Origin of the sequence: Actibacterium sp. MT2.3-13A (genome assembly GCF_018139985.1) — a bacterium.
Classification (GTDB): Bacteria; Pseudomonadota; Alphaproteobacteria; order Rhodobacterales; family Rhodobacteraceae; genus JAGSOU01.
In genome coordinates, this window is record NZ_JAGSOU010000003.1 from 1 (window position 1) to 55143 (window position 55143).

At 67.6% G+C, this 55143-nt stretch carries 59 protein-coding genes (1 of these 59 only partly in view); 36 read left to right on the forward strand and 23 right to left on the reverse strand.

Annotated elements, in window-relative coordinates; all coding sequences use genetic code 11:
• Positions 1–481: 481 nt before the first annotated feature.
• The 11 genes from KCI33_RS03545 to KCI33_RS03595 all read left to right on the forward strand — a co-directional run bounded on the left by KCI33_RS03545 (position 482) and on the right by KCI33_RS03595 (position 10474).
• A complete protein-coding gene (locus KCI33_RS03545; RefSeq protein WP_212523383.1) occupies positions 482–664 on the forward strand; it encodes a hypothetical protein in 183 nt (60 codons plus the stop codon).
• 62 nt (positions 665–726) lie between these two features.
• Entirely contained in the window at positions 727–1215 is a 489-nt protein-coding gene (locus KCI33_RS03550; protein ID WP_212523384.1) for a hypothetical protein, read from the forward strand.
• A gap of 457 nt (positions 1216–1672) precedes the next feature.
• A complete protein-coding gene (locus tag KCI33_RS03555) occupies positions 1673–2359 on the forward strand; it encodes an isoprenylcysteine carboxylmethyltransferase family protein (RefSeq protein WP_212523385.1) in 687 nt (228 codons plus the stop codon).
• 345 nt (positions 2360–2704) lie between these two features.
• Positions 2705–3910 (forward strand): DEAD/DEAH box helicase, encoded by a 1206-nt coding sequence (locus tag KCI33_RS03560; RefSeq protein ID WP_349252174.1) that lies wholly within the window; start codon positions 2705–2707, stop codon positions 3908–3910.
• Between the two features lie 180 nt (positions 3911–4090).
• The gene (locus KCI33_RS03565; RefSeq protein ID WP_212523386.1) at positions 4091–4705 is read left to right on the forward strand and encodes a SagB/ThcOx family dehydrogenase; all 615 of its coding nucleotides are present in this window, start codon (positions 4091–4093) and stop codon (positions 4703–4705) included.
• A 59-nt stretch (positions 4706–4764) separates the two neighbouring features.
• Positions 4765–5850: an RNA 3'-terminal phosphate cyclase gene (gene rtcA, locus KCI33_RS03570; protein ID WP_212523387.1), complete on the forward strand. Its 1086-nt coding sequence runs from the start codon at positions 4765–4767 to the stop codon at positions 5848–5850.
• A 69-nt stretch (positions 5851–5919) separates the two neighbouring features.
• Positions 5920–6459, forward strand: coding sequence for a THUMP domain-containing protein (locus KCI33_RS03575; protein ID WP_212523388.1), 540 nt, complete (start codon positions 5920–5922; stop codon positions 6457–6459).
• Positions 6460–6530: 71 nt separating this feature from the next.
• Entirely contained in the window at positions 6531–7637 is a 1107-nt protein-coding gene (gene amrS / locus KCI33_RS03580; RefSeq protein ID WP_212523389.1) for an AmmeMemoRadiSam system radical SAM enzyme, read from the forward strand.
• Between the two features lie 207 nt (positions 7638–7844).
• The gene (locus KCI33_RS03585; RefSeq protein ID WP_249138901.1) at positions 7845–8057 is read left to right on the forward strand and encodes an SHOCT domain-containing protein; all 213 of its coding nucleotides are present in this window, start codon (positions 7845–7847) and stop codon (positions 8055–8057) included.
• Positions 8058–8457: 400 nt separating this feature from the next.
• The gene (locus tag KCI33_RS03590; RefSeq protein ID WP_212523390.1) at positions 8458–9300 is read left to right on the forward strand and encodes a glycosyl hydrolase; all 843 of its coding nucleotides are present in this window, start codon (positions 8458–8460) and stop codon (positions 9298–9300) included.
• Between the two features lie 118 nt (positions 9301–9418).
• A complete protein-coding gene (locus KCI33_RS03595; protein ID WP_212523391.1) occupies positions 9419–10474 on the forward strand; it encodes a hypothetical protein in 1056 nt (351 codons plus the stop codon).
• On the opposite strand, the gene KCI33_RS03600 is transcribed toward KCI33_RS03595, so the two are convergent.
• From KCI33_RS03600 to KCI33_RS03610, 3 genes are read right to left on the reverse strand one after another with little or no spacing between them, the layout of a single operon-like run.
• Positions 10446–11426, reverse strand: a complete 981-nt coding sequence (locus KCI33_RS03600) for a ribose-phosphate pyrophosphokinase (RefSeq protein WP_212523392.1) — start codon at positions 11424–11426, stop codon at positions 10446–10448. The genes KCI33_RS03595 and KCI33_RS03600 overlap by 29 nt on opposite strands.
• Positions 11427–11450: 24 nt before the next feature.
• The gene (locus KCI33_RS03605) at positions 11451–12881 is read right to left on the reverse strand and encodes an RtcB family protein (protein ID WP_212523393.1); all 1431 of its coding nucleotides are present in this window, start codon (positions 12879–12881) and stop codon (positions 11451–11453) included.
• 13 nt (positions 12882–12894) lie between these two features.
• Complete coding sequence (locus KCI33_RS03610; protein WP_212523394.1) at positions 12895–13329, reverse strand: archease; 435 nt, start codon at positions 13327–13329, stop codon at positions 12895–12897.
• A gap of 124 nt (positions 13330–13453) precedes the next feature.
• Between KCI33_RS03610 and KCI33_RS03615 the strand changes: the two genes are divergently transcribed.
• The 8 genes from KCI33_RS03615 (at position 13454) to KCI33_RS03650 (ending at position 22851) form a co-directional block, all read left to right on the forward strand.
• Positions 13454–14197, forward strand: coding sequence for a BON domain-containing protein (locus tag KCI33_RS03615; RefSeq protein ID WP_212523395.1), 744 nt, complete (start codon positions 13454–13456; stop codon positions 14195–14197).
• A gap of 24 nt (positions 14198–14221) precedes the next feature.
• Positions 14222–14452 (forward strand): hypothetical protein, encoded by a 231-nt coding sequence (locus tag KCI33_RS03620; RefSeq protein WP_212523396.1) that lies wholly within the window; start codon positions 14222–14224, stop codon positions 14450–14452.
• A gap of 36 nt (positions 14453–14488) precedes the next feature.
• Complete coding sequence (locus KCI33_RS03625) at positions 14489–16063, forward strand: bifunctional aminoglycoside phosphotransferase/ATP-binding protein (RefSeq protein WP_212523397.1); 1575 nt, start codon at positions 14489–14491, stop codon at positions 16061–16063.
• A complete protein-coding gene (locus KCI33_RS03630) occupies positions 16060–17400 on the forward strand; it encodes a nicotinate phosphoribosyltransferase (RefSeq protein WP_212523398.1) in 1341 nt (446 codons plus the stop codon). The genes KCI33_RS03625 and KCI33_RS03630 overlap by 4 nt, the downstream gene beginning before the upstream one ends.
• Positions 17401–17453: 53 nt before the next feature.
• Complete coding sequence (locus KCI33_RS03635; protein ID WP_212523399.1) at positions 17454–17921, forward strand: GtrA family protein; 468 nt, start codon at positions 17454–17456, stop codon at positions 17919–17921.
• Entirely contained in the window at positions 17921–19516 is a 1596-nt protein-coding gene (locus tag KCI33_RS03640) for an NAD(P)/FAD-dependent oxidoreductase (protein ID WP_212523400.1), read from the forward strand. Before KCI33_RS03635 ends, KCI33_RS03640 begins: the two co-directional genes overlap by 1 nt.
• Before the next feature lie 5 nt (positions 19517–19521).
• On the forward strand, positions 19522–21447 hold the full coding sequence (locus tag KCI33_RS03645) for a hypothetical protein (RefSeq protein WP_212523401.1): 1926 nt from the start codon (positions 19522–19524) through the stop codon (positions 21445–21447).
• A gap of 171 nt (positions 21448–21618) precedes the next feature.
• Entirely contained in the window at positions 21619–22851 is a 1233-nt protein-coding gene (locus tag KCI33_RS03650; RefSeq protein WP_212523402.1) for an ATPase, read from the forward strand.
• Positions 22852–22861: 10 nt separating this feature from the next.
• Here the strand turns inward: KCI33_RS03650 and KCI33_RS03655 are convergent, their stop codons facing one another.
• The 17 genes from KCI33_RS03655 to KCI33_RS03735 form a co-directional block, all read right to left on the reverse strand.
• Positions 22862–23797: a type II secretion system F family protein gene (locus tag KCI33_RS03655; protein WP_212523403.1), complete on the reverse strand. Its 936-nt coding sequence runs from the start codon at positions 23795–23797 to the stop codon at positions 22862–22864.
• Between the two features lie 21 nt (positions 23798–23818).
• Positions 23819–24775, reverse strand: coding sequence for a type II secretion system F family protein (locus KCI33_RS03660; RefSeq protein WP_212523404.1), 957 nt, complete (start codon positions 24773–24775; stop codon positions 23819–23821).
• Between the two features lie 8 nt (positions 24776–24783).
• Complete coding sequence (locus tag KCI33_RS03665) at positions 24784–26196, reverse strand: CpaF family protein (RefSeq protein ID WP_212523405.1); 1413 nt, start codon at positions 26194–26196, stop codon at positions 24784–24786.
• 24 nt (positions 26197–26220) lie between these two features.
• Positions 26221–26859, reverse strand: a complete 639-nt coding sequence (locus KCI33_RS03670; protein WP_212523406.1) for a L,D-transpeptidase — start codon at positions 26857–26859, stop codon at positions 26221–26223.
• The gene (locus tag KCI33_RS03675; protein ID WP_212523407.1) at positions 26856–27995 is read right to left on the reverse strand and encodes a hypothetical protein; all 1140 of its coding nucleotides are present in this window, start codon (positions 27993–27995) and stop codon (positions 26856–26858) included. The genes KCI33_RS03670 and KCI33_RS03675 overlap by 4 nt, the downstream gene beginning before the upstream one ends.
• Before the next feature lie 21 nt (positions 27996–28016).
• On the reverse strand, positions 28017–28634 hold the full coding sequence (locus KCI33_RS03680; RefSeq protein ID WP_212523408.1) for a TadE/TadG family type IV pilus assembly protein: 618 nt from the start codon (positions 28632–28634) through the stop codon (positions 28017–28019).
• On the reverse strand, positions 28628–29122 hold the full coding sequence (locus tag KCI33_RS03685; RefSeq protein ID WP_212523409.1) for a TadE/TadG family type IV pilus assembly protein: 495 nt from the start codon (positions 29120–29122) through the stop codon (positions 28628–28630). The genes KCI33_RS03680 and KCI33_RS03685 overlap by 7 nt, the downstream gene beginning before the upstream one ends.
• 119 nt (positions 29123–29241) lie before the next feature.
• Positions 29242–29439, reverse strand: coding sequence for a hypothetical protein (locus tag KCI33_RS03690; RefSeq protein ID WP_212523410.1), 198 nt, complete (start codon positions 29437–29439; stop codon positions 29242–29244).
• Positions 29417–30844 (reverse strand): type II and III secretion system protein family protein, encoded by a 1428-nt coding sequence (locus KCI33_RS03695; protein WP_212523411.1) that lies wholly within the window; start codon positions 30842–30844, stop codon positions 29417–29419. Before KCI33_RS03695 ends, KCI33_RS03690 begins: the two co-directional genes overlap by 23 nt.
• Positions 30845–30929: 85 nt before the next feature.
• Positions 30930–32009 (reverse strand): Flp pilus assembly protein CpaB, encoded by a 1080-nt coding sequence (gene cpaB / locus KCI33_RS03700; protein ID WP_212523412.1) that lies wholly within the window; start codon positions 32007–32009, stop codon positions 30930–30932.
• Positions 32010–32247: 238 nt separating this feature from the next.
• Positions 32248–32454 carry a hypothetical protein gene (locus tag KCI33_RS03705; protein WP_212523413.1) on the reverse strand — a complete coding sequence of 69 codons (207 nt, stop codon included), beginning with the start codon at positions 32452–32454 and terminating at the stop codon, positions 32248–32250.
• A 274-nt stretch (positions 32455–32728) separates the two neighbouring features.
• Positions 32729–34282, reverse strand: a complete 1554-nt coding sequence (locus KCI33_RS03710; RefSeq protein ID WP_212523414.1) for a TadE/TadG family type IV pilus assembly protein — start codon at positions 34280–34282, stop codon at positions 32729–32731.
• 166 nt (positions 34283–34448) lie between these two features.
• Complete coding sequence (locus KCI33_RS03715) at positions 34449–34934, reverse strand: prepilin peptidase (RefSeq protein ID WP_212523415.1); 486 nt, start codon at positions 34932–34934, stop codon at positions 34449–34451.
• A gap of 36 nt (positions 34935–34970) precedes the next feature.
• Complete coding sequence (locus KCI33_RS03720) at positions 34971–35480, reverse strand: hypothetical protein (protein ID WP_212523416.1); 510 nt, start codon at positions 35478–35480, stop codon at positions 34971–34973.
• A gap of 136 nt (positions 35481–35616) precedes the next feature.
• Complete coding sequence (locus tag KCI33_RS03725) at positions 35617–36663, reverse strand: YeeE/YedE family protein (protein ID WP_212523417.1); 1047 nt, start codon at positions 36661–36663, stop codon at positions 35617–35619.
• Between the two features lie 31 nt (positions 36664–36694).
• On the reverse strand, positions 36695–36979 hold the full coding sequence (locus KCI33_RS03730) for a metalloregulator ArsR/SmtB family transcription factor (RefSeq protein ID WP_212523634.1): 285 nt from the start codon (positions 36977–36979) through the stop codon (positions 36695–36697).
• Between the two features lie 274 nt (positions 36980–37253).
• Positions 37254–37661, reverse strand: coding sequence for a thioredoxin family protein (locus tag KCI33_RS03735; RefSeq protein WP_212523418.1), 408 nt, complete (start codon positions 37659–37661; stop codon positions 37254–37256).
• A gap of 46 nt (positions 37662–37707) precedes the next feature.
• Here KCI33_RS03735 and KCI33_RS03740 point away from each other — a divergent pair, with 46 nt between their 5' ends.
• The 9 genes from KCI33_RS03740 to KCI33_RS03780 all read left to right on the forward strand — a co-directional run bounded on the left by KCI33_RS03740 (position 37708) and on the right by KCI33_RS03780 (position 45613).
• Positions 37708–38445, forward strand: coding sequence for a cytochrome c biogenesis protein CcdA (locus tag KCI33_RS03740; RefSeq protein WP_212523419.1), 738 nt, complete (start codon positions 37708–37710; stop codon positions 38443–38445).
• A 72-nt stretch (positions 38446–38517) separates the two neighbouring features.
• Complete coding sequence (locus tag KCI33_RS03745) at positions 38518–39081, forward strand: thioredoxin family protein (RefSeq protein ID WP_212523420.1); 564 nt, start codon at positions 38518–38520, stop codon at positions 39079–39081.
• Positions 39082–39231: 150 nt separating this feature from the next.
• Positions 39232–39717: a sulfur oxidation c-type cytochrome SoxX gene (gene soxX, locus KCI33_RS03750; RefSeq protein WP_212523421.1), complete on the forward strand. Its 486-nt coding sequence runs from the start codon at positions 39232–39234 to the stop codon at positions 39715–39717.
• Between the two features lie 35 nt (positions 39718–39752).
• Entirely contained in the window at positions 39753–40169 is a 417-nt protein-coding gene (gene soxY, locus KCI33_RS03755) for a thiosulfate oxidation carrier protein SoxY (protein WP_212523422.1), read from the forward strand.
• A 19-nt stretch (positions 40170–40188) separates the two neighbouring features.
• Positions 40189–40518, forward strand: a complete 330-nt coding sequence (gene soxZ / locus KCI33_RS03760) for a thiosulfate oxidation carrier complex protein SoxZ (protein ID WP_212523423.1) — start codon at positions 40189–40191, stop codon at positions 40516–40518.
• Between the two features lie 28 nt (positions 40519–40546).
• Positions 40547–41395: a sulfur oxidation c-type cytochrome SoxA gene (soxA, locus tag KCI33_RS03765; protein ID WP_212523424.1), complete on the forward strand. Its 849-nt coding sequence runs from the start codon at positions 40547–40549 to the stop codon at positions 41393–41395.
• Positions 41396–41522: 127 nt separating this feature from the next.
• Positions 41523–43214 (forward strand): thiosulfohydrolase SoxB, encoded by a 1692-nt coding sequence (gene soxB, locus KCI33_RS03770; protein ID WP_212523425.1) that lies wholly within the window; start codon positions 41523–41525, stop codon positions 43212–43214.
• Between the two features lie 91 nt (positions 43215–43305).
• Positions 43306–44571 carry a sulfite dehydrogenase gene (gene soxC / locus KCI33_RS03775; RefSeq protein WP_212523426.1) on the forward strand — a complete coding sequence of 422 codons (1266 nt, stop codon included), beginning with the start codon at positions 43306–43308 and terminating at the stop codon, positions 44569–44571.
• Positions 44555–45613, forward strand: a complete 1059-nt coding sequence (locus tag KCI33_RS03780; RefSeq protein WP_212523427.1) for a c-type cytochrome — start codon at positions 44555–44557, stop codon at positions 45611–45613. The genes soxC and KCI33_RS03780 overlap by 17 nt, the downstream gene beginning before the upstream one ends.
• 280 nt (positions 45614–45893) lie before the next feature.
• On the opposite strand, the gene KCI33_RS03785 is transcribed toward KCI33_RS03780, so the two are convergent.
• Positions 45894–46388 (reverse strand): flavin reductase family protein, encoded by a 495-nt coding sequence (locus tag KCI33_RS03785; protein WP_212523428.1) that lies wholly within the window; start codon positions 46386–46388, stop codon positions 45894–45896.
• 187 nt (positions 46389–46575) lie between these two features.
• On the opposite strand from KCI33_RS03785, the gene phnC reads away from it, so the two are divergent.
• The 5 genes from phnC (at position 46576) to KCI33_RS03810 (ending at position 51322) form a co-directional block, all read left to right on the forward strand.
• Entirely contained in the window at positions 46576–47397 is an 822-nt protein-coding gene (gene phnC, locus KCI33_RS03790; RefSeq protein ID WP_212523635.1) for a phosphonate ABC transporter ATP-binding protein, read from the forward strand.
• Between the two features lie 53 nt (positions 47398–47450).
• On the forward strand, positions 47451–48365 hold the full coding sequence (phnD, locus tag KCI33_RS03795) for a phosphonate ABC transporter substrate-binding protein (RefSeq protein WP_212523429.1): 915 nt from the start codon (positions 47451–47453) through the stop codon (positions 48363–48365).
• Between the two features lie 64 nt (positions 48366–48429).
• Positions 48430–49302 carry a phosphonate ABC transporter, permease protein PhnE gene (phnE, locus tag KCI33_RS03800; RefSeq protein ID WP_212523430.1) on the forward strand — a complete coding sequence of 291 codons (873 nt, stop codon included), beginning with the start codon at positions 48430–48432 and terminating at the stop codon, positions 49300–49302.
• Positions 49299–50615, forward strand: a complete 1317-nt coding sequence (gene phnE, locus KCI33_RS03805) for a phosphonate ABC transporter, permease protein PhnE (RefSeq protein WP_212523431.1) — start codon at positions 49299–49301, stop codon at positions 50613–50615. The genes phnE (KCI33_RS03800) and phnE (KCI33_RS03805) overlap by 4 nt, the downstream gene beginning before the upstream one ends.
• 74 nt (positions 50616–50689) lie before the next feature.
• Complete coding sequence (locus KCI33_RS03810) at positions 50690–51322, forward strand: chloramphenicol acetyltransferase (protein WP_212523432.1); 633 nt, start codon at positions 50690–50692, stop codon at positions 51320–51322.
• A gap of 142 nt (positions 51323–51464) precedes the next feature.
• On the opposite strand, the gene KCI33_RS03815 is transcribed toward KCI33_RS03810, so the two are convergent.
• Together KCI33_RS03815 and phnF are read right to left on the reverse strand one after the other, a co-directional pair.
• Positions 51465–52646, reverse strand: coding sequence for an alpha-D-ribose 1-methylphosphonate 5-triphosphate diphosphatase (locus KCI33_RS03815; RefSeq protein WP_212523433.1), 1182 nt, complete (start codon positions 52644–52646; stop codon positions 51465–51467).
• Positions 52647–52726: 80 nt separating this feature from the next.
• Entirely contained in the window at positions 52727–53437 is a 711-nt protein-coding gene (gene phnF / locus KCI33_RS03820; protein WP_212523434.1) for a phosphonate metabolism transcriptional regulator PhnF, read from the reverse strand.
• A 104-nt stretch (positions 53438–53541) separates the two neighbouring features.
• On the opposite strand from phnF, the gene phnG reads away from it, so the two are divergent.
• The 3 genes in view from phnG to KCI33_RS03835 are tightly spaced (each overlapping or abutting the next) and all read left to right on the forward strand, a layout consistent with a single transcriptional unit that may run on beyond the window.
• Positions 53542–53985: a phosphonate C-P lyase system protein PhnG gene (phnG, locus tag KCI33_RS03825; RefSeq protein WP_212523435.1), complete on the forward strand. Its 444-nt coding sequence runs from the start codon at positions 53542–53544 to the stop codon at positions 53983–53985.
• Positions 53985–54554 carry a phosphonate C-P lyase system protein PhnH gene (phnH, locus tag KCI33_RS03830; protein WP_212523436.1) on the forward strand — a complete coding sequence of 190 codons (570 nt, stop codon included), beginning with the start codon at positions 53985–53987 and terminating at the stop codon, positions 54552–54554. The genes phnG and phnH overlap by 1 nt, the downstream gene beginning before the upstream one ends.
• Positions 54554–55143, forward strand: partial view of a carbon-phosphorus lyase complex subunit PhnI gene (locus tag KCI33_RS03835; protein ID WP_212523437.1) — the 5' portion only. Its footprint extends 493 nt past the window's final position; only the first 590 of its 1083 coding nucleotides appear in the window; its start codon is at positions 54554–54556; the stop codon falls past the right edge of the window. Before phnH ends, KCI33_RS03835 begins: the two co-directional genes overlap by 1 nt.

Below are 55143 nucleotides of genomic sequence, written 5' to 3' on the forward strand. Positions count from 1 at the left end.
AATCTGCGCCTCGGTGAAACGGCTCTTTCGCATTCGTCTGCTCCTTCAGGGTTGAGCAGACTCTACATCATGGTGCGGGACTTCGTGGGGGGCAGGTCACTGCCGTTGCGAGGCTGTTCCCTTCGTCGCTGGCGAGACGGAGTTCGGATTTCACGAGTTCACCACGAGCCTCGCGTCGAGCTATGATCGGTGGACCAACCGCGATTTCGTTCGCCACTACTACAATGGCGGCGGGCGCGCGGTCACCCTGCTGGAGACCGGACACCTGCGAGAGATTGCCGAGCAATACGCCTATGGCGATGGGGCCGAGGGCGCGTTCCGTCGCTTCGCGGACCAGATCGCGAATGAAGCGCGCGCGTCGGGCGCGGGGTCGCTCAGCTACGACTTCGGCGCTCCGTATGATTTCGGTGATGTCGCATTCTCGCATGGCGACGGTGTGGTTCGCGGAAGCTTCGTCGGTCGTGTCGACGACCGTGGCGCGATGCTTCGGATCACCGGCGAGACCACCTTCGAGTTCGGCGATATTTTCGAGGATCCGCTTGACATCGGCATCGAGGCCGGCGGCACGCCATATCCGATCACCGGCAACTGGACGGCGCGTTTCTCCGCCGAGGTGATGAAGGACGCCGGTAGGAGCGAGTACGGCGGGGTCGGTGGGCGGTGACATCCAGGGCGCGATCTCTCACGGGCGCGCTTGCCCGATACGCGCTGCTCGGACTGACCGGGTTGATCCTCCTCTGGGCATTGGTCGCCGGTGCGCGGTGGGCGACGAGCTTTCAAGAATCCGTGACACTGCCGAGTGGGATGCAGTTGGGCCGAGAGTTCGACTGGAACCGCTACGGCCGCTGGGATCTGTTCGCGACGAACGGCAGAACCCGGCTCGCGCGCGATGTGGAGTTCGTCTGCTTCAACGACCGCTATGCTTTCGTGAAGTCATACGACCGTGGGTCCACTGGCCTATACGACGCCGAGACCGACAGCAGGGTGCCACTGGACTACTCTGAAGCGATGGAAGTCAGCGGCCTCAGCAAGCCTGGTGAGGGCTGCGACGGATACTATACGGGCTGGGTCGGACCGGGTCTTCTGCTTGACGACGGGCGCCCACCTTTCGTTCCGCCGTGCGCATGGGGAAACGTCGAGAACGAGGCGCTGCGCGACCGGGCGTGGTTCGAGCGCCCCTGTCGGCCGGCCCCGTGGCCTCCGGAGCGGCAATGATTGCGCAAGAGATCGGATTCCCGATCTTTCCCAATGGTTTGCGTCTGTTCCGTGCGACACGTGGATGACGTTGCGAGCCCGAAATCCGTCTAAACCTTTGATTTTGAAAAGCTATTCAAACCCTCTTGCGTTGCCTCATAACCTGAAGGTCGTAGGTTCAAATCCCACCCCCGCAACCAATACTGCCAAGAAATATCAACGACTTGCGAGCCGCCCATGGGCGGCTTCTTGCGTTGCGTTAATCCCCCTGGAAGCACTGTGGAGGCAACTGAAGCGCAATGAACGGCGTGGCGGAAGGGCAGCTGCGCTGGAGCGCCGGGAGCGTCTCTTCGGTAACTCCTTCCAGCTGTCACAAAGTGGTCTTCACCCTTGCCGCAGAATTTTTTGCCCGGCGCTTTGTGAGACGCGCCTGGTCCGCTAGTAGTGGAAGTTCCTCCGAGATGAACTGGAAATCAACATGAACATATCCCCCAGCCATTGGACCAGATTGGTTGTGGTTTATCTCCTGATCCCGCTGATCTTAATGATATGTGGCGGCGACCCAGGTTGGTGGCAGGCGTGGCTTTATTCTCTCCTGATCGTTGCGGCAGGCATCGGGGGGCGCATGTGGGCGGAACAGCGACATCCCGGACTGACGGCCGAACGACAGAATATTGAAAATATCCGAAACGCAAAAACCTGGGACAAAGTGCTCGCTCCACTGATGGCGGTGAGTATCGTATTCCCCTTGGTCATTGTGGCAGGGCTGGACCACCGCTTTGATTTGTCTCCCGAATTTCCGCTATGGCTAAATGTCATTGGCTTCATCGTGATCTTACTCGGATACGCTTTCGCTGTATGGGCAGTGGTAGAGAACCGCTTTTTCTACAGCGTGGTGATCGTTCGGACGGATCGAGGGCATGTGGTGTGTGACAGTGGTCCGTACCGGATTGTGCGGCATCCGGGTTATGCTGGAAATATCTTTCCACTGTTCGGAATTGTTCTTGCTCTGGGTTCGGTATGGACACTGATTCCTGCGGTGGTGGCGTCAATCATCTCGGTATTGAGAACGGTACTTGAGGACCGGACTTTGCAGGAGGAGTTGCCGGGCTATCGAGATTACGCGCGTCGCGTGCGCTATCGGTTGGTTCCGGGGATATTCTGAGCGTGGTGCCAGACAGGTCTCGGCAAGGAAAGTGATGCCGTCCCTTATGGCTGAACCGCGACCGGCCCGAAGCCGGGTTGACTTGCGCCCGCAAAACCCCCATGTGAGGCACTGTTCCGTCTACTGACGCGTGAGCAGGCCCGGCCAGATGGCCCGGGCAGGATGGATCGGACAGTCACAGGATCCCAGATCACGCAGGGTCCCGGCGTCTTGACGGCTCAGAGGCAATCCGGCCCGGGGCCAGAGCAGGGCGCGAAACCCTTGCGACCGCGACTTCAACCAAAAATGCGGTTCAGCAGTTTGTGCGGATGCCCGTGGGCCCGCACATGGAAGGATATTTCCCAAGTGGAATTCGACATGATGGGGCTTGGGCCCCGAATCGTGGCCAAACTGGCCGAACAGGGGATCACCAGCCCCACCCCGATCCAGCAAAAGGCCATCCCGGAGGCCATGAAGGGCCGCGACGTGATGGGCATCGCTCAGACCGGCACCGGAAAGACCGCGGCCTTTGGCCTGCCGCTCATTCACATGCTGACCAAGACCGGCACCAGCCCCGATCCGAAAAGCGTGCGCGGCCTGATCCTCGCGCCCACGCGCGAACTGGCCAAGCAGATCCTGGACAACCTCCGGGCCTATTCGGAGGGCACGCATCTCAAGATCGGTCTCGTGGTCGGCGGCGCCTCGATCAACCCCCAGATCCACCGGCTGCAAAAGGGCACCGACCTGCTGGTCGCCACGCCGGGCCGCCTGATCGACCTGCTCGACCGCAAGGCCGTGCGTCTCGACCAGACGCGCTTCCTGGTGCTCGACGAGGCCGACCAGATGCTCGATCTCGGCTTCATTCACGCGCTGCGGCGCATCGCGCCGCTGCTGCCCAAACAGCGGCAGACGATGCTGTTCTCGGCCACCATGCCGAAACAGATGACCGAGATCGCCGGGGCCTACCTGACCGACCCGGTGCGGATCGAGGTGGCGCCTCCGGGCAAACCGGCCGAGAAGATCGACCAGAGCGTCTATTTCGTTGAGCAATCCGCCAAGCCGGCACTGCTGATCGAGTTTCTCGACACCCACCGCGACGAGCTTGCGCTGGTCTTCGCCCGCACCAAGCACGGCGCGGAGCGTCTGATGAAGGCGGTCGAACGGGCCGGTTTCGCGGCCGGTTCCATCCACGGCAACAAATCCCAGGGCCAGCGCGATCGCGCCCTGCGGGCCTTCCGCGAGGGGGAGCTTCGGGTGCTGGTGGCCACGGATGTGGCCGCGCGCGGCCTGGACATTCCCGACGTGCGCCACGTCTACAACTACGACCTACCGAACGTGCCCGACAACTATGTCCACCGCATCGGCCGGACCGCGCGGGCCGGGCGCGACGGGCGGGCGATCGCCTTCTGCGCGCCGCCCGAGATGTCCGAGTTGCGCTCGATCGAAAAGACCATGGGTCGCAAGATCCCGGTGCGCGGCGGTGAATGCTGGGAGCCGGTGCGGGAGCAGGCCCCGAAGGCCCCCTCCAAGCGCCGCCGCTCGCGCCGCCCGGCGAAGCGGATCGCCGCCTGAGACTGACCCGCGGCCCGGGCGCGCCCTGCGTCCGGACCGCGGCACTTCCCGCGCCCGGCGTCCGCGCCGGTTGAGCCATGTCAATGCGCGCCGCCCCCGCCCGGCGTATTGGAAGATCCGGTTTCACCCCGTCCCGCCGCCTCCGCGCCGCGGGCGCCCGAGATCGAGGTTGCGGCGCATATGGCTTCTGACCCGACACCGCTGATCGCGCTGCCCGCCCCCGACGGGGAGGGGCGGCTGACGCTCGAACGGGCGATCGGCCGGCGCCGCTCGATCAGGGCGTTTGGCGGCGGACCGGTGCCACTGGCCGGGATCGGACAGATCCTCTGGGCGGGGCAGGGCGTCACCGGGGCGGAGGGGCTGCGCGCCGTGCCTTCGGCGGGGGCGCTGCATCCGCTCGAACTCCATGCCGTGACGGCGGGCGGCGCGGATCTCGACGCCGGCATCTATCGTTATCTTTCGGCACGCCATGCCCTCCGGCCGGTGGCGGGGGGCGATTTCCGCGCCGGCTTCGCGATGGCCGCATTCGGGCAGGACTGGGTGCGGCGCGCCGGCCTGATCGTGATCGTTGCCGCGGTGCCCGCGCGGGTGACCGGGAAATACGGCGAACGCGGCCGCCGCTACATTGCCATCGAGGCCGGCCATTGCGCGCAGAACATCTGTCTGCAGGCCACGGCCCGCGGGCTGGGGGCGACCGAGCTGGGCGCCTTCGGCGACGCGGCGCTTTCGGGACTGCTGCACCTGCCGGAGGGCGAAGAGCCCGTGACCAGCGTGGTGATCGGCCAGCCCGGCTGAACGATCCGGCGCCTTGCCCAGGGGGCGCGCGGGGACGGGTCAAATTCGGGGAGGGAGGCATGCGGAAGCCACGACAGTCGGTCGCCATCGACGGATCCCATGGCGAGGGCGGCGGCCAGATCCTCCGCACCGCGTTGGGCCTTTCCGCGATCACCGGCCGCCCCCTGCGCATCGAACGCATTCGCGCCGACCGCCGCAACCCGGGGCTGGCCGCGCAGCACCTGGCAAGCGTGCGGGCCGTCGCCGCGATCTGCGACGCCGCGCTGGAGGGAGACGCGATCGCCTCACAGGAGCTGGATTTTACCCCCCGCGCGGCGCCTCGCGCGGCGGAGTATGCGGTCGATGTGGCCACGCTGCGCGCGGGCGGCAGCGCCGGATCGGCGGTGCTGATCCTGCAGGCGATGCTTCTGCCGCTGAGCTTCGCAGCGGGCGCCTCCAGCCTGACGCTGCGCGGCGGCACCCATGTCCCCTGGAGCCCGCCCTTCGACTATGCCCACGAGGTCTGGCTGCCGGCGCTGGCGCGGATGGGGCTGCGGGCCCGCATCCGGCTGCGGCGCAGCGGCTGGTATCCGGCCGGCGGCGGCGAGATCGCGGCCCGGATCGAGGGGCGCGCGGACCCGCAGATCGCCGGGCTGGGCTGGGCGGAGCGCGGCCCTCTCGTGCAGATCACCGGGCGCGCGCTGGTGGCCAACCTCGACATCGGCATCGCCGAGCGGATGGCGCGGCGCGCCGCGGAGGTGCTGGACGGCCACGCGCCGGACATCTCGCTCCGGCCGGAGCGGATGGAGGCGAGTTGCGCCGGGGCGGGGCTGTGCCTGACCGCGCATTACGCGGCGGGGCGCGTCGGCTTCAACGCGCTTGGGCGGCGCGGGCGGCCGGCCGAGGCGGTCGCCGAGGCGGCGGCGCAGGATCTTCTGCGCTTCCACGCTTCGGGCGCCAGCGTGGACGCGCATCTCGCCGACCAGCTGCTGCTGCCGATGGCGCTGGCCACGGCCCCCTCCGTCTTTCTGTGCCCCGGCGCCACCAGCCATCTGCGCACCAACGCCTGGGTGATCGAGCGTTTCGGCCTGGCGCGGGTGGCGATCGGCGGGCCGAAGGACGGCCCGGTCAGGGTGAGCGTGCGCCCTGCGTCACCCGGCGGGTGAACGCGCATGGCGCGGGCATGATCTGTGCCGCCGAGCAGGCCGGCGAGGATGCAGAGAGGAGGTGTGGCGATGGGCGCGTGGAATGTGGTGATCACCGTGCGGGAACGGAAATTCGAGACCGCCTGGGCGCATCTGCAAGACTTCGGCAAGCTGCGGAAGACGGATTACTACAATGTCGTCACCCTGCTGGTCGCCGACCTCTCCGCCTTTCAGGAACGCCTCGCGGCGCTCTGTGCCGAAAGGCCGGATATCCTGAATGTCCTGTCGCGCGTCGCCCCGGCGCAGGTGGTCTTCACCTTCCAGACCGCCGAAGAGTTCGACGAAAAGGCCCGCGCGGCCGTGCTGGGCTGGCTGCCGGATCTGGCCGGCAAGTCTTTCCATGTCCGACTCTACCGCCGCGGCTTCAAGGGGCGGATCCTCTCGCCCGAGGAGGAACGCAGCCTCGACGCGGCGCTGCTGTCGGGGCTTGCGGCGCGCGGCACCCCCGGGCGCATGGATTTCGAGGACCCGGACATGGTGATCGACGTGGAAACCGTGGGCAACCGGGCGGGGTTGTCGCTGTGGTCCCGCGCCGATCTCGCGCGATACCCCTTCCTGCGGGTCCGCTAGGCCGGGGCAGGGCGCGCGGCCCGGCCGGCACGCCTTATTGAAACCGGCCATTTCCGCACCATCTGGAGGGCATGAACAAAACGAAAACACACGACCCTGCCGAGCCCATCGAGGGCGCCGCCGGCCGTTACTGGCAGCGCCTCGGGGATGGCCGCATCCAGTGCGATCTCTGCCCGCGGCTGTGCAAGCTGCGCGAGGGCCAGCGCGGGCTTTGCTTCGTGCGGGCGCGTCAGGGCGACGGGATCGTGCTGACCACCTACGGGCGCTCCTCCGGCTTCTGCGTCGATCCGATCGAGAAGAAGCCGCTGAACCATTTCCTTCCTGGCACCCCGGTCCTGTCCTTCGGCACCGCGGGCTGCAACCTGACCTGCAGCTTCTGCCAGAACTGGGACATTTCCAACGCGCGGGCCTTCGACCGGCTGCAGGATCGGGCGTCGCCCGAGGACATCGTCCGCGCGGCGCAAGAGGCCGGCGCGCGCTCGGTCGCCTTCACCTACAACGACCCGGTGATCTTTCTCGAATACGCGGTGGACGTGGCGGCGGCCTGCCGCGCGGCCGGGATCAAGACCGTCGCCGTCACCGCCGGCTACATCACGCCCGAACCGCGCCGGGAGTTCTTCGCCGCGATGGACGCGGCAAACGTGGACCTCAAGGGCTTCACCGAGGGGTTCTACAGGACGCTCTGCACCGGCCGCCTCGCCCCGGTCCTCGAAACGCTCGAATATATCAGGCATGAAACGGCGCTGTGGCTGGAGATCACGACCCTTCTGATCCCCGGCAAGAACGACTCCGAGCGTGAGATCGCGGCGCTGAGCGACTGGGTGATGGACAGGCTCGGCCCCGATGTGCCGCTGCATTTCTCGGCCTTCCACCCCGACTGGCGCATGCGCGACCTGCCCGCGACGCCGCCCGCGACGCTGCGCCGAGCGCGGGAGATCGCCAGGGCGGCGGGGTTGCGGCATGTCTATACCGGCAACCTGCGGGATCCGGAGGGGCAGGCCACCCGCTGCCACGCCTGCGATGCCCTGCTGATCGGCCGCGACGGCTATGCGCTGGCCGCCTGGGCCCTGACCCCCGAGGGAAGCTGCGCCCGTTGCGGCACGGCCTGCGCCGGCCATTTCGAGGCGGAGCCGGGCCGGTGGGGGAACCGCCGCCAGCCGCTGCGTCTCGGGCGGTGACAGTCCGGGCCCCGCGGCCCGCGGGTTGACCGATATCAATGCAGGCGCGTCCGCGCGGGCGTAGGTTGCCCGGGCAATCTGTGGAGGATTCTCATGAAATACCTAATCAGTATGTTTGCAGCCTGGGCGTTCGGCGCCACTCCGACGCTCGCCCAGCAATTCGAGCCGGGCGTGTATCCCGGCCATATGTGGGGAGGAGGATACGGAATGGGCTACGGATTTTTCGGCCTCGGCCTGATGGTCATCTTCTGGGGCGTCATCATCGCGCTGGCTGTCTTCGCCGTCCGCTGGCTCAGCCAGTCGGGCACCCTGCCGGGCCCGCGACGCGACGATGCGCTGGACATTCTCAAGCAGCGTCTCGCCAAGGGTGAGATCGACACCGAGGAATACGCCACGCGCAAGCGGGCGCTCGAGGAATAGCGCCTTCCGGCGACGGGCGCGGCGCGCCCCGGAAACGCGGTTCGGGCTATCGCCCCGGTGTCCGCGCTGATTGGTGCACGCCGCCCCTCACCCGCCGCTTCCGCCGCGCCCCCGTTCCGTCGGGCCGCGGGCCCTGCTTCCCCGCGCCGCCCGGGGGCCGGGCAGGGCATTTTCGGCGGAAAGGCGCCAGCGGCACCTTGACCCGGTGAATTGAGCGCAAAGGGCCGGTTTCGGCCCCCCGACACGCCGGATTCCCCGCAATCCAACCTGGCATCCTGCCGCAATCATGCGGCGCGGATCGGCGATTCGGCGCCGAACGGGGCGCCATATTGATGTCCGATTGCGGCCATACTGTCATCCAGCTACCTGCCTAGCCTCGCGTAAAACCCGTGAGGCGAATATGATCAGGAAGCTTGTGTTCATTCTGGGGCTGCTCGCCATGGCGAACCCTGTTCTGGCGGAGAAAGCCGGCATCGGCGCGTGGGAAAACCCGCGCAACACGATGCTGGAATGGATCGAGGGCACGCCGGCGCTGGGCTGGTATTACAACTGGCGCACGGACCAGATGTGGCACGCGAAAAGGCATGCGCGCTCGGTCGAGTTCGTGCCGATGATCCGCACCGCCTCGGATGTCCGCAAGAAGATCGTCTCGGACCTGCCTGTCACCACGCTTCTGGGGTTCAACGAGCCCGACGGCGGCGGCGGCCACCAGGCGCGCCTCACGGTGGAGGAGGCGGTCCGGCTGTGGCCGAAGCTCGAGGCGCGCGGTCTGCGCCTGGGCAGCCCGGCCACCAAGCAGAGCGGCACGCTGGGCCGGAATTCGTGGCAGCGGCGCTTCATGGATCAGGTCGAGGCCAAGGGGCTGCGCGTGGATTTCATGGCGGTGCACTACTATTCGGACAATGGCAGCGTCCCGGCCTTCAAGAAATGGCTGGAGGCCGTCCATGCCGAATACCGCCGCCCGATCTGGGTGACCGAATTCGCCTATATCGACTGGGACCGGCCGGGCGCGGTGACTTACGCGCAGAACGCGGCCTTCGCCGAGGCGGCCATCCTGATGATGGAGAAACTGCCCTTCGTCGAGCGTCACGCCTGGTTCGCGGCCAATCCCTATCAGTGGGGCGGGCGTCATCCCGCGGTCAACCTGATGGACGACAATCTCAGGCTCACCCTCGTCGGCCAGTCCTTCGAGCGCGTCCTGCGCACCGTGGGCGCGCGCGATGTCGCGGATCTGGGCCAGTAGGACCCCTGCTGTATCAGCCATGGTTCTGCGAATGTCCGGCGCTTCGCCGCGCCGCCCTTGACTTGCGTCAAGGACGCTGGCGCCGCTTTGCTATGCTCTGGCGCATGGGAGGGACGCGATGCCCAAGGCAGGCCAGCCAAGCACAGCCAGAGCAGAGCCGACGCTCGCCGAGAAGGTCCGGTTCCTGTCCAGCCCGGACAGCTACGCGCCGGCCCCCACCGGCGTGGAGGCGATCGAGACGCATATGTCCTGGGTCTTTCTCGCCGGAGAGCGCGTCTACAAGCTGAAAAAGCCGCTGCGCCGGGCGTTTCTCGATCTGCACAGCCTTGAACGGCGGGCGGCGAACGTGCGTGCCGAGATCCGGCTGAACCGCCGCCTGGCGCCGCAGGTCTATCTCGGGGCGCGGGCGCTGCGGCAGGCTCCGGACGGGGCGCTGGCGCTGGACGGCACCGGCCGCATCGTCGAGTGGCTGGTCGAGATGCGCCGCCTGCCGGAAGACGCGACGCTGAAGGCCAGGATCCGCGACGGCCGGGCGCGCCGCGCCGACGTGGCGCGCGTGGCCGAGACGCTGATCGCCTTCTATGCCGGGCTGCCCGGCCGGGACCTGTCGGCCGAGACCGTGATCGCGCATTACGAGGCGGAGCACGCGCGCAGCGCCGCCGTGCTGTCCGATCCGCAATTCGGCCTCGACGCCGGGCAGGTCGGCGCGGCGCTGGATGGTTTCGACGCCGCCTTCGGCCGCGCGCGTCCGCTGCTGCGCGCGCGCGTCGACGCCCGCCGCTTCGTCGAGGGGCACGGCGACCTGCGCCCCGAGCATGTCTTTCTGACCGAACCGCTGGCCATCATCGACTGTCTCGAATTCAGCGAGATGTTGCGCACCATCGACCCGTTCGAGGAGATCGTGTTTCTCGGGCTGGAATGCGCGCAGCTCGGCGCCGGCTGGGTGCTGGCCCTGCTGCGCGACCGGCTGGCCGCGGGGCTGGATGACCGCCCGCCGCCCGCGCTGCTGGCCTTCTACTGGCGTTATCGGGCGCTGCTGCGGGCGCGGTTCGCGCTGCTGCACCTGACCGAGCCGGTGATCCGCACGCCCGCGAAATGGCGCCCGCTGGCGCAGGCCTACATCGCCCTGTCGCAGGAGGCGGAGATCAGGACCCGGCCGCCGGAAGATCGGTGATCGAAAGGTTGCCGTGCAGCCGCTTGATCGCCTCGGCCAACAGTGGCGCGGCGCTGACGGTCTCGACCCGGGCGCGCCCGGCGGCGCTCAGCCGGAAGGGCGGCACGGTGTCGGTCACGATCCAGCCGGCGATCGCGGGGTCGGCCAGCGCCTGCTCTGCGCCTGAGGTGAAGAGGCCATGCACGGCCAGCGCCCAGACATCGGCCGCGCCGCGGTCGCGCAGCGCCCGGCCCGCGCGCACCATCGTCCCGCCCGAGGCGATCATGTCGTCGATCACCAGCACCCGCGCGCCCTCGAAATCGCCCGCGACCAGGCTGCCGCTGACCTTGCCGGCGCTGCGGCGCTTTTCCATCATGGCAAAGCCCACGGCGCGGCCCAGACGCGCCTCCAGCGCCTCGCGGAACAGCTGCGCGCGCTTGATCCCGCCGGGATCGGGCGAGGCCACGGCGACGGGGCCGCTGCCGGCCAGTTCCGCGGCGCGTTCCAGCAGCACCCCGCGCGCGTCCAGCGCCACCGCCTCGCAGCGGAAGGCGTTCTGGAAGGCCGTTAGGTTATGCACCTCCAGCGTCACCACCCGGTCGGCGCCCGCGGCCTCGATCAGCTGGGCGACATAGCGTGCGGTCAGCGGGTCGCGCGGCTTGGTCTGGCGGTCCTTGCGGGCATAGGCGAGATAGGGAACCACCGCCGTCACCCGCGCCGCGCCGTTGGTCCTGAGCGTGGAGAGGAAGAACAGCAGCCGGCAGAGCTTGTCGTTCGGGCTCTGGTCCGGGCTGCCATGCAGGCTCTGGATCACATAGGCGTCGGCGCCGCGCACACAGTCCAGCGGGCGCGCCTTGTGCTCGCGATCCTCGAATTCGCGCTCCTCCAGAGGGGCGAGCGGCCGGCCCAGGTGCGCGGCCACGGCGCGGCCCATCTCCTGCGTGGCCTCGAAGGCGAATAGCTGCAGCTCCATGCGGCTCTCCCGGTCCCGGCCTTCTCAGCCCTTGATGCAGATCAGCGGCCGCAGCCGCGCGACGCGGCGCGCCAGCCCGGCCTTTTCAGCCACCTCCACCACGCGGGTGACGTCCTTGTAGGCGCCCGGCGCCTCCTCGGCGATGCCGCGGCGCGAGGGGCTCTTGATGATGATGCCCTGCGCGGCAAGGTCATTCTGGATGCCGCTCCCGGTCCAGGTCCTGGCGGCCTGGTGGCGGCTCATCGCCCGGCCCGCGCCGTGGCAGGCGGAACTCAGCGCCGCGGCCTCCGAGCGTGCGTCGCCCGCCAGCACCCAGGATTCGGTGCCCATGCTGCCGCCGATCAGCACCGGCTGGCCGATGGCCGACAGCGGCGGCGGCATGTGCCCCATCCCCGGTCCGAAGGCGCGCGTCGCCCCCTTGCGGTGCACGAAGAGGCGGCGGGGCGTGCCGTCGATCTCATGCGTCTCTTCCTTGCAGGTGTTGTGCGACACGTCATAGAGCAGCGGCGCCCGCACGCCGGGAAAGAACCGCTCCAGCACCGCGCGGGCGAGATAGGTGAGGATCTGGCGGTTGGCCAGCGCGCAGTTGATCCCGGCGCGCATCACGCCGAGATAGCGTTGGCCGAGCGGCGAGGCGATCGGCGCGCAGGCGAGTTCGCGGTCGGGCAGGGCGATGCCGTGGCCCGGCGCGGCCAGCGCCATCTCGCGCAGGTATTCGGTGCCGATCTGGTGCCCCAGCCCGCGCGAGCCGCAATGGATCATCACCACGGCCTGCCCCTTCGACAGGCCATAGGCGGCCGCCGCCTCCTTGTCGAAGACCTGGGCCACCTCCTGCACCTCGAGGTAATGGTTGCCCGAGCCCAGCGTGCCCATCTCGTCGCGCTGGCGGCGCTTGGCCTTCTCCGAGACCAGTTCCGGCGTTGCGCCGGTCATGCAGCCCTGCTCCTCGATCCGGGCGAGATCCTCGGCGTCGCCATAGCCCTCGGCGACCGCCCAGGCCGCACCGCGCGACAGCATCGCGTCCATGCCCGCGTCGTCGAGATGGATGAGGCCCCGGCTGCCCACCCCGGCGGGGATGGCGCGCGACAGTTCATGCGCGAAGTCCTGCTGCCGGCCGCGCACCTGATCGGCGGTCAGGTCGGTCGCCAGAAGGCGCACGCCGCAGGAAATGTCGAAGCCCACCCCGCCCGCCGAGATGACGCCGCCCTCGTCGGGGTCGAAGGCCGCGACGCCCCCGATGGGAAAGCCATATCCCCAATGCGCGTCGGGCATCGCGTAGGCGGCGCGGACGATGCCGGGCAGACAGGCCACGTTGCGGATCTGCTGGCCGACCTTGTCGTCCATTGCCGCGATCAGTTCCTCGTCCGCGATGATCACCGCCGGCACCCGCATCCCGCCTGTGGGCGGCAGCTGCCACCGATGGGGGGCGATCCTTTGGAATTGGCTCGGGTCCATGCGGCCTCCTCGCTCAGACATCCACGACGCATTGTGCGAACCAGCGGCCGTCGGCCTGCCGGTACACGGCCAGTTCGGTCAGCGTCGCGCCCTTGAGTTCGACCGAGGGTTCGTGGCGTTCGGGGACGACGTTCTCGCCCTCCATCTCGCCTTCCAGGGTTTCGCCGTCGATCCGCACGCGGAAATCGCAAAACAGCATCTTCTCGGTCGCCATGATGTAGATGACGGCGTTCAGCCAATCGAGCAGCAGGATCGCTGGATCGGCCGCGCGACAGGTCACCGGGATCACCCGCTCGCGCCGGATCAGGTCCAGCGGCACGACCACGGCCGTCATCGCGCGCGCCGTGTTCTCGAATGCCTCAGCCATGTCCCGACCGAAACCGCGGACACCGACATCCCCCTCATGGGGGAAGTGCGTCCAGTCGGCGGGGTTCCCGTCACCACTCATCGCAGTGCCCTCCTGCACCTAAAGTAGCGCGGTTGCCGCCGGGCGCCTTGAGCCATGTCAAGGCCCGACTCCCCGGAAACCGCTATTCAATAACGCAGGAACGACAGGCCGGGGGAGGGAAACCATGACCGGGCAAGACGTTGTGACGCATATTCTGGCCGCGCTCCGGCAGGAGCCGCGGCTGGGCGCCGAATTCACGCCGGAGAAGATGGAGTTGGGCGCGGACGGCACCCTGACCCTAGTCGCCGAGGTGCCCAGCGTCGCCGCCAAGAAGCGCGCGCTGGAGTTGGCCGCCGCGCCGGCGGAGGTGCGCGGTGTGATCGACCGGCTGCGCGTGACGCCCGCGACGCCGATGGAGGACGGCGAGATCCGCGCCCATCTGAAGGTGCTCTTCGTGAACGAGCCGGCCTTCGAAGGCTTCGCGATCCGCGAGGGGCGCCCGGGCGACGATCCTTCCGTGGCCGTTTTCACCCCGGCGACCACCGCCCCGGAGAACCCGCGCGGCCGGATCGATTTCGAGGTGCGCGAGGGCGTGGTGATCCTCAATGGCGCGGTGCCGGGGCTGGTCTCGCAGCGCCTGGCGGGCGTGATGGCCTGGTGGGTGCCCGGTGCGCGCGACGTGGTCAACGGGCTGGAGCCGACCCCCCCCGAGGAGGATGCGCCGATCCGCATCGAGGAGGCGGTGCGCATCGTGCTCGACCGCAACCCCTATGTGGACGACAGCCAGATCCGCATCGGGGTGCGCGGCCGCGTGGTGCGGCTGACCGGCGCTGTCCGCAGCGCCGCCGAGCGCGACATGGCCGAGGCCGACACCTGGTGCATCCTCGGCGTGGACGAGGTGATCAACGACATCCAACTGCCCGCGTGAGGGCCAAAACGGGAGGAGACCGGCATGGCCGTGACCCATGACGAGGTGAGGCAGATCTTCGGTGACATCAGCGATCACAAGGTCGTCGAGATCATCGACAGCGGCGCCACCCCGGCGGAACTGACCGAGGTCGCCGCCCATCTCGCCCAGGAGACCGACGTGATGGGCGAGTTGGAGCGCCCGCTGACCGGCCGGGCACTGGCGATCTACAACCTGCTGCGCCAGGACGAGGAATACTGGGAACAGGACCGCTGAGCCCCGTCGCGCCGGGCGCCCGCAGGAGGCCGTGACATGAGCCCCGACGACCAAAGCGCGGTCACAGCCTTTCTCGCGGCGCCCGAAACCCACGGCGCCCGCGGCCCGGTCGAGATCATCGAGACCCATATCTCAAAGGTTTTCCTCGCCGGCGACCGCGCCTACAAGCTCAAGCGCGCGGTGAAGCTGCCCTATGCCGACTTCTCCACCCCCGAGATCCGGCTGGCCACCTGCCACAAGGAATTCGACCTGAACGCCCCCGCCGCGCCGGGGCTCTATCTCGGTGTGCGGCGCATCACGCGGGCCGCGGGCGGCGGGCTGGAATTCGACGGGCCGGGCGCGCTGGTCGATGCGGTGGTGGAGATGGTCCGCTTCGCGCAGGACGCGCTGTTCGACCGGATGGCGGCGGCCGGGCAGCTGACGTCCGCCCTGATGGAGGATCTCGCCGTCACCATCGCCGGTTTCCACGCCCGCGCGCCGGTGCGGCCGGGCGGCGGCGCGGACAACATGAGCGCGGTGCTGGACATCAATGCCGCCGGTTTCGCCACCAGCGACCTGTTCCCGCCCGCCGAGATCGCCGCGCTGGACCGCGCCTGCCGCGTGCGGCTTGGCCGCCATGCAGGGGAGCTGGACCGGCGCGCGGCGCAGGGGCTGATCCGGCGCTGCCACGGCGACCTGCACCTGCGCAACATCTGCCTGTTCGAGGGTAAGCCGCGGCTGTTCGACTGCATCGATTTCTCCGACCAGATCGCAACGGTGGACGTGCTCTACGACCTCGCCTTCCTGCTGATGGACCTGTGGCACCGCGATCTCGGCGCGCTCGCCAACCGGGTGGCCAACCGCTATTTCGACGAGATCGGAACGGATGAGGGGTTCGGCCTGCTGCCTTTTTTCATGGCGGTGCGGGCCTCGGTCCGGGCCCATGTCACGGCGACCTTCGCGCAAGGCGCAGGCGCGCGGGCGGCGCGCGAGGCGGAGGCGGCGCGGCGCTATTACGCGCTGGCCCTTTCGCTGCTGGGCGAGGTGCCGCCGCGCATCGTGGCCATCGGCGGGCTCAGCGGCACCGGCAAGACCACCGCCGCCGAGGCGCTGGCGCCCGCGCTGGGCGCGCCGCCGGGCGCGCGCGTCGTGGAAAGCGACCGCACCCGAAAGGCGATGTTCGGGGTGAAGAGCGACGTGGCGCTGCCGCAGGAGGCCTATCGCCCCGAGGTCTCCGACAGGGTCTATGCGCGGCTGGCCACGCGCGCCTGCGCGCTGGCCGGGCAGGGCGCCAGCGTGGTGGTGGACGCGGTGTTCGACAGGCCCGACCGGCGCGCGGCGCTGGCGGCGGCGGTCGCCGGCACCGGCGCCCCCTTCGCCGCCTTCTGGCTGGCGGCCGACCCCGACACCCTGCGCCGGCGCGTGGGCGCGCGCCGGGGCGGGCCGTCGGATGCCGATCTGCGGGTGCTGGAGGCCCAGCTCGCCCGCGACACGGGCGAGATCACCTGGACCGCGATCCCGGCCGACGGCCCGCCCGGTGCGGTGGTCGCGGCGCTGAGGCAGGGCGCCTTTGCGGCATCGGGGGCAGGCCCTATCCTGTCGGGGCGCGGATCCCCGGAAGGTGACAGATGACTCAACGCACGAGCTTCCTGCTGACCGACCTCTACCAGCTGGCGATGATGCAGGCCTATTACGAGGCTGGCGAGACCGGCACCGCGGTGTTCGAATTCTTCGTCCGCAAGCTGCCGGCGGGGCGCAATTTCCTGATGGCGGCAGGGCTGGAGCAGGCACTGGAGTTCCTGGAGACGCTCCGCGTCACCGGCGCGGAGCTGGACTGGCTGCGCGCCAGCGGCCGTTTTGGCGACAGCCTGCTGGCGCAGCTCGAAGGGTTCCGCTTCACCGGCGACGTGCATGCCATGCCCGAGGGCACGGTGTTCTTTCCCGACGAGCCGATCCTGCGCATCACCGCGCCGCTGCCGCAGGCGCAATATGTCGAGACGCGGCTGATCAACATCCTGCATTTCCAGAGCCTGATCGCCGCCAAGGCCGCCCGGCAGGTGCTGGCCGCCGGCGGGCGCCGGCTGGTCGATTTCGGGCTGCGCCGCGCGCATGGCGCCGAGGCCGGGCTGATGGCGGCGCGGGCGGCCTATCTGGCCGGCTATGACGGCTCGGCCAATGTCGAGGCAGAGCGGCTGTTCGGTGTGCCGGCGGTGGGAACCATGGCGCATTCCTTCGTGCAGGCCTTCGACGACGAGACGGCGGCCTTCGAGAGCTTCGCGCGCGCGCGCCCCGACAATTTGGCCTTCGTGATCGACACCTACGATACCGAGGCCGCGGCGCGGAAGGTCGTTGCGCTGGCGCCCCGGCTGAAGGCGCAGGGCATCGCCATCGGCGCGGTGCGGCTGGACAGCGGCGACCTGGGCGCGCTGGCGGTCAGCGTGCGCCGCATCCTCGACGCGGGCGGATTGCGCGACGTGGCGATCCTGGCCAGCGGCGGGCTGGACGAGCAGGTGATCGCGCGTCTCTGCGCCGCGGGCGCGCCGATCGACGGCTTCGGCGTGGGCACCGATCTGACCACCTCGGGCGACGCGCCGGCGCTCGATTGCGCCTACAAGCTGCAGGAATATGCCGGCCGCCCGCGGCGCAAGCGTTCCGAGGGCAAGGCGACGTGGCCCGGGCGCAAGCAGGTCTGGCGCGGCTATGACGACGCCGGCCGCATCGCGGGCGACATCCTGTCCACCGAGCACGACACCCAGCCCGGCACGCCGCTGATCCGACCCGTCATGCGCGCCGGCAAGCGCCTGGGCCCACCGCCGACGATGGCCGAGATCCGGGACCACGCCGCGCAGGAGCTGAGGCGCCTGCCCGAGGCGCTGCGCGGCCTTGACCCCGCGCTGGCCTATCCGGTGCGGGTGGCCGACGCGCTGCTGGGGCTCGCCGCGGAGGTCGATCGCTTTACGGGGGGCTGAGCGATGATGTATCGTTCCCCGGATGCCGCTTTTCGCCCCGATAAGGCTCTGGAATGCTTCATAGATTTGTCCTGTTCTCCGGCATTGCCGCGGTGGTGAACCTGCTGGCGGGGCAGCTCTTCTACGGTGTTCTCGGGCTGTCCGGGGGCTGGCGATACGGTTTTTCGGTCGCCGTGGCCTTCCTATGCGGCATGGGCGTGAGCTTTGTCCTGAACCGGCGCTTCACCTACCCGCCATCGGGGCGCGCGGCGCGCCGGGAGATCGTGGATTTCTTCCTCGTCTCGCTGGGCGGGCTGGCGCTGACGACCACGCTGGCGCAGCTTTTCTATTTCCGGGGCGGGGCGGTCCTGCGCGCGCTGGCCGCCCTGCTGCCGGTGTCGCCGACGGCCGAGACGCTGGCCCATGTTCTGGCGGTGGGGCTGACCGCCGTCTATTCGTTCCTCGCGCATAAATACATCAGCTTTCGGCCGGTCTGGGCCTGGCCCGGCGGCGCGACCGCCGGCAAGCGGGGGGATCGCTGATGGCGCCACGGGTCGCGATCATCATCGGCGCGGGGCCCGCGGGCCTGACCGCCGCCTATGAGCTGGCCACGCGCTCCGACATCCGGCCGATCCTGTTCGAGGCGGGCGATCAGGTCGGCGGCATCTCGAAAACGGTCAACTACAAGGGCAACCGCATCGATATCGGAGGGCACCGCTTCTTTTCGAAATCCAGGCGGGTGATGGACTGGTGGCTGAACATCCTGCCGCTGGAGGCGGGCGCCGCGGCGCCGGGCGAGGCGATCGCGCTAAGCTATCACAACCGCCGCCACGACCTGTCCGCGCCGCGGGCGGGGGCCGACCCGGAGGCGACCGACGAGGTGATGCTGGTCCGGCCGCGGGTGTCGCGCATCCTCTTCGACGGCAAGTTCTTCGACTACCCGATCCGGTTCGGCCTCGGCACGCTGGCCCGGCTCGGCCCCGCCAGGACGGCGCGGATCATGGCGGGCTACGCGCGGGCGCGCATGCGGCCGATCCGGCCCGAGGTCAGCCTGCGGGATTTCATCATCAACCGCTTCGGCCGCGAGCTCTACGAGACCTTTTTCGAGAACTACACGGAAAAGGTCTGGGGCGTGCCCTGCGAGGAGATCCCGGCCGGCTGGGGGGCGCAGAGGATCAAGGGCGTCTCGATCAGCGCGCTGGTGAGAAACGCGCTCAGGAAGCTCAGGCCGCAGAGCGGCGGCATCGCCCAGCGCGGGGTGGAGACCAGCCTGATCGAGCGCTTCCTCTACCCCAAGCACGGGCCCGGGCAGCTTTGGGAAAAGGTGGCCGGGCAGGTGACCGCGCGGGGCGGCGAGCTGCATTGCCGCACCCGCGTCGTGGCGCTGAACCATGACGGCGAGCGGGTGACCTCGGTCGTGACCGAGGACGCCAACGGCACGCGCCGCACCGTCGCCTGCGATTACGTCTTTTCCTCGATGGCGGTGAAGGACCTGATCGCGGGGTGGACGCCTCCGGCGCCGGCCGCGGTGGCCGGGGTCGCGGGCGATCTGCCCTATCGCGACTTCATCACAATCGGCGTGCTGCTCAGCCGGCTGCGGCTGGCCGGCGGCACCGACGCGGCGGGTCTGTCGCAGAAGATCCCGGACAACTGGATCTACGTTCAGGAGCCCGGGGTGAAGGTCGGGCGCATCCAGATCTTCAACAACTGGAGCCCCGCGCTGGTGGCCGATCCAGGCGACATCTGGCTCGGGCTGGAGTATTTCGTGAACGAGGGCGACGATTTCTGGACCCTGCCCGACGCCGAGATGACGGAGTTCGCGGTGCGCGAGCTTGGCGCGCTGGGCTTTGCCCTGCCGGAGGACGTGAAGGACAGTGTCGTGGTGCGCTCGCCCAAGGCCTATCCGGCCTATTTCGGCAGTTATGAGCGGTTCGACGTGGTGCGCGATTACGTCAGCGGCTTCGCAAACCTCTATTGCGTGGGGCGCAACGGGATGCACCGCTACAACAACCAGGATCACTCGATGCTCACGGCGATGGTGTCGGTGGACGGGATCCTTGAGGGCCGGGACGTGCACGAGGAGGTCTGGGACATCAATACCGAAGAGGAATACCACGAAACCCGCGGCGGCGGGTGAGCGGCGTGGCGGGGCCCGACGGGACCAGCGCAAACGCGCCGGGGGGCGGCGGGGCCGCGCGCCTGGCCGAGGCGCTGGCGCTGGGCGCGCTGCTGGTGGCGCTGTGGCTGTCGGTCCGGCCCTATCAGGGCATCGCGCATGACGCGAGGCTTTACATGGCGCAGGCGCTCCACCGGCTGGGCAGGGCCGGGCTGGAGGGCGATCTGTTCTTCCAATACGGCTCGCAGGACAGTTTCTCGGCGTTTTCGCCGGTCTTCGCGCCCGCGGTGGCGCTCTGGGGGCCGGCCACGGCCCATCTGGTCTTCGCGGTCATCGGGCAGGCGGTCTGGCTGGCCGCGCTCTGGGCCCTGGCGCGCAGTCTTTTCGGGCGCGGCTGGCTCGGCCTCGCCTCCATGGGCGTCGCGATCGCGATGGTCCCGAATTACGGCTGGGGCGTGCTGAGCTATGGCGAGCGTTTCGTCACCCCGCGGCTGCTCGCCGAGGCCATCACCCTGCTGGCGCTCGCCGCGGCCCTGCGCGGGCGGCGCGGGGCGGCGGGCGGGCTGGTCTGCGCGGCGGGGCTGCTGCATCCGCTGATGGCCTTGCCGGGGCTCGCGGCGATCCTGGCGCTCACGCTGCCCCGCAACCGCTGGACGGTTCTCGGCGGCGCGGCGGCGCTCGGCGCCGTCGCCGCGCTGGCCGCGGCGGGGGTGGAGCCCTTCGGGCGCGCCTTGCAGGTCTATGACGAGGCGTGGCTGGCCATCGTGCGGGACCGCACGCCCCATGCCTTCGTCGCCGACTGGTCCTGGCGCGGCCCGGTGCTGGGCGCGCTGCCGCTGTTGATCCTGTCGCTGAACGCGGCGTCCGGCCCGCCGCGCGACGCGCGGCTGGCGCGGATCGTGCTGCTGGTGTCGGGCGGGCTGGTCCTGCTCGGCTGGCTGGGCGGCGAGGTGCTGAGAAACGTGCTGGTGATGAACCTGCAGCTGTGGCGCGGGCTGTGGATCCTGACCCTCATGGGGAACCTGCTGGCCGTTCGGACCGTCCTGCGGCTGCCGGCGGCGGGGCGCGCCCGGCCCTGCCTGATCCTCGCCATCGCGGCGAACGTGATCTCGGCCTGGACCGGCCTGCTGCCCCATGCGTCGGCGGCGATGGGGCTGGCCGGCCTGCTGGCGCTTGCGGTCGAGAGCGGCAAGGGCCGGGCGCTGACCCGTTGGGAGAGGCTGGCGATCGACCTTGTGGTGGCCGTCTCGGCGGTCTTCCTGCTCGTGACGGTCGGGGTTGCCGCTGTCCGGCAGGGCGCGGCCGAGGGCGCGGCGGTGGCGGTCCTGCGTCCCCTGATCGCGCTGGGCGCGCTGGGGCTGCTGCTGGGCTGGCGCCGGGTCAGCGCCGCGCGTCCGGCGCTCGTGGCGCTTCTTCCGCTGGCGCTGGCGTTCGCCGCGCTGGGGCTTGCCGACCGCCGAACCGCCTGGACGACCTATGTCGAGACCGGCGCGGCGCCCGATCCGGCGCTCGCGGCGCTGGTGTCGGGCCGGACGACCTATTGGGAGGGGGGGCTTGAGCTTCTGTGGTTCAAGCTCGGTCAGCCCAGCTTCTATTCCTGCACGCAGGGGGCCGGGGTCATGTTCTACCGCGCCACGGCCTTCGAATATGCGCGGCGGGCCGGGATCCTGCGCCTGCTCGGCATGCAGGAGGAGGGGCACTGCGCCCGGCCCCGGCCGGACGGCGGCGCGGGGCCGACATCCGCGGAGGCGCTGGCGTCGGTGTGCCGCGCCTTGCCGGAACTGGATCTCGTCGTGCTGAGCCGCCCGGTGGCCGGGCTGGAGGGCGCGCTGTGGCGCGCGCCGGCGCCGTGGCGACCGCTGGAGGGCCGGCGCGGCGACGGGGGGGCGGATGACGACCCCTACGCGTTCCATCTCTATTCCTGCGCCGACCTGCGCGCGCCGCCGCGCTGAAGCCGGCCGGGCAGGGCGCGACGGGCTGGACTCGTCGCGTTTATCGTCGCAGTCTGAAGTCAGGCCGACCGGCCCCGATTTCAGAATGGGACGAAGAGTTTAGCCGTGACCGATTTCCCGCATGCCGCCCCGCCGAGAACGCCCGAAGAAACCGGACTGAGCCGGGACTTCATGATTAACCTGATCGCCAAGATCATGCATGTCAGGGGCACGATGACCCCGGCGCAGGTGTCGGAGATCATCAAGCTGCCCAAGCTGATCGTGCGGGTGCTGGTCGAGGACATGGTGAAGCTGCGGCTGGTGGAATCCCGCGGTCTGGTGGCCTCGGAGGACATCAAGTCGGACATCCGCTACGCGCTGACCGACCGTGGCAAGAGCTGGGCGCTGGAGGCGATGCTGGTCTCTCAATATGTGGGCCCGGCGCCGGTCACGCTTGAGGCGTTCGAGCGCCAGATCCTGTGCCAGGGCATCGCCAATGAGCGGATCAGCCGCGAAACGCTGCAGCGGGCGCTCAGCCATCTGGTGCTGCCGACGGACATCATGCCCCAGCTGGGGCCGGCGGTGAACTCGGGCCGCTCGATCCTGCTGTATGGCGAGCCCGGGAACGGCAAGACCTCGATCGCGGAGGCGCTGTCCGAGACCTTCCGCGACACGATCTACTACCCCTACGCCATCGAGGTGGACAACCAGGTCATCCAGTTCTTCGACGAGACCCTGCATGACCGGCAGGAAGGGGCGGATGACGCGGCCAGCCCGCTGGACGCGCGCTGGGTGCGCTGTCGCCGCCCGGTGCTGGTCGCGGGCGGTGAGCTGACGCTGGACATGCTCGACCTGTCGTTCGAGCAGACCTCGCGGTTCTACGAGGCGCCGATGCACCTGAAGGCGCTGGGCGGGGTCTTCGTGCTGGACGATTTCGGACGCCAGCGCCAGAAGCCGCAGGATTTCCTGAACCGCTGGATCGTGCCGCTGGAAAAGAACTTCGACATCATGTCGCTGCACACCGGCAAGAAGTTCCGGGTGCCCTTCGACCAGCTGGTGATCTTTTCCTCCAACATCCCGCCGCATGACATCGCCGACGAGGCTTCTCTGCGGCGGATCTATTTCAAGGTCCGCGTGCCCAGCCCGAGCCGGGAGAATTACCTGGAGATCTTCCGACGCGTCTGCCGCGACGAGGACATCCCCTATGACGAGCGGGTGCTGGCGCAGTTCTACAAGGACAAGTACGACGCCAAGAACCTGGTGCCCTCCGGCGCGCATCCCGGCTTCCTGCTGCGCCACATCATCGCCGCCTGCATCTATCTCGGACGCGAGCCCGAGGTGTCGCGCGAGTTGCTCGAACTGGCCTGGTGCAACGTGGCCGCCAGCCAGCGGACCAAGGAAACCGCCAGCATGTGGGGCCTCTGAGCCGTCCGGCTCAGCCCCCCGGCGACAGGGTGAGAAACATCTTGAGAATGGCGATCAGGATCGGCACCAGCACGATCACCAGGTTGACCGGGAACAGGAACAGCCCCAGCGGGAACAGCATCTTGATGGGCAGCGAATTGGCCTTTTCCTCGGCGCGGATGATGCGCTGCTGGCGCATCTCGTTGCTGAAGACCCGCAGCGTCTTGCTGACGCTGGAGCCGAGCTCCACCGACTGGCGGAACAGGATGGCCAGCGATCGGACCTCCTCGACCTGCACCCGTTCGGCGAAGTTGAACAGCGCCTGGTAGAGCGGGCGCCCGGCCCGAACCTCGATGCCGATGATGCTGAGATGGGTGCCGAAATCGCGGTTGGTCAGCAGGAACTCGCGCGTCACCCGGTCCAGCGCGGCCTCGATGCTCAGGCCCGCGTCGACGCAGACGATCAGCAGATCCATGAAATCGGGGAACAGCTTGCGATAGGCGGTGCGGCGGCCGTCGCCCAGTTTTTCCAGCGCGAAATTGCACAGGATGAAGGACAGGCCGGACATCACCGCGGAGAACAGCAGCAGCTCGACCTTGCCGGTCGCCGGGCTCAGGGTGGTGGTGACGAACCACACGCCGACGAACAGAAGGCCCGCCACGGCCATCCGGATGAGGTTGAAATAGAGCAATCCGCGCTTCTTGAAGAACCCCGCCCGGATCAGGCGCATGCGCAGGCTGTCGGGCTTGTCGTTCTTCTGGACGTTGTAATAGTGCCGGACATATTCGTTCTCCGAGCCCAGCAGGCTGTCGATCTGCGAGGCCGTCCGGTCCTGCGCCCGGCTCGCGGCCTGCGCCGCGTCGATGTTCCGGTGCAGCTGCATGCGGCGGCTGAGATAGCTGATCAGCGAAAAGGCGACGATCAGCGCAGCGATGAAAATCGCGACCAGGAAGAATGTTTCGTTCATCGTGACCAGACCTGCGCTTTCCTAGAAGTCGAAGTTGACCAGCCGATACAGAACGAAAATTCCGAACGACATGATGACGAGGCAGCCGACGACCACCTGGGTTCCGTATCCGCTTTCCCAGAGCGGGTCGAAATAGGTGGGCACCAGCGCCCGGATCATCGCGAACAGAAAGAAGGGGAAGACGGCCATGACCATGGCGGTGATCCGGCCCTCGGCCGAGATGGCACGGATCTTTGCCTTGAGCATGATGCGCGCGCGGATCATGCCGGAGAGGTTTTCGAGGATCTCGGAGAGGTTGCCGCCGGTTCCGCGCTGCACCGTGACGGTCACCGCCAGAAGCTTCAGTTCCGGGGCGCCCACGCGCTCGAACATGTTGAGCATGCTGGTTTCGAGATCGGCGCCGAAGGTGAGCTGATCGCTCAGGATCCCGAATTCCGTCCCGATCGGGTCCGGCATTTCCTTGGCGACCAGCGCGATGGCCGCGTTCAGCGGGTGACCGGCATTGAGCGAGCGCACGATGATGTCCATCGCCGGGGGCAGCTGGGCGGTGAACCGCTTGATCCTCTTGGAGCGCTGGTACAGCACCAGCAGGATCGCCATCGCGGCGGCGAAGGCGGCGGCCAGCACGATCTGGAACGGCAGCGGGACCCGCAGCACGGAAAAGGTCAGCCCCCAACCGATCAGAAAGAACGCCACCAGATAGCCGAAGCGGCGCGCGGCCGTCATCTGCATGCCGGACTGGGTGTAGAAGCGCGCGAACCATTTCTGCGTGAAGGCCCTGTCCCAGTCCGAGGACAGGCCGCGGCGTTTCAGGATCTCGGTGTAGGAGGTGGTCTGGTCGCCGCTTTCCTTCAGCGCCCGCAGCCGCGAATTGACTTCGGCCGCGCTGCGGCGCGAGCCGAGCGCCGCGCGCAGCAGCGTATCGGCGACAAGCAGGGCCGCAACGAAGATGCCGGCATATATGAAGATAAGTTCCATGCCGGCCCTCAGAGCACCTTGGTCGGGTCGAACACCGACTTGTCGATGGTCAGCCCCATGGAGCCGACCGCATCCAGGAACCGGGGCCGGATGCCGGTGGCCCGGAACTCGCCCCGCACCTTGCCGTCGTCGTCCACCCCGAGCCGCTTGTAGGTCATGATTTCCTGGGTCTGGATCACGTCGCCCTCCATGCCGGTGATCTCGGCGATGGAGACGACCTTGCGGCTGCCGTCGCGCATCCGCGAGAGCTGGACGATGAGGTCGATGGCCGAGGCGATCTGCACCCGGATCGCGTTCTGGGTCATCGGCATGCCGGCCATGCCGACCATCTGCTCCATCCGCCCCAGCGCGTCGCGCGGGCTGTTGGAGTGGATTGTGGTCATCGAGCCCTCGTGGCCGGTGTTCATGGCCTGCAGCATGTCGAAGGCCTCGGCGCCGCGCACCTCGCCGACGATGATGCGGTCGGGGCGCATCCGCAGGGCGTTCTTCACCAGGTCGCGCTGGATGATCTCGTTGCGGCCGTCCACCGTCGGGGGCCGCGTCTCAAGGCGCACCACATGCGGCTGCTGAAGCTGAAGTTCCGCCGCGTCCTCGATCGTGACCAGGCGTTCCTCGTGCGGGATATAGGACGACAGCGCATTCAAAAGCGTCGTCTTGCCCGAGCCGGTGCCGCCCGACACCACCATCGAGACCTTGCCCTCCACCGCGATCGCCAGCAGGTCGGCCATCGCCTGCGCCAGCGTGCCGACCTTGACCAGGCGGTTGAGGTCGAAGGGGCGCTTCGCGAATTTCCGGATGGAGACCTGCGGCCCGTCCACCGCGACCGGACGCACGGCCACGTTGACGCGCGAGCCGTCGGCGAGGCGGGCGTCCACCAGCGGCGAGGATTCGTCCACGCGGCGGCCGACCGAGGCCACGATCTTGTTGATGATCCGCATCAGGTGCTCTTCGTCCTTGAAGCGCACCTCGGTTTCCTGCAGCCGGCCGAAGCGCTCCACATAAACCTTGTTGTAGCCCACCACCAGGATGTCCGAGATGGTCTCGTCGTCGAGCAACGGCTCGATCGGGCCGAGGCCCAGGATCTCGTCCGCGATGTCCGAGATCAGCGCGTCCAGTTCCCGCGCGTTGAGCGGGAAGTTGTTCATCTTCACATAGTCGCGGACCAGCGGGCGCAACTCGTCGTGCAGTTCCTTCTCCTCGATCGTGTCGAGCACGCCGAGGTTGATCTTGTCCAGCAGGTAGCGGTGCAGGCTGACGCGCTCGGACACGAAATCCGGGCCGTTGCCGCGTTTCTTGTCGGCTTTCCTCGCGGCCTGTTCGGCCTCGGTGGCGCCCGCCTCGTTCCTCAGGATCAGGGGCTCGTCCTGGGTCGTGTTCTGCGCCCCGTGCCCGGTCACGCCGTGGAAAAAACGTCCCGTCATGGTGTTGCGCCCTCCAAAGATCGGTTACTTGACAATGACTTTCGTACCCGTCCGGACCTTGCTGAATAGGCTGATGACATCGGCGTTGGACAGGCGAAAGCAGCCCGATGTCTCGTAGCCCCCGATAGAGGCAGCATTATTCGTTCCATGTATCCTGTAAAGCGTGTCGCGCCCGCCCTGGAACAGGTAGAGGGCGCGCGCGCCCAGCGGGTTGAACGGGCCCGGCGGCACATATTCGGGCAGCGAGGGCTGGCGCGCGCGCATGGCCGAGGGGGGGCGCCAGCCCGGCCATTCGGTCTTGCGCCCGACGGTGGTGACCCCGGTCCAGACGAAGCCGTCACGCCCGACGCTGATCACATAGCGCTCGGCCATGCCGTCGCCGAGCACGCGGTGCAGCGTCCGGTCGGCGTTGGATATGATGATCGTGCCCGGCGCCTCGGCCGTGGGGTAGGGGACGATCTGCATAGTCTCGGGCCCGTGCGATCGCGGCACCCGCGCGCGTTCGGACGCGCGCGTGAGGCCGGCCGGCGCGTTTAGGCCGGCGGCGGGCAGGGGCGGCGGGGCCGCCGCCGGGCCGGCCGCCGCCGCGGCGACGCCGGCGGCCAGGCACAACGCCCCCGCCACAACCGCCCGCAACAGCCTGAAGACAGGTTCCGCCGTCAATTCTCGCCTCCAATCCCGATGGTCTTGAGGTATCCGGCCAACGCCCTGACGAAGCGCGAGCGCGGGCTGACATCGCTGGGCACCACGCCGCGGTCCACGCTTTCCTCGATGATATCCTTGTCGTCGGGGAGGTAGAAGATCGGGATGTTGCCGAACAGTTCGCGCAGCTTCGCGCGGCTGATCCTGTGCTCGAACAGCTTTCGCGTCTCCTTGTTGACCACGACGTTGACCTTGAACTCATCACCGCGGATCTCGCGGATCCGGCGCAGCATGTCGAGGCAATGCTTGAGCGCCGGCAGGTTCATCTCGGTCACCAGCGTGCAGGAGTTGACGCCGGACAGCACCTCACTCTTCCAGTCGGTCTCGTAATACGGAATGTCGAGCACCGTGTGGTCGTGTTGCAGCGATACCGAATCCAGCATCCGCAGGACCAGCTCGAACCCGTCGAGCTCGGTGTTGATGTCGGGGCGCTTGAACGAATAGACGTAGAAGCCGCGGTCGTGTTTCTGCTGGATCAGGTTGATGAATTCCGCGTCGATCCGGCTCGGGTTCGAGGCCACGGATTCGAGGTTGTAGGAATTCACCATGTTCAGCACATAGCCACAGTTCCCGGTCGAGAAGTCGAGATCGAACAGCGCGACATTCGCCTTTTTCTTCAGCAGCTTGTTGGCCATGAGATCGGCCATGCAGACGGCGATGGTCGTCGCGCCCGCCCCGCCCACCGTCGAGATGACGGCATGCACCTTGTTCTGGACCGCCTTGGCCGTCCGCACCGCCGATTGCAGGACGGAGACGAGCTTGCCCTGATCGACCGGCTTGAGCAGCCAGTCATGGATGCGCAGCTTGATCAGGCGGTGCACGTCTTCCTGCGCCAGCGGCTCCGAGGTCACGATCAGCGGGACATCGTTGAATTCCCCGTGCAAGTGATTGAGCGTATCGACCTCCATCTCGCCGATCCGCTCCACATCGACGATGATGATGTCCGGCTCGAAATCCGGTCGCGCCTTGCCGATGCTGTCGGCACGCACGCCGGCCACGCGGTAGTGCGGCGACTTCGAGATCATTTCCTCAATGCCCCTGCCGCCCTCATCCGTGGCGCTGACAAGTAGGACATTATAAAGACTGAATGAGGTCATTCGGCACTCTTCGCTTTCACGTCAGCAGGCGATACTGCTGCACAAGTCTTCACTGGTAACGGTGACGGGGTGGGCCGGGATGGTCATCTCGTTGACGCCCAACAGCGCCCCCATGAACGGCAGGTTGAAGTGCAGGCCATCGAGCTCCAGCGTGATGGTGACGACCGGCCCCCAGGGCCGCCCGATATAACCCAGGCCGCTACGTTGGTAGGATACCCGGATGTTGGCGGGCCGGATATATTCGTTGAAATCGCACATCCCCGGCATCGAGGTGCCGAAACTTCCGTCGCAGACCCCGTCGCTGCCATAGACCAGCCGGTTCAGCCGCGCGCCGTCGCAGGGCGTCGTGCCGGCGCCGCAGCTCACCGTGACCGGGGTCGAGGGGGTCTCCCGGCCCTCGTTGCCGGAATAATCGGCGGTCAGGGGCGTCATGTCGGTGGCCAGAGGGTCGGACACGGCGGCCAGCCGCGCGCCGAGCTGGACGGCCTTGACCGCCTGGTTCCACTGGAACACGGCAAAGCCGAATTCGATCAGCGCCGAGAACACGATCAACAGGATCGGAAAGACCAGCAGCCCCTCGACGAGGGTCGCCCCGGTCTCGTTGCGCGCAAAGGCGCGTATGCCTCGCCGCCTCACCATCCCACATACCGCTCCGTATGGGTGTATTCGATTTCGATGATCGGGATTTGCAGCGCCCCGAACAGCGGCGAGCCGAGGTAGTCCAGCGTCCCCGTGACCGTCACCAGGTCGGTCGAGGCGGGGTGGCTGGGCTGGGGGACGGGTGCGATCGTGAGGTCGGCGGGGTCGGTCCAACCGGGAACGCGCGGGTTGTCCGCGCCGGTCGGGTTGGGCTTTCCGTAGAAGGCGATGTTCTGCGCTATGGCGACCGAGCACCAGCTGTAGAACGGGGGATTTGAGCCCGGCTGCGCCGGCTGGCACCTGGACCAGTAGCGCGCCGCGTCGCGCACCCCGGTCTGAAGCTGGTGGCGCTGCCACAGGACATTCCCGAATTCCAGAACGCCGATGGAAAAGATCGTCAGGAAAGGCAATAGCAACAGCGCTTCGGTGAGAACCGATCCGGTCTCGTCCTGACGAAGTTTCTGTCTCGCTCTCGCTCTGCTGGCCATCTGCCCTACACCGTTCGGGTTTCAGATATTCAGGGCTGGATCGCGTCCCTCCTGGAGTTTCCGCGGCCCCTGCCGGCGCCGCGTGCCGTCCGTAATGCGTTCGGAGTCCCCCGAAAGGCTCACCCGCCATGTTCGATCGTCGTGTCCTCCACGTGGCGCGGCCAGGGAGAGATCTCCTGCACGCCGGAATTGTGGCTCATCGCGTTGCCGGCGCGAAAGGTCACGGTGTCCCAGTGGTTGCCGTAATCCGCGCAGGCAGACAGAACGCCGATGGCGGCCAGGGCGGCCAGCAGCCTACTTCTTCTCGATGAGACCATCTTCGAACTCCAAGTCAATCATGTGGCCGTAGGGCCCGATCACGCCATCGCCCTCGGCAAAGCGGCGCAGCAGCTGGCGGTCCACCTCCAGCATGCCCAGCAGGAACAGCTCGACATCGTCGCTGGAGCGCGCGTCGTCCAGCGGCGAGCGCAGCGGCTCGTCCGGCGCGGCGGGGCGCACCAGGTGCGGGGTCACCAGGATGACCAGGTCGGTTTCGCGCTTCTGGAAGGCGGTGGAGCGGAACAGCGCGCCGAGGACCGGCACCTGGCCCAGCCAAGGCACCTGCTCGACGTTGCGCTCGTTGCTGGCCTGCAGCAGGCCCGCGATGGCGAAGCTCTGCCCGTCGCGCAGCGAGACCGTGGTCTCGGCCTTGCGCGAGATGAAGGCAGGTTGACCGTTGACGGTCAGCGAGGTGTCCACATCGCTGACCTCGGGGCTGATCCGCAGGCTGATCAGGTTGTTGTCCAGCACCGTGGGCAGGAAATTCAGCCGCACGCCGTATTCGCGGTAGCCGGTCTCGGTCGCGACCTCGCCATCCTCGATGATGGATTTGTCGATCGGGATCTCGCCGCCGACCACGAAATTCGCCTCGATCCCGCTGGTGGTGACCAGAGAGGGGTTGGCCAGGCGCCGTGCCAGGCCCTTTTCCTCGAGCGCGTTGATCACATAATCGACGCTGGTGCCCGAGATCGACAGCAGATGCCCGACCGCGTTGCCGAAGGGCGCGACGCTGGTCGCGGCGTTGGCTCCGGTGCTGAAGCGCTGCAATCCCGAGGATTGTTTCGTGCCGGTCAGTTCTACCCCCAGCTCGCGGCCGGAATTGCGGTTGACCTCGAGGATGCGGACGTCGAGCTGCACCTGCTGCGCGGCGGCCACGCGCAGCGCGTTGACCACCGGCTCGGTGGAATACTGGTCGGCGATCTCCAGCACCCGGCCGAGATCGACGTTGTCCTTCACCGTACCCGACAGGCGGATGCGGTCGTTGACGTTGGTGACCTCCACCTGCGCGCTGGGCACGGCCCGGCCGATCGCGGTCCGCAGCTCGGTGTAATCGACCTTGATGCGGATATCGATCACCTCCAGCAGCTTCTGCGCGTCGTTGTAGAGGGTGACATTGGTGAAGCCGCTGTTCTTGGCCTGCAGGTAGAGCGAGGTCTCGGTCAGCGGGAACACGTCGACCACGTCGGTGTTGCCGATCACGATATTCGCGAAGGGCTCGTCGGTCTCGATGGTCAGGGTGTGCCCCGGCGAGATGATCACGTTGGAAACCTGCCCGTCGGCGATGTCGATCAGGCGGGTCTGGGCCGACGCGGACGCGGAGCCAAGGGCGAGTCCCCCCGCCATCAGCGCCGCGGCGAAGAGGCTGCTCAGGCCCCGCGGTGATGTTTTCTGGAAGAAGCTCATTCTCTCGGCTCCGATCGCTGGTATGCTGCCACAGGCCCCTTTGGTCGGCGGGAAGATCGGATCCCGCGCGCCGGCAGGGGCGTTATTATTGGCCGTCCGGTTCCGTCAGGACCCGGTATTCGTCGCGGCGTCCGTTCCGGATGACCCCGATCGTGGTCTGCACGCGCGGTGCCGGCGGTGTCACCTTGGCGGGAACTTCGACCGGCACTTCGACCGGGACCTCGACCTCTTTGACGACCTCTTTTTCGATTATTACAGGTTCCTGGTTCTGAATGCTTGCCTCGACGCTGTCCATGCGTTCAGAAAAACCGGCAGTGAATCCTTTTAGCAACTCTTCCAGCGCGCTCAGCCGTTCCAGCTCCTCGTTGGTCTTGGGCTCTTCGGGCGCGGGGACGAGATCCTCGGCGACGTCGAGATCGCCCAGGTCGCTCAGGGTGACGCGCCGGATGTCCTCGACCTCGGTCGAGGCGATGTTGCGCAGAGCCAGCGACAGCGTGCCGATGCTGGCGCCCAGCGTCAGTTTCTGCGCCTCCTCGGTATTGACCTCGAAGGTGACGGTCCGCACCACGCTGGGCTGGTCCTTGCGGTCGTCGGCGATCTGGTCGATGGCCAGAACCTTGACCCCCTGCAGCAGCACGTCGACATAGCCCTCGTCGCCGGCGCGGCGGGAGGCGCGGGTCAGCATGACATCGACGCGGTCGCCGGGCAGAACGAAGCCGGCCACGCCCTGCACGTCGTTCACGCGGATCGACATCGCCTTCATCCCGGGGGTCACCGAGGTCGACAGTTTCGCGCGCTGGCCGGGCTCGGTGATCTTGGAGGCGAGGACCGGCTCGCCCGGCTCCATCGAGGAGACCACGAAGCGCGCGTCCTCCTCCTTGTCGCTGGTTACGATCTGGCCGACCCGCTCATAGGAGCCGCGCGGCGTGACGTCGCTGGCCCATTCGATCTCACGCAGCTTTTCGCGGGTGATCCTCTCGCCGAACTGCAGCGCCTCTTCGGCGATCACGATGGTGCGGTGTTCTTCCGCCTTGTCCGAGTCGGACTGGCGGACCTCGGAAAAGAGGCGCTGCCGCTCCTCGTTAAGCCAAGTCCGCGCGCCGACCACGGCGACCACGGCCAGGATGGCCGCGATCAGCAGGCTGAGAAGTGTGGTTGACCGCATGGAAGCTCTCCCCAGATCCCCGTTTCAAAGCCGTCTTTTGTTGATCTTGCTTGGGGATCACTGATTTGAACAGACATTTTTGACAGCTGCGGGATGAACCGGCGCCGACTGTCGTTCGTCTTGCGCGATTGAAAGGCCACGGCCCCGCGGAAAGGAAGTAGGCGCCTTCCTGCCGGAACGACGGCGGCACGAGGCCGCCGTTGCTCCTGCTTGCTCATTGACGCTGCCGTCCCCGCGATTAGCTGGGGGCGCCCAGGTCGGTGTTGCTCATCCAGTCGGCCCAGCTCTGCCAGCGCAGGCCGAGCTGCTCGCCGAACAGCAGCACAGCCGCGATCACCGCGGCGGTGAGCAGGCCCAGCAGAATGAGGTATTCCGTCAGCGCGAGGCCCTTCTCGTCGCGTTTGAACTGCGTGAAAATCGTGATCATCGTAATCAGTCTGAGCATAGCGTCCCTCCTTACCCTCAGAATACATTTTCGCCTGTGCCGGCGTCGGTGATGCTCGATGTCGAGTCTTCACCTTGTGTCCAAATTGTGCCTCAAGGCCGGTAAAGTCCTTATGATCTAAATCAAGTTTCAGCCTCAGTTTTTTCAAAGTCAACAAAACATTACCGATTGTTAATGTAATGAACCCATTGTGGCAAAACGGCCTTGATTGTTTCAGATGGGGCCGGGCGCCGACGCTCGGCGGAAGGGGGCGCCTCCGGCCCCCGGCCTCGGGTCATCGCACCAGCACGGCCTCGTCGCGTACGAAGGTGTCCAGCGTTCCGTTGCCGCCATATCCGGTGATGTCGATGATCTCGACGTCGATGGTGGAGTCGAGGGACGGGTCGGAGGGATCCCTGGCCATGGGCGAGACCAGGAAGATGCTGGCGTAGCTGTTGACGTTGAAGTCTGTCTTGCCCTGGCCGGCCTCCGACAGGCAGTCGATGATGGCGGCGAAGACCACACGCCGGTCGGGCTCGTCGCTGGGCGGCACGGCGCTGTTGACCGATGCGCTGCAGATCGGTTGGCCGCTTTCGCCCTCGCCAGCCCCCCAGGTGAACCAATCGCCCTCGTCGTCCAGGGTCTGGTTCGAGGTCTGCTGGTCGATCTCGTAGCGGTAGACGTCATAGCGCGACGGGCCAATCGCGCCGGGGCCGGACGTGTTGTAGAACGATTGATACATGTCGGCGGGCAGGGTCGCGTTGCCGTGGTTGAGTTCCCAGTAGCGGTCAGCGTCCCAGTTGCCCTCGCCGATGGTGGCGCCCAGGGCGCCCTGGGTCGGCGTGACCATGGTCTCGTTGTCGGGGAAGCCGGCGAAGATGTCATCGCCAAGGTTCGGGTCGGTCCAGGGTTCGGTGTCGCAGGCTTTGGGATTGTTCAGGTTCTTGGGGACGTAGCCCTTCCTGACGTTCAGGGCGGGGCTGAAATCCCTCGGAGAGTAGGAGGCGTCGAAAATGTCGAAGCGGACGTTGATGCCCTGCCGGATCGAGGTCGAGGCGCCGGGCTTGGTCGTGACCTGACCGGATTCGTAGCAGGTCGGGTTCGGTTCACCGGCGAAAATGTCGCGGATCGCATCCGCGCCGGGGCTGTCCTTGACCTCAAGGAAGCCGAAGTTGCCGGGCCGCTCGGTGTCGTTGCCCTTGGGGTGGAGCTTGAACAGGCGGCCATGCAGGTCGCCATTGGCGAAACCCGTCTGCAGATCGACGATCCCGTCGCCCTCGAACGGGTTGCAGATATAGAGCGGGGTCACATTGCAGGCCGCGCTCTGGGCGCGGGCCACGGCGGTCGCCGCGATCGGGATGGGCCCGACGATGCCCTCGAACACGGCGAAGATCGGCCTCAGCGGATGGTTCTGCCCGGATTTGGCCCGCACCCAGACATATTGCGCCTCGGCTTGCGTGGCCGGCTGATGCGCCGCCCGCCAGGCCGCGTCGATGGGGATGTGGTCCTCGCTGGGGATTTCGGTCAGGAAGGCGACCTCGAAATGCTCGTCGTTGCTGCCGGCATAGACGAGGTCGATATGCATGTCCCCGCCCGAGGGGGCCAGCATGTTGACGGTGTTGGTCAACTGGCCCATCGCCGCCTTCGCGCGGTCGATGGCATCGCTCCCGCCATCCAGTTCGCGCGCCCCGGCCAGCGCGACCGCGTCCGCCGTCGCATAGAGATCGGAATGGGCGTTGTTGCCGCGGCCGATGTCGATGACCAGCAGCGCGACGCCGAGCAACACGGGGATGAACAGCAACACCATGACATAGACGAAGCCGTCCTCGGATCGGGCAAACCGTTTCATGCATCCTCCTCGCCGCCGGGGGGCGGCTGACATGCGCGTGGCCGGCTGGGGCGCGGCGAAACGGGGTAGGGCGGGCCGGCTCCGGACCTGGACGATACCGCGTGTGGTTTCCATCAGATCAGCCTTGGCACCCATTTTCAAGCGGCCTCGCGCCGCTGGCGCGGGTCTAGCCGATCTGCTGCAGTGCGCGCAGCGCGAGCGTGACGCTGCCCGCGCCGAGCATGGGCGGGGCGTAGGGCACCTGGCCCTGCGCCTCGATCTCCCGCAGGCGCCGCCCGATTCGCCAGCCGCGGCGGTCCAGCCGCGGGGCGGCCTTGATCAGCACCAGCAGGAGCGCCGAGAACCCCAGCAGCAGCACGGCATAGGCGCCCAGGCCCTGCACCCCGCAGAACAGCCCCACCGGAAAGCCGAGCTTCGCGTCGCCAGCGCCCATCAGCCCCGCCAGCCAGAAGCCGAAGCCGAGGGCGAACAGGATCGCCCCGGCCAGAAGATCGCCGCGCAAAGGTGCCCAGCCCAGCGCGAGGGAGAACGGAAGGTAGAGGGCGATCAGAACCAGCACCATCGCGTTCCTGACGCGGTAGTGCTGAAAGTCGGTCCAGGCGATATGGCCGTAGACCAGGATCACGAGCGCGGAAAGTGCCAGGGCGGCCATGCCGGTTCCCCCCCCGGGGCTTGGCGGGCGCGGGGCTCAGATGCCCTTCAGATCGCCGGGCGCCCGTTTCTGGTAGTTCACCGAATTGCGGAGCAGTTCGAGGTTGTTGGCCGTGACCTCGTTCTCCGGGTCGATTTCATAGGCTTTCAGGAAATAGCTGCGCGCGGTGCGCAGGTTGCCCCGCAGCAGCTGCGAATAGCCGTAGTTGTTCAGGAACTCGACCCGGTTGCCGATGGTCGGCTGCAGCTTGCGGTAGGCATAGTCCGACTTGTCGAAGCGGCGCAGCATGTCGGCGGAGGCGGCAAAGCCCAGCCAGGCCTGCGGATCCTCGGGGGCGACGTCGATGGCCTTCTTGAACAGGCGGTAGGAGTTGCCGAAATTGCGCTCGCGGAACTGGGCCTTGGCTTCGACGAGGATCTCGTCGTTGGGGTAGTAGGCGCGGTTGGCCGTGTCCAATGTCGCCGGGGCGCCCTCGCTGAAGGACGAGAACTCACTCGTGCACGAGGCGGTCGCGATGGTAATGGCAATCAAAAGAAATGCTCGCATATCCCTCAGACCCTTTTCGGCCATATGTTTCGGATCACTCTGGCAGGGCAGGGGCACGATTTCATCCCCCGAAATACAATTTTTTGCGAGTGCGTCTGAAACGTAACAGTGCGGGGGGCGCGGCGCGCGGTGCCGGTCAGTCGGGCTCGAAGCCCTGGATCAGGCGGCGCAGCCCGAACACCGCACCGAGATAGATCGCGCCCAGCGTGACCGGCGCGGAATAGGCCAGCGTGGCGAAGCCGGTGACGCCCTGGCCCACCGAGCAGCCCATCGCGACCGCCCCGCCGATGCCCATCAGCGCCGCGCCGCCCATCTGGCGGCCCAGTTCGCGCGGGTCCTCGCAGGCCTCCCAGCGGAACATGCCCTTCAGCGTCGAGCCGAGGAAGGCGCCGGCCAGCACGCCCGCGACCGAGCCCACCGAAAAGCTCAGCCCGCCCGAGGAGGAGGTCATCAGCCAGATCAGGCTGCGGCCCAGCGTCGCGGTGAAGGTATGCCCCTCGACCGGGATCGCGCCGAAGGTGGCGTCGTGCAGCGCCGAGGTGCCCCACAGCGCGAAGCTGACCGCCAGGCCGGCGGCGACGCCCCAGGCGATCTGGCGCGGGGTCTCGCGCAGCGGCGGATGCGACAGCGCCCAGATTGCCAGCGCCGCGGAAACCAGCGTCGCGAACAGCAGCGGCGGCAGGCCGAGCTGGGCGGAGACGAAATCGGCATAGCCCTGCGGCTGCTCGGCGGTGACCTGCGGGAACAGCAGCACGCGCAGCTGCGCCAGCGGCCCGTTGAGGGTGATGAAACCGAACACCGCGACCACCATCACCACCACCAGCGAGCGCAGGTCGCCGCCGCCGAAGCGCGCCAGCGCGCCGAAGCCGCAATTGCCCGCCAGCGCCATGCCATAGCCGAACACCGCGCCGCCCACGATGCTGGCCAGCGGGTTCCATTCGATCGCGTGATAGACCGTGGCGCCGAGGTCGATCCTGCCGTCGGCGGCCAGAAGATGGGTTGAGAAGATCGCCGTGCCAAGCACGATGCCCCACATCCTGAGGCGGCGCTGGTCCTCGCCGTAGACGGCGTTCTCGATCGCGCCCAATGTGCAGAAGTCGCCCATCCGGGCGGCCAGCCCCAGCACGATGCCGGTGGCAAGGCCAATCAGCGCGGCGATTGCGCCAATCGGAATGATGTCCATGCGGGGCTCCCTGCGCTGGCCGTCGCCTGGGTCAGGCCGGGCTGCAGAACATGTCGTAGACCAGTTCGATCATCCGGCGGGCGCGGTCGTCGGCCAGCGAGTAGTAGATCGCCTTGCCCTCGCGCCGGTGCGAGACCAGCCCCTCCAGCCGCAGCCGCGCCAGCTGCTGGCTGACCGCGGCCTGGCGCGACGAGAGCAGGTTCTCCAGCTCGGTCACGGTCTTTTCGCCGGTGGACAGGTGGCACAGGATCATCAGCCGGCCTTCGTGCGACAGGGCCTTGAGGAACCCCGAGGCCGATTCCGCCTTGCTCACCATGCTGTTCGCGTCTACCGGCGCGGCGCCGTCGGAGGTCAGGTCCGCGCGCAGGTCGTAGGGATGAATCGCATCTGCCATGTCGTTCTCCCCGGCGCCGTCGGGGCCGGCGCCGTCCTCTTTCTTTCCGCTGCCGTCATCCGGCATCTGAGTCATCTTTTCATCCGATCCGCGACACATAGGGCAGAAATCGGCATTTGTCGCCCCCCATGCGCCCAATAAAGTGGCAGGCTGCGGCATTTCGCGCGGCTTCGGGCGCACATGCCGGCGCCGCGCATCAGCCCTCGCCTCCGGCGGCGGCCCATTCCGGCTCCTGCTGCAGACGCTTGCCCAGTAGCCCCCAGAAGAAATCCTCGCCGGGGTAGCCTTCCAGCCGCCAGATCTCCTGGCCGTCGCGCAGCAGCACGAAGGTCGGCGTGTAGATCGGGCGCGAGACGATCGAGACGCCCTCGGGCAGCTTGTCGCGCAGTTGCTGGGTGACAAGCGTCGCGGTCCGGCCCTCGGCGGTCTTGGGATAGATCGGCCCGATCTCGTTGTGCCACATCGTGCAATAGGCGCAGCCCTGCTGCTCGAACATCATCAGCCGCAAATCGGCGCGGCTGGCGGGGGCGAGCAGAAAAGTCGCCAGCAGGGCCAGGAGGGCAACGCGGAATATTGCATTCATCGACGGGATGTCCTTATACATCTTAAAATCGTAATATGTTTGTGCATCTTCGGCAAGGAGGTTCAGGGTGCTCGATATTTCCTTTGGCGGGGCGGCGGTTGCCGGGATTCTTTCCTTCCTCTCCCCCTGCATCCTGCCGATCGTTCCGTTCTATCTTTGTTACATGGCTGGCATTTCAATGACCGAGCTGCGCGGCGACAACACGATCGCGCCCGGCGCACAGAAGCGGCTGGTGCTTTCGGCGGTGTTCTTCGCCCTCGGGGTGACCTCGATCTTCGTCCTCCTGGGCATGGGGGCGACGGCGCTGGGGCAGGGGTTCCGCGCCTGGAAGGAGCCGCTGTCCTACGTCGCGGCGGCGATGCTGCTGGTGTTCGGGCTGCATTTCCTCGGCATCCTGCGAATCCCCTTCCTTTACCGCGAGGCGCGAATCGAGGCCAAGGCCGAGCCGACCACCATCATCGGCGCCTATCTGATGGGGCTTGCCTTCGGCTTCGGCTGGACGCCCTGCGTGGGGCCGGCGCTGGCGGCGATTCTCATGGTGGCCAGCGGCATGGGCAATATCTGGCACGGCGCGGCGCTGCTGCTGGTCTACGGGGGCGCGATGACGCTGCCCTTCGTGGTCGCGGCGCTGTTCGCCAAGCCCTTCCTGAGCTGGATGCAGCGCAACCGCAAATATCTGGGCCATGTGGAGAAGGCGATGGGGGTGATGCTGATCGTGTTCGCGATTCTCATCGCCACCAATTCGGTGTCCTACATCGCCGATTTCATGATCCGGATCTTCCCCGACTCGGCTACCATCGGGTGATCCGCGAGGGCCCGTCCGGCCGTGCCGGGGCGGGCCTTGCCCAAAGACATTGAGAAAGGGAGAGAGCGAACCATGAGACTGACCTCTGTTCTGGCCGCGGCCGTGATCGGGCTGGGCCTGCCGGCCTTCGGCGCGTCGCCGATGGGCGATGACGGGCTGCACAAGCCCGCCTGGCTGCGCGACACGTTCAAGGACATGTCCGAGGACCTGGCCGACGCCAATGCCGAGGGCAAGCGCCTGCTGATCATCTTCGAACAGCGCGGCTGCATCTACTGCAAGAAGATGCATGAAGAGGTGTTTCCCGACCCTGAAATCGAGGCGCTGATCGAGGATAACTATTTCGTCGTGCAGATGAATCTGTTCGGCGATGTCGAGGTGACGGATTTCGACGGTGAGGTGATGTCCGAGAAGGACATGGCCGTGCGCTGGGGCGTGGTGTTCACCCCCACCATGATGTTCATGCCCGATGTGGCCCCCGAGAGCGGCACCGCCGCGCAGGCCGCCGTGGTGACGATGCCGGGCGCCTTCGGCAAGGGCACCACCAAGAGCCTGCTGAACTGGGTCCTGGAAAAGGGCTATGAGGGTGACGAGCACTTCCAGAAGTACCTGGCAAGGAAGCTCGCCGAGGACCGATAATGGCGTTTCTTTGATGCATGTTTGTTTCGGCAACAAAGGTGCGTCAAAGAGTCATTCGTCAAGTATGCAAAAAATTAGATTTGATGTTGCATGCCATCGTGTACCTCCATTAGGTTTTGCCGAAGGGAAAAGAGACCGGGAGGAGTCTTTATGAAACGCGCAATCCTGAGTGCTGCATGCCTGTTCGCAGGCGCGAGCCTCGTATCGGCCGCAGAAGTGGCCCCGCTGGACGTCAAGTTCGATGACTACGGTGCGGTCGAGCAATCGCTGACCGGCGTCGCCGGGGATCCGGCCAATGGCCGCAAGGTGATGGGCACCAAGAGCCTCGGCAACTGCGTCTCGTGCCACGCGATCAGCGAGATGGCTGAGGATGTGCCATTCCACGGGGAGGTCGGCCCGGTGCTGGACGGCGTTGCCGACCGTTGGAACGAGGCAGAGTTGCGCGGCATCGTCGCCAACTCGAAAAAGACCTTCGAGGGCACCGTCATGCCCGCCTACTACCAGACCACCGGCTACAACCGGCCCGGTGACGCTTACACGGGCAAGGCCGCGAAATCCGATCCGATGCCGCCGCTGCTGTCGGCGCAGCAGATCGAGGATGTCGTCGCTTACCTGATGACGCTTAAGGAGGAGTGATCCGCAGGGATCCTCTGCTGAACAAGGAGAAAGAAATGGAACTGACAAGACGTGGGGCAATCGCTCTGGGCGCCGCAGCAGCGGCCACCCTGGCTCTGCCCATCCGCGCCCTGGCTGCCGTTGACGAGAGCATCGCGGCCTTCACCGGCGGTGCCGAAATCGGCGAAGGTGGCGTGACGCTGACCTCGCCCGAGATCGCTGAAAACGGCAACACCGTTCCGATCAGCGTCGACGCACCCGGCGCGGTTTCGATTCTGGTGCTGGCCTCGGGCAACCCGACCCCGGCCGTCTGCACCTTCAACTTTGGCCCGGCGGCGGCGTCGCAATACGCATCGACCCGTATCCGTCTGGCCGGCACGCAGGACGTGATCGCCATTGCCAAGATGGCCGATGGCAGCTTCGTGCGCGCTCAGAATACCGTCAAGGTCACCATCGGCGGCTGCGGCGGCTAATCTCAGGAGAACAGAACAAATGGCATCTGGTGTTAAACCCCGCGTCAAGGTCCCGAAATCGGCTGCTGCCGGCGAATCGGTGTCCATCAAGACGCTGATCAGCCACACGATGGAATCGGGCCAGCGCAAGGATGGCGACGGCAACCTGATCCCGCGCTCGATCATCAACCGCTTCACCTGCGACTTCAACGGCCAGAACGTCATCGACGTGACGCTTGAGCCGGCGATCTCGACCAACCCCTACTTCGAATTCGAGGCCCGCGTCGATGCGGCCGGTGAATTCAAGTTCACTTGGTACGACGACGACGGTTCGGTCTACGAAGACGCGAAATCGATCGCGATCGGCTAAGCGATTGTTTCATACAGGGAGGAAACGCATGAAACTCAAATCGCTCACATCCGCACTGGCAGTGCTCGCGCTCAGCGCGGGCGCTGTCGCCGCGGCTGAAGATTCGGAGCTGATCATCAACGGCGACATCGAGATCGTGACCCGGACCAAGGCGCCGGCGCACATGGAGAATATCGATGAGATCCGTTCGGGCTGGACCTTCCGTTCGGAAGAGACCCAGGCCCTGCAGATGGACGACTTCGACAATCCGGGCATGATCTTCGTCGATCAGGCGCGGGAAACCTGGGATCAGGTCGATGGCTCCGAAGGCAAGTCCTGCGCTTCCTGCCACGGCACGCCGGAAGAGGGAATGGCCGGCGTCCGCGCGGTTTATCCGAAGTGGAACGAAGCCGCGGGCGAACTGCGCACGCTGGAGATGCAGATCAACGACTGCCGCGAGAACCGCATGGGCGCCGAGAAATGGGGTTGGAATGCCGGCCCGATGGTGAACATGACGGCGCTGATCTCCGTTCAGTCGCGCGGCATGCCGGTGAACGTCGCCATCGACGGCCCGGTTCAGGAGATCTGGGAGAAGGGCAAGGAGATCTACTACACGCGCTTCGGCCAACTGGATCTCTCCTGCGCCAACTGCCACGAGCAGAACTACGACAACCTGATTCGTGCAGACCATCTCAGCCAGGGGCAGATCAACGGCTTCCCGGCCTATCGTCTGAAGAACGCCAAGCTGAACTCGATCCACAACCGCTTCAAGGGTTGTGTCCGCGACACCCGTGCCGAGACCTTCAAGGAAGGCTCGCCCGAGTTCATCGCGCTCGAGCTCTACGTCGCCTCGCGCGGCAACGGCCTGTCGGTCGAGGGCCCGTCGGTCCGCAACTAAGCTTTTCCTCCCCGCGCGGGGCTTCCTCGCGCGGGGTATTCGTTAGTTCCTTTACTGGCCCCTGACGACTGGCACGCGCAGCGTGAGCCGGCCGGACAGGGGCATCTTGAACGGAGAGACGACGGACATGATTTCGCGGAGAGACTTCCTGCAAGCCACTGTGGCCGCTTCGGCCATCTATGGCGCAAGCGGTATCGGCAACTGGGCCAAACTGGCGGCCCAGCAGGCTATGACTCAGGACGAATTGCTGAAGTTCGACACTTTCGGCAACGTCACGCTGGTGCATGTTACCGATATTCACGCCCAAGCCAAGCCCATTTGGTTCCGCGAGCCCGAGATCAATCTCGGCGTGGGCGCGGTGAACGGTCTGCCGCCGCATGTCACCGGCGCCGACTTCCTGAAACTGTTCAACATGACCGCGGGCACGCCCGAGGCCTATGCCCTGACCTATGAGGATTTCGTTTCTCTGGCAAAGGGTTACGGCAAGATGGGCGGGCTTGACCGCGTCGCCACCGTGCTGAACGCGATCCGCGCCGACCGTCCCGACGCGCTGCTGCTCGACGGCGGCGACACCTGGCACGGCTCCTACACCTGCCTGAAGACCGACGGCCAGGACATGGTCAACATCATGAACGCGCTCAAGCCCGACGCGATGACCTCGCACTGGGAATTCACCCTGGGCAGCGACCGCGTGAAAGAGATCGTCGAGGGGCTGGACTTCCCGTTCCTGGGTGCCAACATCTTCGACGCCGAATGGGACGAGCCCGCCTTCGAGCCTTACAAGATGTTCGAGCGCGGCGGCGCCAAGATCGCCGTGATCGGTCAGGCCTTCCCCTATCTGCCCATCGCCAACCCGAAATGGATGTTCCCCGAATACTCCTTCGGCATCCGCGAGGAGCGCATGAACGAGGTGGTGCAGGAAGTGCGCGATGCCGGCGCCGACCTGGTGGTCGTGCTGTCGCACAACGGCTTCGACGTGGACCGCAAGATGGCGGCGCAGGTCCAGGGCATCGACGTGATCCTGACCGGCCACACCCATGACGCGCTGCCCGAGCCGGTGATGGTCGGCGAGACCATGCTGATCGCCTCGGGCTCGAACGGCAAGTTCGTCACCCGCCTCGACCTCGACGTGCGCAACGGTCAGCTGATGGGCTTCCGCCACAAGCTGATCCCGATCTTCTCGGACGTGATCGAGGCCGACAAGGACGTTGCCGCCGTGATCGACGCCGAGCGCGCGCCCTTCAAGGCCGAGCTGGAAGAGGTCCTGGGCACCACCGACAGCCTGCTTTACCGTCGCGGCAACTTCAACGGCACCTGGGACGACCTGATCTGCAACGCGCTGATCGACGAGCGCGAGGCCGATATCGCCATGTCGCCCGGCTTCCGCTGGGGCCCGAGCCTGCTGCCGGGCGAGCCGATCACCCGCGAGGACCTGTTCAACGCGACTTCGATGACCTACCCGAACGCCTACCGCTCGGAGATGACCGGCGAGACCATCAAGGTGATCCTCGAGGACGTGGCCGACAACCTGTTCAACCCCGATCCCTACTACCAGCAGGGCGGCGACATGGTGCGGGTCGGCGGCATGGGCTACCACATCGACGTGAGCAAGCCGCAGGGCCAGCGGATCACCAACATGACCCTGCTGAAGACCGGCGAGGCCGTCGACCCGGCCAAGACCTATGTGGTCTCCGGCTGGGCCAGCGTGAACGAAGGCACCGAGGGGCCGGCGATCTGGGATGTGGTCGAGACCTACATCAAGCGTCACGGCACCGTGCACGTCGATCCCAACAAGTCGGTGCAGGTCACCGGCGCGTAACCCTTGAACCGGGGTGGGGCCCGCGCGGCACCGCCCCAGCAACCCATCATCTCTGCACGCAAAGTGCTGATCTCTGCAGGAGGTTGGAGAAATGACTGACAAGTCTGGACCCTCGACCACCCGGCGCGGCTTCATGAAAGCCGGTCTCGCCGCGGGGGGCGCGGTTGCCGCCGGCGGCGCCGCACATGCAGCGGGCGACCCGCTGATCACCGAAGTCCAGGAATGGGCCTCGATCACGGGCGAGGGCGTCGACGCCACGCCCTACGGCCTGCCGATCCGCTTCGAATCGGACGTGGTGCGCCGCAACGTGGAATGGCTGACCGCCGACACGATCTCGTCGATCAACTTCACGCCGATCCACGCGCTTGACGGCACGATCACGCCGCAGGGCTGCGCCTTCGAGCGTCACCACTCGGGCGCGATCGAACTGAGCAAGGACGACTACCGGCTGATGATCAACGGCCTGGTCGACACGCCGCTGGTCTTCACCTACGAAGACCTGGAGCGTTTCCCGCGGGAAAACCGCGTGTATTTCTGCGAATGTGCCGCCAACACGGGCATGGAATGGGCCGGCGCGCAGCTGAACGGCGCGCAGTTCACCCACGGCATGATCCACAACATGGAATACACCGGCATCCCGCTGCGCACGATCCTCGAAGAGGCCGGCATCCAGGCCGGCGCCAAGTGGATCTATGTCGAGGGCGCCGACGCCTCGTCGAACGGCCGCTCGATCCCGCTGGAAAAGGCGCTGGACGACGTGATGATCGCGTTCAAGGCCAACGGCGAAGCCCTGCGCAAGGAGCACGGCTACCCGGTGCGCCTCGTGGTTCCGGGCTGGGAAGGCAACATGTGGGTCAAGTGGCTGCGCCGCGTCGAAGTGACCGACGCCCCGGTGGAAAGCCGCGAAGAGACCTCGAAATACACCGACACGCTGGCCGACGGCACCTCGCGCAAATGGACCTGGGAGATGGACGCCAAGTCGGTCATCACCTCGCCCAGCCCGCAGTCGCCGATCAAGCATGGCCCCGGCCCGCTGGTCATCACCGGCCTGGCCTGGTCGGGCCGCGGCACCATCCCGCGCGTCGACGTCACCACCGACGGCGGCAAGACCTGGCACAAGGCTCGCATGGACGGCGTCAGCCTGAACAAGGCGCTGCACCGTTTCTACCTGGAAATCGAATGGGACGGCTCGGAGATGTTCCTGCAAAGCCGTGCCCATGACAGCACCGGCTATGTGCAGCCGACCAAGGCCCAGCTGCGCGAGGTGCGCGGCCTGAACTCGATCTATCACAACAACTGTATCCAGACTTGGTGGGTCAAGTCGAACGGGGAGGCAGAGAATGTCGAAATTTCGTAATCTGGTGATCTGCACGGCGCTGGCCTCGGCGCTGGCCGCGGGCCCCGCTCTGGCCGGCAAATACGGCCTTGGCCGCCCGGCCACCCCGGACGAGATCGCAGCCTGGAACAAGGACGTGCGCCCCGACGGCACCGGCCTGCCCGAGGGCTCGGGTTCGGTCGAGGACGGCGAGATGATCTTCGCCGAGAACTGCGCCGTCTGCCACGGCGACTTCGCCGAGGGCGTGGGCAACTGGCCGAAACTGGCCGGCGGCCAGGACACGCTGGACCACCAGGACCCGCTGAAGACCGTGGGCTCCTACTGGCCCTACCTGTCGACCACCTGGGACTATGTGAACCGCTCGATGCCCTTCGGCAACGCGCAGACGCTGAGCCCCGACGAGGTCTATGCGATCGTCGCCTACATCCTCTACTCCAACGACCTCGTGGACGATGAGTTCGTGCTGTCGAAGGAGAACTTCCTCGAGGTCGAGATGCCGAACGCCGATGGCTTCATCATCGACGACCGTCTCGAGGCGGAGGCGCATTTCTGGAACCCCGAGCCTTGCATGGAAAACTGCAAGGAGAGCGTGGAAATCACCATGCGCGCCGCGGTTCTGGACGTGACCCCGCAGGAGGAAGGCACCGAAGAGGCCGCGGCCGAGCCCGCCGCCACCGAGGAGGCCGCCCCGGTCGAGGCCGCCGCAACCGAGGCGCCGGCCGCCGCGGCAGTGGCCGCCGTCGATCACGAGCTGATCGAGGACGGCGAGAAGGTCTTCAAGAAGTGCAAGGCTTGCCACCAGGTCGGCGACGACGCCAAGCACCGCACCGGCCCGATCCTGAACGGCGTGGTCGGCCGCACCGCCGGCACCGCCGAGGGCTTCAAATACTCGGGCGGCGTCGTGGACGCCGGCGCGGGTGGCCTGGTCTGGACCCCCGAGAAACTGGACGAGTTCCTGTCCAATCCGAAGGGCTACATCCAGGGCAACAAGATGTCCTTCGCCGGCCTCAAGAAGGACGAGGACCGCGCCGCGGTCATCGCCTACCTGAGCACCTTCCAGTAATCGCGACGTCACGCGATCTTGCGGGCGGCCCTGGCGGGCCGCCCGTTTGCGTTCCGGGCGGAGCCTCTCAAGCCGTTCGATGAATTGGCCCGTCTCGCGCGGCGGCCGGGACGCGCGCGCCGCGCTGCGCGAACAGGCGGGTGGGGCAACGGTCTTGGCGGTGGGGCGCGATGCCGGGCGCGTGCAGCCGGAACGGGCACCATCCGGCCCTTTCGCCGGGCCGCCACAGGCGGCCTCTGCCCTCGTCGCGAGGTCCGCCCGTCCTGCCTGGAAGGCGCCGTCACGCGAAGGGGGCGAAGCCGCCGTATCTTCCGCCCAGAAACACCAGCGGCGCGCCCTCGCGCTGCACCGCCTCCAGGACGCGCCCGACAATGATCGCGTGATCGCCGCCGTCGTGCACCGCCTCCTGCCGGCACAGGAACCGCGCCAGCACCCCCTCCAGCAACGGCACCCCGCCGGGGCCGGCCCGCCAGTCGAGCCCCTCGAACCCGTGGCCCGCGCGCGCGAAGCGGCGCGCCAGCGGCTCCTGCTCCGCGGTGAGCACATGGATGGCGTAATCCTGCGCCGCGCGGAACGCGGCGAACCGGGCCGAGCGTTTCGCCGGCGACCACAGCACCAGCGGCGGATCGAGCGAGACCGACGCGAAGCTGTTGGCCGTGATCCCCAGCGGCCCGCCGGGCGCCTGTGTGGTGACCACCGCCACCCCGGTGGCGTAGCGCCCCAGGCACTGGCGCAGGGCAAGGGCGTTCGTCGATCCCGGTTCGAATGCGTCCACCTCAGCTCACCCTTCCGCCTTTGTGACATTGCGCGGCCCGCGCCGCCCTGAGGCAGTTAGCATGTTCGACGAGCAGGGCAAACGTCCCGCGCCGCCCGGCGTCGTTACAAAAGCTTCAGCAAACTGCAACGGCCCCGTCGTCCGCGGCCTGTATCCGGCCCCAAGTGGCTGCAAAGGGGACGATATGCTGCTTAGCGTCGAGACCGTGACCAAGACCTTCGGCCGGAATGTCGCCGTGGACAACGTCTCCTTCACGGTGGACCGGCCCGCCTTCGTGGGCATCATCGGGCGCTCGGGGGCGGGGAAATCAACCTTCCTGCGGATGGTGAACCGCCTGACCGACGCCAGCGCCGGCGCCATCCGCTTCGAGGGGCGCGATATCCTCGGGTTGCAGGGCCGTGACCGGCGCGCCTGGCAATCCGACTGCGCGATGATCTTCCAGCAGTTCAACCTGGTGCCGCGCATGGACGTGGTGTCCAACGTGCTGCATGGCACGCTGAACCGGCGCTCTTCCCTCGCCACCGTCTTCAATCTCTTTCCCCGGGCCGACATCCACCGCGCCATCGACCTCCTCGACCGGCTGGGCATCGCCGAGCAGGCCGCCAAGCGCGCCGAGGCGCTGTCGGGCGGCCAGCAGCAGCGCGTCGCCATTGCCCGCGCCCTGATGCAGGACCCCAGGATCATCCTGGCCGACGAGCCCATCGCCAGCCTCGACCCGATGAACGCGCAGGTGGTGATGGAGGCGCTCTACCGCATCAACCGCGAGGACGGGCGCATGGTCATTGCCAACCTGCACACGCTGGACACCGCGCGGCGCTATTGCGACCGGGTGATCGGGATGCGCGACGGCCGCATCGTGTTCGACGGCACGCCCGCGCAGCTGACCACCGGGGTCGCGCGCGACATCTACGGCGCCGACGCAAGCTTCACCGAATCCGCCACCTCGACCTCGCTCGACGCGCTGAACACCCCTGCGCCGGGCAGGCTGCGGACGCCGGAGACCATCTGAGATTTCATCCGTCCCGGCGCACCGGCGGGGCAAGTTCAACCTGGAGAAAGACGATGAAAAGACTGCTCGCGGCCCTCGTGGCCACCACCGCCCTGGCCGGCCCCGCCCTCTCGGAAAGCCACGGCGGCGGGATCACCGAATTCCGCATCGGCATCCTCGGCGGCGAGAACGCCCAGGACCGCCTGAACTCGAACGAGTGCCTGCGCGCCAAGACCGAGGAACTGCTGGGCGTCGAGACCAAGCTGTTCGCGCCGGCCGACTACAACGGCGTGATCCAGGGCCTGCTGGGTGGCACCATCGACATGGCCTGGCTGGGCGCCTCGGGCTATGCCAAGACCTATCTCGAAGACCCCGAGGCGGTCGAGCCGGTGCTGGTCAAGGTCAACGTCGACGGCAGCTACGGCTACCATTCCATCGGCTTCGCCCGCAAGGACAGCGGCATCGCCTCGCTCGCCGACGTCAAGGGCAAGGTCTTCGGCTTCGGCGATCCCAACTCGACCAGCGGCTACCTGATCCCCTCGATCGAGATCCCGGCCGAGATCGGCGCCTCGATGCAGTCGGGCGACTATTTCGGCGAGGTGAAGTTCACCGGCGGTCACGAGCAGACCATCGTCGCCGTGAACAACGGCGACGTGGACGCCGGCGTGACCTGGGCCGACGGTCTGGGCAACTGGGAGGACGGCTACAACTCGGGCGCGCTGCGCAAGGCGGTGGATGCGGGCCTCATCGACATGAACGACCTGGTCGAGATCTGGCGCTCCAAGCCGATCCCGGAAGGCCCGGTCGTGCTGCGCAAGGTCCTGCCCGAGGACACGAAGGTCAAGGTGACCGCGCTGATGGCCTCGCTCGCCTCGATGGACCCCGATTGCTACTACGGCGTGGCCGCGGGTGACTCCAAGGGCTTCATGCCGATCGGCCACGACGCCTATCTCTCGATCATCGAGGCGCGCAAGGCCAAGTCGAACTGAGGTTTCCAACCTTCCGACGGGTCCCGCGCCGCGCGGGGCCCGTTTCCCATCCGAAAGCAGAAAGATGGCAGAACCCCTTGTCGGACCCCACGGGGGCAGCCCCGACATCCGCGACCACTACATGGTCCTGACCCGCCGCAAGCGCATGTATGGCGGCCTCGCGCTGGCGATCTTCGCCGCGCTGATGGCCTCCGGCTTCGTCCTGGCCGAGGACCGCAACGCGGGCGGCTTCCGGGACGGCATCGCCAATGTCTTCGACTTCCCCGCGCAGGTGGTGGGCGAGGCCTGGGAAAAGGCCGACCTGCTGCCCGGGCATCTGCTGCATTTCTTCCCCGCGCTGGTCGAGACCGTCAACATCGCCGCCGTCTCCACGCTGGTCGGCGCGCTCTGCGCGCTGGTGCTGTCGCTGCTCTCCACCCGCGGGCTGGCGCGCTTTCCCCGGCTGATCCCGGCGTTCCGCCGCGGCATGGACATCATGCGCGCCATCCCTGAGATCGTGATCGCGCTGGTGCTGATCTTCGTGCTCGGCGGCGGCCCGGTGCCGGCGATGATCGCCATCGCCGTCCACACCGCCGGCGCGCTGGGCAAGCTGTTTTCCGAGGTGAACGAGAACGCCTCGCTCAAACCCGTCGAGGGGCTGGAATCGGTTGGTGCCACCTGGATCCAGCGGATGTGGCTGGGCGTGATCCCGCAGGTCGCGCCCAACTATCTCAGCTACGCGCTGCTGCGCTTCGAGATCAATATCCGCGCCTCGGCCATCCTCGGCTTCGTCGGCGCCGGCGGCATCGGCTACGAGCTGAAGAACGCCATGTCCTGGGGGCAGGGCAAGTTCGACGAGGCCGCAGCGATCTTCCTGCTGCTCTTCGGCGCGATCGTCGCCTTCGACCAGATCTCCGGCCATCTCCGCAACAGGCTCACCACCGGAGGCCGGGCATGACCGACGCCACCGCCCTGCTCAAGGACGAGGCCGACCGCCTCTTCGCCGGCAAGCGCCTGCTGGCCTTCGCCGTCCCGGCCGCGATCCTCGCCTATCTCGCCTGTGTCTTCGTCGCCTTCGACATCCCCGGGCTCTACGACCGCGCGCGCATGGACAATGCCCGCGCGTTGGCCGCCGACAGCTACAGCTACAAGACCCATGTCGCCCGCGACAACCGCACCGGCGAGCTGACCATCGCCATCGAGGGCGAGCGCAAGGGGACCTATCCGCCGGGCACCGCGCCCGATTGGGTCAGCCTGGGCAATGACACGGTGATCGACCTCGGCGGCGGCCATGTGGTGACCTATGCCGGCGAGGCGGTGCGCTACGACGTGCCCGGCTTCGGCCCGATCCTGGCCGCGCCGGGCGCGCGCGGCGTCGAGACCAACCTGAGTGGCAATCTGCCCGGCTGGATCAGCCTGTCGAAAAACCGCCTTGCCGTAGCCACCGAGGCCGGCCGCCTGACCGTCACCCGCAATCGCACCGAGGTGTTCCGCTATTTCACCGGCTGGGAGCTGTTCTTCTTCACCCTCGACAGCCCCTATCACGGCGCCGCGCTGAGCGAGATCCTCGCCGGCGTGCGGCTGGACCCCGCGCGCCCCAATATCGTCGGCGCGGCGCAGGATTTCTGGTCCAACCCCATGTGGCGCCACGGCGAGGTCGCCTGGGCGATCTTCGAAACCGTTCTGATGGCCTTTCTCGGCACCATGGGGGCGGCGCTGATCGCCCTGCCGCTGGCCTTTCTCGCGGCCCGCAATTTCGCGCCGCTGCGCGCGCTGCGCTTCGGCATGCGCCGGGTCTTCGACTTCCTGCGCGGGGTGGACGGGCTGATCTGGACGATCGTGCTCAGCCGCGCCTTCGGCCCCGGTCCGATGACCGGTGCGCTGGCGATCCTGCTCACCGACACCGGCAGCTTCGGCAAGATGTTCTCCGAGGCCTTGGAAAACGTCGACGCGAAACAGATCGAGGGGGTGCAGTCCACCGGCGCGCGCCCCGTGCAGCGCTACCGCTTCGGGGTGATCCCTCAGATCACGCCGGTGCTGCTCAGCCAGGTGCTCTACTACCTCGAATCCAACACCCGCAGCGCCACCATCATCGGCGCCATCACCGGCGGCGGCATCGGCTTGCTTCTGACCCAGGCGATGATCACCCAGAAGGACTGGGAGGAGGTCAGCTATTACATCGTGTTGATCGTGCTGATGGTGATGCTGATGGACTGGCTCTCCGGCTGGCTGCGCCGCCGCCTGATCCGCGGCGATGCGGGCGGGCACTGACACGCCCCCTTCTTCTTGGCAAAAATACTCAAAACGGCGGTGCGCTCGCCGCCGTCGCAACGCTGGAGGTTCCGATGCCCCGCCTGAACCCGGACAAACCCGTCATCCATCCCGACTGCACCCTCACCGACAGCCGTTTCGGCCGCTATGTCGAGATCGGGCAGGGGTCGCGCGTGGCCTATTCCGCGCTTGACGACTATTCCTATTGCGACCGCTACGCCGACATCGCCAACGCGACGATCGGCAAGTTCGCCAATATCGCCAGCTTCACCCGGATCGGGCCCACCGATCACCCGATGGGAAACGCCTCGCTGCATCACTTCCTCTACCGCTCCCACGATTACTGGGACGACGCGGAGCGGGACGACGCCTTCTTCGCGCACCGAAAAAGCCGCCGCACCGAGATCGGCCACGACACCTGGATCGGCCATGGCGCCGTGATCCGGCCCGAGCTCAGCATCGGCCACGGCGCGGTGGTGGCGGCGGGCGCGGTCGTGACCGGGGACGTGGCCCCCTACATGATCGTGGCCGGCGTGCCCGCCCGGCCCCTGCGCGCGCGGTTTCCGCGGGCCGTGGCCGAGCGTCTGATGCAACTCGCCTGGTGGGATTGGGATCACGCCCGCCTGCGCGCCGCGCTGGAGGATTTCCGCGCGCTGCCCGCCGAGGCGTTCCTGGAGAAATACGAAGGGACGGGGAGGGGGGCATAGCGCCACGCCGACGGTTCCCGCCCGGCGGTCACGCCGGCCGGCGCCTCCGCCCCGCCCCCGGCGGGCGCCTCTCGCCCATCTGCGAGGCATGGCTGGACGGGGTATCGCCCAGGAAAAGGGGGCCTTCAGGCGGGTTGACGCCTCACTCCGCCGCCATGTCCAAGCCCGAGATGCGGCCGGCGAAGCGATGCGCGGCCTCGCCCGAGAGGTAGCTCAGCCGCCCGCCCGAGATGGTCATCTCCACCGTCCGGCTGGCCGCGTTGATCACCGCCAGGTCGGCACGCCGGCCATAATCCAGCCGCCCGCGGTCGGGCAGACGCAGGATCTCCGCCGGCCGCGTCGATATCATCGCCCAGGCGCGCGGCAGATCCATCACGCCCTCGTCGGCCAGCCGCCAGGCGGCATGGGCGAGCGAGGGGTAGTGGTAATCCGACACCAGCGCGTCGCAGAGCCCTTCGCGGATCAGGTCCATCGCCGCCACGTTGCCCGATTGCGAGCCGCCGCGCACCACGTTCGGCGCGCCCATCAGCACCGGGTCGTTCATCGCCCTGGCCGCTGCTGCGGCGCGGCGCGCGGTGGGAAACTCGGCGATCCGGGCGCCGATCATGGAATAGCCTTCGCGGGTCTCGCCGTCGGGATCGTCATGGCTGCCATAAGCCACGCCCAGCCGGTCGAAGGCTTCGGCCAGCCGGCACAGGTGGCGCGGCACCTCTGCGGCGCGGGCCAGCGCGGCCTCGGCCAGCGCCAGATGTTCCTCGGCGCTTCGCCCGGTCTGCCGCGCCCAGATCCGGACCACCTCGTGCTTTTCCCGGGCGCCGTCCGGGATCTCGGGCAGGTGGTTGTTGAACACCACATAGTCGATCCCGTGCCGCTCGACCGCGGCCAGCAGGCGCGGGCCGCTGTCCACCAGATGGGTCTCGCAGCGGATCTGCAGGCGCAGGTCGCTCAGCGCCCGCGGCCGGTAGGCGTCGAGCGCGGCCATCAGCCGCTCGGCCTGGTCGGGGCCGCGCTGCCCCCCCTCCCAGGACCAACCCTGGGCCAGCCAAGCGGTGGTGACGCCGTTCGCCGCGGCCTCGCGGTCGGTGCTGGCCAGCCCCAGCTCCAGCGCGAAGGGGGCGCCGGGGCGGGGCGCGACATGGCGCTCGAAGGCGTCGCCGTGCAGGTCGATGATGCCGGGCAGGATCAGGTAGCCCCTGAGATCCACCTCGGGCAGCGGGCCCTTGGTGATCCGACCATCGGCGATCGCCAGCGAGCGCTGCTGCATCTCGCCGTCGCGCAGGATCGTGGCACCGGTGAAGCGCAGGGGAGGAAGGAACGGGGGCATCGGCGGCTCATCTGTGGACTTTGGGTTGTGGATAACCCGGATCTGTATCGCCGATGTGACAGAAAGCCCCGGAAAACAACCTATTCCGGCGTCACCACCAGGCTCACGCGGTCGCCGGCGAACCAGGTGCGCCCGTATTCCACCGGCCGGCCCGCGGGATCGACATTCACGCTGACCGTGCGCAGGACGGGCGCGCCCTCGGCGATCCGCAGGTGCAGCGCCTGGGTCGCGGTCGCGCCCTGAGCCGTCAGCCGGGTCGAGGCGCGGGTGTAGTCGTCGAGCCCCGCGCGGGCCAGCGCCGCGGTGATCGAGCGGGTCTCCTCCAGCGCCGCCAGAAGCCCCGGAAAACGCGCCGCCGGAAAAACCGACCGGAACAGCGCCAGCGGCGCGCCGTCGGCCAGCGACAGCCCCTCGAAGACATGCACCGGCGCGCCGGTCTCCAACGTCAACGCCTCGGCCTCGCGCGCGTCGGCGGGGCGGGTCTCCAGCCGCAGGACCTGCCGTTCGGCCGTCTGCCCCGCGGCCGCGAGATTCTGGTGGAACCGCACCCGCCGCCCGATCGGATAATCGGTCGGCTGCGCGGCGACGAACACGCCCGCGCCGCGGCGGGCGTGCACCAGACCACGCGCGCCCATCTCGGCCAGCGCCCGGCGCACCGTGTGGCGGTTGACGCCGAACCGCCGCGCCAGCGCCGCCTCGGTGGGCAGCTTGTCGCCGGGGCGATAGTGGCCCTCGCCGATCTCTGCGGTCAGGGCGGCGGCGATGGACTTCCAGATCGGGGTGCGGGCCATGCTGTCACCAAAATTTCACACCGCCGCGCTTGTGCGACTCGGGGGGCGGGCGTAAGAATTTGTCTAGTTGTATATAAATCTAGACAAATCGGCAAGCTGTCTACATGGGCAAGATCGACACGAGACAGGGCTGGATCAGCCTGCTGGCCAAGGCCCCGGCCGGGGCGCTGGCGCGGCGCTGGGCGGCGCTGGGCCTTTCACCCGGCTTCACTTGGCTGCGTGCGCCCGAGATCGGCGGCGTGATGGTGCGCGGCCGCATGGGCGCCACCGGCGCGCCCTTCAACCTCGGAGAGATGACCGTGACCCGCTGCGCCCTGCGGCTTGAGGGCGGAGCGGTGGGCCACGCCTATGTGCAGGGCCGCGACAAGGCCAAGGCCGAGCAGGCGGCGCTGCTGGACGCGCTCATGCAGACCGATGCCGCCGCGGAGGTGCGCGAGAAGGTGCTGGAGCCTCTCGCCGCCGAGTTGGAGGCCGCCGCCGCCACCCGCGCGGCCAAGGCTGCGGCGACGAAGGTCGCGTTCTTCACCATGGTGCGGGGAGAGGACTGATGGACACGCAATCCCTGACAGGTGGTTTCGCGGACGCCCCGGTGGAGGCCGCCCGCGCCTTCCGCGCCGCGCTGCAGGCGATGGCCCGGCCCGGCCGGATCGAGGCCATCGCCGGCGCCACGCCGCCCGCGCCGCTGTCGCCCGCAGCGGGCACGCTGCTGCTGACGCTGGCCGATGCCGAGACGCCGGTTCACCTGGCGCCCTCGCATGACCGGCCAGCGCTGCGCGACTGGCTGACCTTCCACACCGGCGCGCCGCTGGTGGGGCCGGGCGAGGCGGTCTTTGCCGTTGGCGCTTGGGCCGCGCTTCAGCCGCTCGACGCCTACCGCATCGGCGTGCCGGACTATCCCGATCGTTCGGCCACGCTGATCGTGGAGATGGAGGGCCTTTCTGCGCTGCGCGCCCGGCTGACTGGCCCCGGCATCAAGGACGTGGCCGCGCTCAGCCTGCCGGACATCGCGGCCTTCCAGCGCAATGCGCTGCTGTTTCCGCTGGGGCTGGATTTCTACTTCACCGCCGGCGACAGGCTGGCCGCGCTGCCCCGCACGACGAAGGTGGAGGCTGACTGATGTATGTCGCAGTGAAAGGCGGCGAGCGCGCCATCGACAATGCGCATTCCTGGCTGGCCGAGGAGCGGCGCGGCGACACAGCCATCGCCGAGCTGTCGGTCGGACAGATCCGCGAGCAGCTGGCGCTGGCCGTCAACCGGGTGATGGCCGAGGGCTCGCTCTACGATCCCGACCTTGCCGCGCTGGCGATCAAGCAGGCGCGCGGCGACCTGATCGAGGCGATCTTCCTGATCCGCGCCTATCGCACCACGCTGCCGCGCATCGGCCATTCGCGCCCGTTGGGCACCGGCGCGATGGCCTGCGACCGCCGCATCTCGGCCACCTTCAAGGACGCGCCGGGCGGGCAGGTGCTGGGGCCGACCTTCGACTATACCCACCGCCTGCTGGAATTCCGGCTGGCCGCCGACGGCGCGGTGCCGCCCACGGCCGAGGCCGAACCGCAGCAGGGGCCGGTGCCGCATATCACCGGCTTTCTCAACCGCGACGGGCTGATCGAGGAAGAGACGGCCAGCGACGAGCCCCCGCGCGACCTGACGCGCGAGCCGCTGGAGTTCCCCGCCTCGCGCGCGCTGCGGTTGCAGGCGCTGGC

What these genes read in the sequence shown, in the direction of transcription:
- KCI33_RS03710 (WP_212523414.1), bottom strand. Translation starts at nt 34,282, where the DNA reads ATGAAACGGTTTGCCCGATCCGAGGACGGCTTCGTCTATGTCATGGTG.
- KCI33_RS03810 (WP_212523432.1), top strand. Translation starts at nt 50,690, where the DNA reads ATGCCCCGCCTGAACCCGGACAAACCCGTCATCCATCCCGACTGCACC.
- KCI33_RS03695 (WP_212523411.1), bottom strand. Translation starts at nt 30,844, where the DNA reads ATGAGCTTCTTCCAGAAAACATCACCGCGGGGCCTGAGCAGCCTCTTC.
- KCI33_RS03630 (WP_212523398.1), top strand. Translation starts at nt 16,060, where the DNA reads ATGACTCAACGCACGAGCTTCCTGCTGACCGACCTCTACCAGCTGGCG.
- KCI33_RS03730 (WP_212523634.1), bottom strand. Translation starts at nt 36,979, where the DNA reads ATGGTGAGCAAGGCGGAATCGGCCTCGGGGTTCCTCAAGGCCCTGTCG.
- KCI33_RS03610 (WP_212523394.1), bottom strand. Translation starts at nt 13,329, where the DNA reads ATGAGTGGTGACGGGAACCCCGCCGACTGGACGCACTTCCCCCATGAG.
- KCI33_RS03735 (WP_212523418.1), bottom strand. Translation starts at nt 37,661, where the DNA reads ATGTATAAGGACATCCCGTCGATGAATGCAATATTCCGCGTTGCCCTC.
- KCI33_RS03660 (WP_212523404.1), bottom strand. Translation starts at nt 24,775, where the DNA reads ATGGAACTTATCTTCATATATGCCGGCATCTTCGTTGCGGCCCTGCTT.
- KCI33_RS03625 (WP_212523397.1), top strand. Translation starts at nt 14,489, where the DNA reads ATGAGCCCCGACGACCAAAGCGCGGTCACAGCCTTTCTCGCGGCGCCC.
- KCI33_RS03545 (WP_212523383.1), top strand. Translation starts at nt 482, where the DNA reads ATGCTTCGGATCACCGGCGAGACCACCTTCGAGTTCGGCGATATTTTC.
- soxY (WP_212523422.1), top strand. Translation starts at nt 39,753, where the DNA reads ATGGAACTGACAAGACGTGGGGCAATCGCTCTGGGCGCCGCAGCAGCG.
- KCI33_RS03600 (WP_212523392.1), bottom strand. Translation starts at nt 11,426, where the DNA reads ATGGAGCTGCAGCTATTCGCCTTCGAGGCCACGCAGGAGATGGGCCGC.
- KCI33_RS03745 (WP_212523420.1), top strand. Translation starts at nt 38,518, where the DNA reads ATGAGACTGACCTCTGTTCTGGCCGCGGCCGTGATCGGGCTGGGCCTG.
- KCI33_RS03725 (WP_212523417.1), bottom strand. Translation starts at nt 36,663, where the DNA reads ATGGACATCATTCCGATTGGCGCAATCGCCGCGCTGATTGGCCTTGCC.
- KCI33_RS03720 (WP_212523416.1), bottom strand. Translation starts at nt 35,480, where the DNA reads ATGCGAGCATTTCTTTTGATTGCCATTACCATCGCGACCGCCTCGTGC.
- KCI33_RS03675 (WP_212523407.1), bottom strand. Translation starts at nt 27,995, where the DNA reads ATGACCTCATTCAGTCTTTATAATGTCCTACTTGTCAGCGCCACGGAT.
- KCI33_RS03640 (WP_212523400.1), top strand. Translation starts at nt 17,921, where the DNA reads ATGGCGCCACGGGTCGCGATCATCATCGGCGCGGGGCCCGCGGGCCTG.
- amrS (WP_212523389.1), top strand. Translation starts at nt 6,531, where the DNA reads ATGAACAAAACGAAAACACACGACCCTGCCGAGCCCATCGAGGGCGCC.
- cpaB (WP_212523412.1), bottom strand. Translation starts at nt 32,009, where the DNA reads ATGCGGTCAACCACACTTCTCAGCCTGCTGATCGCGGCCATCCTGGCC.
- KCI33_RS03575 (WP_212523388.1), top strand. Translation starts at nt 5,920, where the DNA reads ATGGGCGCGTGGAATGTGGTGATCACCGTGCGGGAACGGAAATTCGAG.
- phnE (WP_212523430.1), top strand. Translation starts at nt 48,430, where the DNA reads ATGGCAGAACCCCTTGTCGGACCCCACGGGGGCAGCCCCGACATCCGC.
- KCI33_RS03635 (WP_212523399.1), top strand. Translation starts at nt 17,454, where the DNA reads ATGCTTCATAGATTTGTCCTGTTCTCCGGCATTGCCGCGGTGGTGAAC.
- KCI33_RS03705 (WP_212523413.1), bottom strand. Translation starts at nt 32,454, where the DNA reads ATGCTCAGACTGATTACGATGATCACGATTTTCACGCAGTTCAAACGC.
- KCI33_RS03685 (WP_212523409.1), bottom strand. Translation starts at nt 29,122, where the DNA reads ATGGCCAGCAGAGCGAGAGCGAGACAGAAACTTCGTCAGGACGAGACC.
- KCI33_RS03565 (WP_212523386.1), top strand. Translation starts at nt 4,091, where the DNA reads ATGGCTTCTGACCCGACACCGCTGATCGCGCTGCCCGCCCCCGACGGG.
- soxC (WP_212523426.1), top strand. Translation starts at nt 43,306, where the DNA reads ATGACTGACAAGTCTGGACCCTCGACCACCCGGCGCGGCTTCATGAAA.
- phnE (WP_212523431.1), top strand. Translation starts at nt 49,299, where the DNA reads ATGACCGACGCCACCGCCCTGCTCAAGGACGAGGCCGACCGCCTCTTC.
- KCI33_RS03615 (WP_212523395.1), top strand. Translation starts at nt 13,454, where the DNA reads ATGACCGGGCAAGACGTTGTGACGCATATTCTGGCCGCGCTCCGGCAG.
- soxA (WP_212523424.1), top strand. Translation starts at nt 40,547, where the DNA reads ATGAAACTCAAATCGCTCACATCCGCACTGGCAGTGCTCGCGCTCAGC.
- KCI33_RS03585 (WP_249138901.1), top strand. Translation starts at nt 7,845, where the DNA reads ATGGGCTACGGATTTTTCGGCCTCGGCCTGATGGTCATCTTCTGGGGC.
- KCI33_RS03815 (WP_212523433.1), bottom strand. Translation starts at nt 52,646, where the DNA reads ATGCCCCCGTTCCTTCCTCCCCTGCGCTTCACCGGTGCCACGATCCTG.
- soxB (WP_212523425.1), top strand. Translation starts at nt 41,523, where the DNA reads ATGATTTCGCGGAGAGACTTCCTGCAAGCCACTGTGGCCGCTTCGGCC.
- phnD (WP_212523429.1), top strand. Translation starts at nt 47,451, where the DNA reads ATGAAAAGACTGCTCGCGGCCCTCGTGGCCACCACCGCCCTGGCCGGC.
- KCI33_RS03555 (WP_212523385.1), top strand. Translation starts at nt 1,673, where the DNA reads ATGAACATATCCCCCAGCCATTGGACCAGATTGGTTGTGGTTTATCTC.
- KCI33_RS03665 (WP_212523405.1), bottom strand. Translation starts at nt 26,196, where the DNA reads ATGACGGGACGTTTTTTCCACGGCGTGACCGGGCACGGGGCGCAGAAC.
- KCI33_RS03780 (WP_212523427.1), top strand. Translation starts at nt 44,555, where the DNA reads ATGTCGAAATTTCGTAATCTGGTGATCTGCACGGCGCTGGCCTCGGCG.
- KCI33_RS03605 (WP_212523393.1), bottom strand. Translation starts at nt 12,881, where the DNA reads ATGGACCCGAGCCAATTCCAAAGGATCGCCCCCCATCGGTGGCAGCTG.
- phnG (WP_212523435.1), top strand. Translation starts at nt 53,542, where the DNA reads ATGGGCAAGATCGACACGAGACAGGGCTGGATCAGCCTGCTGGCCAAG.
- phnF (WP_212523434.1), bottom strand. Translation starts at nt 53,437, where the DNA reads ATGGCCCGCACCCCGATCTGGAAGTCCATCGCCGCCGCCCTGACCGCA.
- KCI33_RS03595 (WP_212523391.1), top strand. Translation starts at nt 9,419, where the DNA reads ATGCCCAAGGCAGGCCAGCCAAGCACAGCCAGAGCAGAGCCGACGCTC.
- KCI33_RS03650 (WP_212523402.1), top strand. Translation starts at nt 21,619, where the DNA reads ATGATTAACCTGATCGCCAAGATCATGCATGTCAGGGGCACGATGACC.
- KCI33_RS03590 (WP_212523390.1), top strand. Translation starts at nt 8,458, where the DNA reads ATGATCAGGAAGCTTGTGTTCATTCTGGGGCTGCTCGCCATGGCGAAC.
- rtcA (WP_212523387.1), top strand. Translation starts at nt 4,765, where the DNA reads ATGCGGAAGCCACGACAGTCGGTCGCCATCGACGGATCCCATGGCGAG.
- KCI33_RS03680 (WP_212523408.1), bottom strand. Translation starts at nt 28,634, where the DNA reads ATGGTGAGGCGGCGAGGCATACGCGCCTTTGCGCGCAACGAGACCGGG.
- KCI33_RS03715 (WP_212523415.1), bottom strand. Translation starts at nt 34,934, where the DNA reads ATGGCCGCCCTGGCACTTTCCGCGCTCGTGATCCTGGTCTACGGCCAT.
- KCI33_RS03690 (WP_212523410.1), bottom strand. Translation starts at nt 29,439, where the DNA reads ATGGTCTCATCGAGAAGAAGTAGGCTGCTGGCCGCCCTGGCCGCCATC.
- soxZ (WP_212523423.1), top strand. Translation starts at nt 40,189, where the DNA reads ATGGCATCTGGTGTTAAACCCCGCGTCAAGGTCCCGAAATCGGCTGCT.
- phnH (WP_212523436.1), top strand. Translation starts at nt 53,985, where the DNA reads ATGGACACGCAATCCCTGACAGGTGGTTTCGCGGACGCCCCGGTGGAG.
- soxX (WP_212523421.1), top strand. Translation starts at nt 39,232, where the DNA reads ATGAAACGCGCAATCCTGAGTGCTGCATGCCTGTTCGCAGGCGCGAGC.
- KCI33_RS03655 (WP_212523403.1), bottom strand. Translation starts at nt 23,797, where the DNA reads ATGAACGAAACATTCTTCCTGGTCGCGATTTTCATCGCTGCGCTGATC.
- KCI33_RS03620 (WP_212523396.1), top strand. Translation starts at nt 14,222, where the DNA reads ATGGCCGTGACCCATGACGAGGTGAGGCAGATCTTCGGTGACATCAGC.